Origin of the sequence: Chloroflexus sp., assembly GCF_049970315.1 — a bacterium.
GTDB lineage: Bacteria > Chloroflexota > Chloroflexia > Chloroflexales > Chloroflexaceae > Chloroflexus.
This window is the reverse complement of record NZ_JBMFNE010000012.1, coordinates 1-57,671: the sequence shown is the minus strand read 5'-3', so window position 1 is coordinate 57,671 and position 57,671 is coordinate 1. Positions and strand designations below refer to the sequence as shown.

Genomic DNA, 57,671 nt, shown 5'->3' with positions numbered 1-57,671 from the left:
CGAATACCCTTTGCGGTATCGATAGGGCTACCACCACCAACCGCGATAATCAAGTCGGCTCCGGCATCACGTGCAGCCGCGGCACCCTCGGCCACTTTGGCGACCGAGGAGTTGGCCGGTACATCATCAAACAGACCAACAATCTCGACCGGGCTGATACCGGCTTTGATCGGTTTGAGGAGGCCGGCGTTGATCACACCTTTATCGGCCACAATAAAGGCACGGCGTTGTGGCAAGGCATTGCTAATCACTTGCCCTAATTCGGCGGCCAAACCGATCTGGTACAACACCCGTGCACCGAGGCTAAACTCGAAGAAATGTTGCATTACCCCATCCTTTACCCTTGCAAATGAGGACTGCTACATTCATTATACGACGAAAGGGAAGGGGGCCATCGGAAATAAACGCTCCCCATAGTCATCGGTATGGGGAGCTTGACCAGCGGTAGAGAGACACTCGAAGAAGCTGTACCGTATTAATTTAATCGTCGAGGGCAGTGAGAAGCAGATCGCCTTCGGCTGCCGAGATTCGGCCATCGGCAACCATTTGCAAAATGGCGGCACGTTGCCGTTCGCGATCTTCCTCGCTCAGTGGGGTGGGTGATGGGCGTAATTGGATCGTCTGACCGGTCGCCGGCGGGTGGGGTGGCGGCGGTGGAGCCGGCGGGTGGGGTGGCGGCGGTGCATGATGCGATGGTGGAGCCGGCGGGTGGGGTGGCGGCGGTGGAGCCGGCGCGTGGGGTGGTGGTTGGAGGCGGCTCAACGCCTGTTCGACAGCCTCAAGTGCATCGTTCAGACCGGCAGCGGCAGCCTGTCGAGCCTGCGCTTTGATCCGCTCGATCCGTTCGGGATCAAGGCGCCATTCCCGCTCGTTGATACGGATGCGCATCCGTTTGGGGCCGGCCTCTTCCCTGAGGCGACGGGCCTGCGCGGCAAAACGGTCGGTAGCAGCGCGTGCGCGGTCGGCGGCGGCGGGGTCACCACCTGCCAGTGCGTTACGCAACTCAGCGGCCAATTCACGGCCCAATTCGCTTAACTCACGCCCCAACTCGCGACCTAGCTCGCTTAGTTCGTGCCCGAGTTGCGTGGCAAATCCGCTGAACGTATTCGGTTGGGTTGCACCTTTGACGATCACGTCACCACCGACGTGGAGATGGAGACCGGCTGCACCGTTGCCGTAGCGTAGCTCTACGGTCTGACCGGGCGCTGAACGGTTCACACCGACGCCACGGATTTCGCCACCGGCAGTTGCCGTCAGTACCAGATCGGGATCTTTCGGCAACACAATCACTGCATCACCACCTACTTGTGCGCGGATCGTGCTGCCAGCAACAACCTCGGCGCGCAACGACAGATTGCCCCCAACCGCGTTGAGGGTCAGATTGCCGCCGGCGTGTTTGATGGTGCAATCGCCACCCACATTACCGATCATCAGTTCGCCGGTAACCTGCAACAATTCAATATCACCACCGACCGTTCCAATTCGCCCACCGGTGAGCACACCCACCTCGACATCGCCGGCCACCGTCTCGATAGCCAGTTGGCCGATAGTAGCCTCTTCGGCGTCAACATCACCGCTCACTGCAACACATTCCAGCACGGACACCTGCCCATGAATGGTCAGATCGCCGTTCACCTGCTGGAGGCGGAGGAGAGCATTGTTGCCGGTAACTTCCACATCGCCGTTCACCACGGCAACGCTCAACTGCTCGCGGAGGTCAGTAGCAACCAGATCGCCATCGAGTTGGGTCAAGGATAAACTCAGCACACCGCGCGTAGCGAGATCGCCGGCGACCGTGTGTAGATGGGCAACCGGAGTCGCGAATAAGGTGATATCACCGGAAAGCTGACCGGTCGTGTTCAATTCAGCCACTTCCGCTGCATTAAGATTACCGGAGAGCTGGCCGATAGTCACTTGTTCGGTGATATGGCGGATGACCAAATCGCCGTGCTGATGGTCGATAAGCAACCGATGCACCTGTGTCACTCGTGTATCGCCGTTGCAACTGGCGATCCGCACTTCAGCTATCGCCGGCACTGTAAGCCGGAGATCACCGTGGCATGGCTCAAGCGTCAGACCAGCTTCATTCCTGGTGAAGTTAACTTGTTCATCACACTGCCATTCAACACTCGGTTCATCCCAACCGTGGATCGTCAGATCACCGTCAACCGAGGACAGGGAAATCGTGAACGGCAGATCGACCGGAATACGTTGTTTCATCTTCTGCTCCTTCGCGGACAATATCTAGTACTTCTAAATATGGTCCATTCATTCGACTACAATCTCGATCCGCTCACCTTCTTCCAAATCTTGCCATTCGAGGAGCAAACCGGTGGTACCGCGTTCAACGCTCCGGATCAACTCTTCGAGGGCGCTACCGCTCAGTTGTGGGGCAAGGCGAGCACCGAGACGTAACCCAACATTAATCAAACTCACCGGAATAGACACCGAGGCTTTCAGGCGTTGGGAGGCCAGATCGGTCACGCGGATCCGTACCAAGCGTGCCCGACTACGTTCGAGTGGGCGGGGGTCGGCGCTCAACACATCGAGCAAGCGGGCTGCTTCGGCAGCGGACAACTGGCCCTGCTCAACCATCTGCAAAATGCGATGGCGCTCTTCATTTACGCTGTTCATAATCGGAGCCTTTCAGCAGGCGCAGGGCTTCTTCAACCGAAATCTCGCGGGCGGCCAACCGGTCAAGGATTTGGCGACGGTCGAGCCGTGGCTCGTGTTCAGGCGGACCGCCGAGCAGGGCGACGATTTCGTCGAGGCGAGCACGCGCGGTGTTATAGGCGATATCGAGTTCGGCGGCGAGGCGTTGAATATTGCCCCGATTCTTCACCAGCAGCTCGACAAAAGCCAGTTGTTCGGGGGTCAGACGACCGATCCAGCCAAGGCTAAACCGGCCCTCAATAACGATGCCGCTGCTCGGTGACTCGAGTCGGGTTACGATAAGCTCACTGCCGGTGATAGGATCACGAGTGAGAAGCGGGTTCATAGGGGTGCTCCTTTGAAGCTACCAGCATATGGTCTTGCAGCTAACGGACATACGAAGGACGACCGGTGTGACGCGCATGAGCGTAGCGCAGGAGACGCGCGCCGAGTCTGATCAGCAGAAGGCCGACCCAGCGTGCCATCCGGCGAATGGGGCGGAACGGAGGGAGGAGCCGGTCGTTAGCAGCGGTCGTCAGTCGTTCGTTGATCATTTTGGCAGATAATACCTCGAGGTGGTAGAGATCGCGCATCACAGATCGCCTCCTTTTTCAATTGGTTGATAGTATTTACCATTCCAAGAAGAATATTAGCACTCAGAACGGCGTTTGTCAACAACGTACATGGAGAAAATTATCAAATTAATGATTAAATTTGGTTTAGACCGAACGTGCATCACGAAACAGACGAATGAGGAAAGGAATGTGAGGCAGGACCGCGGGGGCTACCTGGTGGCACCCTACATCGGGTATGATGATGGCTATGGCGATCCAACTCTCTCGTTACAACCGGTTGGCGACGTGGGCCGGTGATGTCGTGCTGGCACTCATCTGTCTGCTCGGACTTATTGCATTTTTCTACCCATTCATGATGGGGCGAGAGGTAAGCGGATTTGAGCAGGCCCATGCTACGACGGCGCCGATCTTGTTTGCCATGCTCGGTCCGGCGATGCTGGTCTTACTCATCACCGAACTGAGCGCAGGGCGGCTTAATCCGCGTATCCTGGCCATATTGGGCGTACTTACCGGTCTGGTTGCGGTGCTCCGACTACCGGCAGGGCCGGGTGATTCACCGACCTTTTTCTTTCTGATCATCCTGGCTGGGTATGTGTATGGTGCGCGGTTTGGCTTTTTGCTCGGTGCATTAGCATTACTTGTCTCGGCGTTGCTCACCGGTGGTGTCGGGCCGTGGTTACCGTTTCAGATGTTCGTGAGTGGGTGGATGGGGATGAGTGCCGGCTGGCTCGCTCCGCTGGGACAGCGTTTACGGCCGGGCGGGTGGGGTGAAATGATCCTACTGGTTGGGTTTGGTTACGGATGGGGATTTTTGTTTGGAGCGCTGATGAATCTCTGGTTTTGGCCGTTTGCACCGCCTAGCGCCTTGGGCTGGGTTCCCGGTAGTGGGTTGGAGGCAACGATCCGCCAGTACCTTGTGTTTTACGCTGTGACCTCATTGGCGTGGGACGCAGTGCGTGCGTTCGGCAATGCCGTTTTGATTGCCCTCTTGGGACGGTTGGTATTGAAAGAGCTGCGCCGGTTTCGCAACCGGTTTTGGTTTACGGTCGAAGTTGCAGGAGCGGTGCACGAGTAAAATGTAAACCCTCCTCGCCGGGCAACGAGGAGGGGCATAATTCCGGTTAATTTGCCGGTACGCCACTTACGGTGCTGCCGGTTGGTACTGGCGCGAGATCTGGGTAAGCGACCATACCGTGCTCGCCGATGTCAAGACCGGCCTCTTCTTCGGCCTTGCTCACACGTAGGCCAATCGTTGCCTTGATCGCGAAGAACATCAGCGCCGCTGTCGCTACCGTCCACAGACCAATTGCCACTACACCGACCAGCTGCGAGATGAGGAGGGTCAGACCACCACCGTAGAACAAACCGGTCGTACCGGTATTACCGGGGATTGAGGCAAACAGACCAACCGCCAACGTACCCCAGATGCCGTTAACCAAGTGAACCGGCACTGCACCAACCGGATCGTCGATCTTGAGCTTCTCGAGCAATTCGGCCGAGAAGACTACTACCGGGCCGGCAATAAACCCAATGATGATGGCGGCAAGGGGATCAACATAAGCGCAACCGGCGGTAATCGCCACTAAGCCACCCAGTACACCGTTGAGGGTTTGCCCCAGATCGGGCTTACCGTAGCGTAGCCATGCCGTGAAGAGTGCACCCAATGCACCGGCTGCCGCGGCCAGATTGGTCGTAACGGCGACCATTGCGACGGCATCGGCATTGGCTTGCGACGCGATTGCCAACTGCGAGCCGGGGTTAAAGCCGAACCAACCGAGCCAGAGGATAAAAGTACCGAGGGCGGCCAACGACATATTGTGACCGGGGATAGCGCGTGGTTTACCATCAGGGCCGAAGCGACCAAGGCGCGGGCCAAGGATCATTGCGCCGACGAGCGAAGCCCATCCGCCCACGCTATGCACAACGGTGCTACCGGCAAAATCGGTAAAGCCCCAATTGCCTTCGGTGCTTCCGCTGTACGTATTCAACCAACCTGCGCCGCTCCATACCCAGTGTACTACTACCGGATAGATAAAGAGCGAAATAATAAAGCTATAGATCAGATAAGCGACAAACTTCGTGCGCTCGGCCATCGCGTCGGCCACAATCGTAGCGGCGGTTCCGGCAAAGACAACTTGGAAAAACCAACTTGCCAATACCGGCACCTCCCCTTCAGCAGTGATATGCGAAAGGAAAAACTGGTCGGTCCCAATAAAGCCACCGGCCGACGTACCATAAGCCAAACCCCAACCAACTGCCCAAAACGCTATCGAACACATCACGAAATCCATCAAATTCTTAAACAGAATGTTGGTTGTGTTCTTCGCGCGGGTGAGGCCGGCAGTTAGCATCGCGAATCCGGCTTGCATAAAAAAGACCAACGCTGCCGCCACCAGCAAAAAGAAGGTATTCATTGCCACGGCCAACTCGGCGGTAGTTGGGCCTTCTTGGGCAAAAGCGCGTCCGCTACTTACCAACCAGAGACCGAGGCCAAAACCGAGAGCGAGACCGATTTTTGTGCGCCATGCAAGCTTCATGAGGGTAACTCCTTAACCATACTACACGTCCAGCGATTGCATGTCGGGTATGGATATAGCCTCCATACGTTTGGATAAAATGCACAAACCATCTGCCTCTGCTTCGTCGCAGGTCTAACCAGCATCATCGCGCTTGCAACTGGTTTACTACCGCTGCTATGCACTTGTGAAACATGAACAAGACGTATGTATACTGTGTAACAGGGGCAAATCAACGCTTGCTGTTCGACTGCCGAGTGTGAAACGTGAACAAGACGCACCTATTCTGTATAATCTTCCACCTTAACTGTACGACTCATGGCTGCAACGTTGCAGGTGATGCCCGCACAGTTACGTTCACCCCCTTCCATTGATCACATCGTGGTGCGCACTAATTTGTACAATCATTGATGCTGGTATGATAACAGCCCGCTGATAGCTTGCCAACAGATAGGATTACCAATCTTTGTGTAGGAGAGATTGGTATTTTTGCACAAGTCTACTGACCGACAGTGGTCGTTCTCCGAATATTTTGCGCAATGGTAGAAATTTGGTATAATCAACATTTAAAGATGGTACGGATCTGGTATGCGCGAGTGCTTCCCCGCTGAGCATCTCCTCGGTTGAGTTCGGACGCAACGCAGCCCCATGGCACCGGCCACATGACCCTTCGTCGTTCTGCTAGAGGAGTAGCGAGCCATGAGCTTCGCAGACAAGACCCTAACCTGTCGGGATTGTGGGATGGATTTCGTCTTTACAGCGGGAGAGCAGCAATTCTACGCTGCCAAAGGTTTTGTTAATGAACCGGTGCGTTGCCCGTCATGCCGCAAAGCGCGCAAAGCCCGGAAGAGTAACGTATCTGAGCGTCACCGTACCGTTAGCACAGCAGCACCGGAGCGTGAACGGGTGAATTATCGCGTTACCTGTGCTCACTGTGGTCAAGAGACGACCGTTCCGTTCGTTCCGCGTGGTACCAAACCGGTCTACTGTAGCTCGTGTTTTAACCGGATGCGTGGTAATGCTCGCATGATGGTTTAGTTGGTATTACCACCTCCTCCCCATCAGGGGGCAGGGTATGAATCCCTCTCTTGTGTCCTCCCCACCTCAAGGGGAGGACCGTTTTGTTTGGACGTTGTACCATCGTCTGTGCTCCTGATGAGATGTGCTTGCCCATACCTTGTGTTGTTGGGGGTGGGTGGTTTGATAGCGGGTTGCTCCGCATGTCCCTCACCACGGCGTGAAATGTCTCCGCTCCTGTGCCCTCTTGTGGCGGGGAGAGGGTTTCAATTCTAAGAAAATCTTTGCAATACATTGACAAAATATTTGCATTCGTGGTATATTACTTACCGGTCAGTAAAAATTCGAAAGATTGGTTTTGTGAAATGACCGAAGTACATTTGATGCCCGACCCGCGGGTTGTTGAAAGTCCGACGGCGCTCCGCATTATTGATGTAGCGACACAACTTTTTATGCAGCGCGGCTATCGGGCCGTATCGATCAGCGACATCATTCATACGGCCGGTGTGACAAAACCGACCCTTTATTACTACTTCAATGATAAAGAAGACCTGTTTGTGCAGATGGGTTTAAAGGTGTTGTGGACGATGAGTCGGCCACTGGCCGAGCTAGCTGCGTCCGAGCGGGCGTTGGTTGAGCGATTGCGCGCAATGGCCGATATTCTGATCTCCGGCTACGAAGGTGATATGCGCATTATGCGTCACGAGATGATGGAGCACCTCAGCCCGGCGGCGCGTAATCGTTTGAGTGCTGCATTCTATCAACACCTCTTCACGCCGTTAACCAAGATCATGCGCGAAGCGCTCACTGCCGGTGTAGTACGGGCCGATATGTCACCGGCAATGTTGGCGACGTTATTTCTCAGTCTGTGCGAGACGTTTCACGAGCTGACTTCAACCCATGCGACGATGGGGTGGGCGGGCAACGTCTCGGCGGAGTTGCTAGTCGACATCTTTTTGTATGGGGCCGGCATCCGGTCGGCAGGTAATCATTCAGTAGGAATGGCAGAAGTATGAGCACTCTTCCCCAGTCACGTTCCCGTTTACGAATCCCTCCTCGTCTATCGTTACCGATGTGGATCGCCGCCGGTTTGTTGCTGGCGGTGGTCGTGACCCTGCTGGTGCGGCTAACAACAACTTCCAATACCGATCCGTTAGCCAATCTGACCTTTGCTACGGTAACTCGTGGTGATCTGCGTTTGGCAGTGAATGCTACCGGTTCGGTTGAGCCGAACCAGACAGCCACGTTAAGCGTTTCCATTCCCGGTCGGGTACAAGAGGTGCTGGTGACGGTCGGGCAGACGGTTGCCGCCGGTGATCCGTTGCTACGGCTTGATGATCGCCAGTTACGGGCCGATGTAGCTGCGGCGGAGGCGGCAGTTGCGCTGGCCCAAGCCGATGTCCAGGCTTTGCGTGAGCGGGCTACACCCGAACAGCGGGCTGAGGCCGAGGCGCTGGTGGCGGCGGCGCAGGCTACGTTAGCCCAGACGCAGACGAATGTGACGCCGGCCGACATCGCGGCAGCACGTGTTGCGGTGACTGAGGCACAAGAACGGCTACAGAAGTTGTTGGCCGGGCCGACGAACGAACAGCGGGTGCGGGCGGAGACGGCGCTGACGCAGGCGAAGGCCGAACTTGAACGCCAGCGCGAGCTGTTGTCCGCAGCGAAGGCTGAGGCACAGGCGCGGGTTGAAGCACAGGCTAATGTGGTGCGCAACGCGCAAAGTGCCTACAGCGATGCGTATTGGAATTGGGAACATGTGAAGGCGAACGGCATCGATCCGCGGACCGGTCGTTCACTCAACGATATCGAGCAACGTGAGTATCAGCGTGCGTTTGAGCGGGCTGAGCGGGCGTTGGCCGATGCTGAAGCTGCACTAGCCCAGTCCCAGATCGCTTACCAGACCGCAGTCCAGAACGAAATCAGCGGATTGGCGGCTGCCGAGGCACGAGTTGCCAGTGCACAAGCCGATCTTGATGCATTGCTGGCCGGCCCTACTGCTGATGCTGTTGCATCGGCCCGTGCTCAGTTAGCGCGCGCCGAAGCCGAACTAGCCCGTTTGACCGGGGCTGCTCGACAGAACACTATTGCTGCGCAACAGGCTCAGCTCGAAGCAGCACAAGCACGTCTGGCCCAACTTTCTGCCGATCCGCGTGCCAGCGATGTTGCCCGTGCTGAAGCACGGTTAGCTCAGGCGCAGGCGCAGCTCGAAGCGGCGCGTATCCGGCTCGACGAAGCGACGTTGCGGGCACCGTTTGCCGGCGTGATCGCGGCCGTTAATGTTGCACCTGGTGAAACAGTGGGCAGTCAAGCGCCAATCGTATTGATCGACGTGAGTCGTTATCTGGTCAAGGTGACGGTTGATGAGGTTGATATTGCGCGGGTAGCCATCGGTCAGCCGGTCGAGATTACGGTAGATGCGCTCAATTCGCCACCGTTTACCGGTGAGGTGGTGAATGTCGAACCGTTGCCCACCGGTACGAATGGTGTGACGGCGTATCGGGTCACCCTCGCCTTTGACTCATCTGGTCAACCGGTACGGCCCGGCATGACAACGACAGCGGCGATTATTGCGGCCACGCGCAGCAATGTGTTGCAAGTCCCGGTCGCTGCGGTGAAGAATGTTGATGCGAAGACGATTGTTGAAGTGGTCACTGTTGATGAAAACGGCCAGCGTCAGCTTAGTGAGCGAGCCGTGTTGGTTGGCTTGCGGGTCAACGGTATGGTCGAAATTCAGAGTGGTTTGGCCGAAGGTGAGCAGGTTGTCGTGCGATGAGCCATCGCGTACCCGTAATGGTAAGAGCGGGTGATGAGCCCGCTCTCCTCTAGAAGGAGTGTTTCCGTGACGACAGAATATCTTGGCCGTCCGATTGTTGAATTGCGTCAGATCCGCAAGACGTTCCCCACCGGTGATGATGAATTTGTTGTGCTTGACGATATTAGCCTGACTATTGGAGAAGGTGAGATGGTTGCCATTATGGGGCCGTCGGGTAGCGGGAAGAGCACCCTCATGACCTTGCTCGGCTTGCTCGACACTCCCACGTCTGGTGAATATATTCTCGATGGGATCGATGTCTCACGCCTGAGTCGGCAGGAACAAGCGCGCATTCGCAATCGTAAGCTGGGGTTTGTATTCCAGAACTTTAACCTGCTGCCGCGCTTGACTGCGCAAAAGAACGTTGAGTTGCCGCTTGTTTACGGGCGGGTTGGTGCGCGCGAGCGGGCTGAACGAGCACGGGCCGCGCTTGAGGCGGTTGGTCTTGGTCACAAACTCAACAGTCTGCCCAATACGTTGTCGGGAGGGCAGAAGCAACGAGTCGCAATTGCCCGTGCGCTCGTCCATGACCCGGCGATTATTCTGGCCGACGAACCGACCGGTGCGCTCGACACGCGCACCGGAGCCGAGATTCTGGCGCTGTTCCGGGAATTGAACCGCGATCAGGGACGTACCATCGTAATAGTGACCCACGACCCCGAAATTGGTCGGCATATGGATCGGGTGATCGGCTTGCGCGACGGGCGGCTGGTTGACAACATCCTGAGCGAGTACTACGGCGTTGAGGTGTTGGAAGAGGTCGAGCGTACCCGCGGTCTTGAGCCGGTGCCGGTTGTGCGCCGTCCTTCGACCGATACCACCACGCCATAACGGTGTGAGGTTGGGGCATGGCGCGCTATAGTTATGTTGAACAATAGTTTTCGGTACCCAAAGCATAGCAGCGTGATGCCCATACGTTGAAAAAACTGTTGCGAATACACGAGGAAACCCTTATGTTCTCCGAATTGATCGCTATGGCCTTTGATAGCCTACGCGCCAATAAACTTCGCTCTCTACTCACGATGCTTGGCGTGATCATCGGCGCAGGCACGCTTGTTGCGGTGCTCTCGCTCGGTAACGCCTTACAAGGCCAAGTCTTCGAGCAGTTCGTCGATCTCGGTACCCGCCGGATTGCAATCACACCGGGTGATCCGCGGGCCAAAGGTGCACGTGATGTGCCCGGCTATGGTCTCCTTTCCATACAGGATTATCAGGTATTAGCAGCAATGGCAACCAGCCGGCCTGATCTGTTTCGCGCCATTGCGCCGGAAATTACGGTCAGCACGCAAGCTCGGGCCGGTACGGTGGCGATCCAAACGTTGTTGGTCGGCACAACCGAGGATTATCCGCAAGTCCAGCGGACGCCGATGCTCTACGGGCGATTTTTGACCCCTGAAGATGAGGCAGAAGGGGCGCGGGTTGGGGTGTTGGGCTGGCTTGTGGCCCGTGATCTGTTTGGCTCTGATAAGGCTGCGCTGCGGAATGTGATCGGGCAGACGATAGAGGTCAACGGTCAACCGATTGAGATTGTCGGCATCATTAACGAAAACGGTGGGCCTTTCTCGACTGATGGCCGCATCTTTACGCCGGTCAGTACGATGCGCTTACGGCTGATCGGCGATCTTGATCTGCCGGGACGTGGTTTGCGGATGAGCAGTATTCTGCTCGGCTTGCAAAGCGAACAGCAGGTCAGTGAGGCGGTAGCCTTGATTGAGCGGACGCTGCGCGCCGCGCGGAATGTGCCTGATGGCATGATCAACGATTTCAATCTACAGACGCCGACGCAAGCGTTGAACGTATTGGCGGCGATCAGCACGGCGATTACCGGCTTTATTGCTGTGGTGGCCGGGATTAGTCTGGTGGTTGGTGGGATTGGGATTATGAACATCATGCTGGTTGCAGTCACCGAACGGACCCGTGAGATTGGGGTGCGCAAAGCGTTGGGGGCCAGTGATGGTGATGTATTGGGCCAATTTGTGATGGAGGCGGTAGCCCTGAGCTTGGTTGGTAGTCTGATCGGCGTGATCGGGGCGATTGGTCTGGTAGGGCTGATCAGTGCTGTCGGCGGGATCAACACCGGCATCTCGTGGATCGGCATTGTGCTGGCGTTGGGGTTTGCGTCGGCGATTGGGATTGGGTTTGGGTATTACCCGGCCCGGCGGGCAGCGCTGCTGCCGCCGATTGAAGCGTTGCGGTATGAATAGGCGCGCCGCACAGCTGTGCGGCGCCACAGGGTGGCTGTTATGAGGGGGTAGTTGCCAATTCGGTGCCGGCGACCCACCCTTCCCGGCCGTCATTGGTGCGGATATGCCACCACGGATACCCGTCTTTTTCGTGGGGGCCGGCCAGGAGGGTCAGTTGGGTGCCGGGAGGTAGACCGTCGAGAACGGTTGAATCGAGGCCAGGTGCGTTGCGAAGACGGAGGTTTTTGCCACCTGCTTGTTGGACGTAGGCTACACCACCTACGTGGAGTCCACCGGGGGTTGATGTGGCTGCGGAATCCGATGTGCGCGGTCCGATTTTGACAACACCACTGCCACCGAGCGCGCCGGAGATGGCGCCGGAGACACTGCTGCTTTCAACGGTGGGGCTGACGCTTTTACCACCAGCGGTTGGCGCGGTGGTGGTTTCCTTCAATTTCTTAAGCTCAGCTTCCATTTGAGCGAGTCGTGCTTCAGCCTCGGCGAGTGCTTTGCGAGCTTTCTCGGCGGCAGCAGCATCTTGCTGGGCCGTTTCTAACTCCTCTTGTAGACGTTTGATCTCTTGAGCTTGTCGCCCAATCTGATCACTCATCGCGCGCATCGCCTGGCTGATGCCTTCGTTCTGTCCTCCCTCATCTTTCTTGCCGCCGAAGTTAATCATACGTTTGGCTCCTTCCCATAATGCGGCAACCATAGCCTCGGTTGTATACACCATTATATAGCTAGCGCAGTAGGTTTGGTGAAGTGTAAATGCACCCAACGACCGTTGGCACGTGACGGTTGCCTGAGGTATGCGGTGTGTTATCGTGCTACATCTTGCTGAATCGCTTCGGCACACCGCTCACCGCTAAGCATTGCTGCGTTGATGCTACTCGCTTCGGTGAGTTCACCGGCCAGATACAGGCCGCGCCGGGTAGTGCGATTGTCGGGTAGGTTAGGGTGTAAACCGGGTGGTTGCGGGAATTGAGCAAATGGAATGCGGTCTACACGTAAGATGCGCGCATTGGTGAGAGCAGTCGTGGCTGCGGCTTCATTGGCGAAGATACGATGGAGGTCAACCATCACGCGCGCGATCAGTGTGCTATCATCAAGCTCAGGCACACCGAGGATAGCTGCCGCGTAGAGATGCCATCCCGGCGGTGCGTACCCTGGCGCGACTGCGCTCATCGGGGCGAGGGTGTTGACAAAAGCGTTCTCCTCGGCGTTGAGCAACAGCTTTTTGCCGCGATACAGCGGTTGACGGGTCGCCAGCCACACACACGATGAACCGAGGCTTCCTTCCGGCACCGGTAAGTCGCCGAGTCGAGCTGTTTCGGGGGCCGGGGTTGCTAACACTACGGCATCGCTCTGTAGTTCACTCCCATCGGCAAGCCGCACACCGCTTACCCCGCCATCGCGATTGATTAGGGCTACAGCCTTGGTCTGCAAGCGTACCCTGCCGGCAGCAACCAACTCGGCAGCGAGTTGGTCGGCGATTGCACCCATCCCGCTATTGGGAACGACAGTCTGACCGTCGCTCATCATCTTAAAGTTGAACCGGAAGCATTTCGCACTTGTTTGCAATGAGCGGTCGAGAAAGATTCCACCGAAGAAAGGCCGGAAAAAGCGGTCGATCATCTGCTGACTGAAGCCAAGCGCTTGGAGTTCGGCTAAGGTTGTGCGGTCGGGACCGGTGAGTAGCTCATCAATCGTCTGCCGGTGCATCTGCACGGCGAGTTGGAGGGTGCGCAGTTTGTCGCCAATCGTGACTACCGGTGCGAGGATGGCCCCGATCAGCGCCGATGGATCGCGGTCGCGGAGGGGATCGGTTAGGATGTCACGTCGTCCACGCCATGCAACAATCGCGCCGGGATCGAAGGCGCGCAGGTCGAGCGCGGCTAGTTTCAGTTGGCGTTGTACCACCGGGTATGCGGTGAACAGCACCTGAAAGCCACGATCAAGTACAAACCCGTCGACGCGATCCGACCGTACTCGTCCGCCCAACCCATCACTCGCTTCGATGAGTGTAACCTGATGCCCGGCGCGGTGCAGGGTACGGGCACAAACCAACCCGGCTACGCCGCCGCCGACAACGATGATCTGCATACCACTTGTCCTTTCTGCCACATTGCTGAGGTAAGATGGTCTAGCAATAGTGCACCGCTGACGTTACCATATCGAGTATACTATGTTCTACAAAAAGCCTGTCGCAAGGAAGAGGGGACAAACCGATGACTCACAACTTCAACCCCGGCCCAGCAGCGCTGCCGCCAGAGGTTATCGCGCGTGTGCAAGCCGAATTGCCTGATTATCACGGTACGGGCATGTCGATTCTCGAAATGAGCCATCGCAGTAAGGAATACGAAGCGATTAATGCTGCTGCCGAAGCTAATCTAAAGGAACTACTAGGATTGGGCGACGAGTATCGGGTGCTCTTTATGCAGGGTGGCGCCTCGATGCAGTTTGCACTCATCCCGCTCAATTTCTTACCCACCGGCGGGGTCGCCGAATATATTGTCACCGGTTCGTGGGGCGAAAAAGCGTATGAAGAGGCGCAGCGCGTTGGTTCGGTTCATCTCCGGGCCAGTACTGCTGCCGATGGCTATCGGAGCCTGCCGAATGTTGAGGCCTGTACTCCTGATCCGAACGCGGTATATCTTCACATAACCACTAACGAGACGATCCAAGGTGTGCAGTGGCCGGCTGAGCTGCCACTATTCGGTGATGTGCCGTTAATCGCCGATATGAGTAGCGATTTTCTCTCGCGTCCCTTCCCGGCGACGCGCTTTGCCCTGATGTATGCCGGTGCGCAAAAGAACCTTGGGCCGGCGGGGGTAACGGTCGTTGTGATCCGGCAAGATCTGATCGAACGCAGTCGGAAGGATTTGCCGGTTATTATGCGCTATGCTACCTTCGCCAAGAACAACTCTCTCTACAACACACCGCCGGTGTTCGCAGTTTATATGGTCCATCTGGTATTGGAATGGATCAAGGATCAAGGCGGTTTGGCGGCGATGGCTGAGCGGAATGCGCGTAAGGCAGCGCTGGTGTATGCAGCAATCGATACTAGCGAAGGTTTTTACACCGGTCACGCCGTTCCTTCAGCACGATCACTGATGAATGTGACCTTTCGCCTCTCGTCACCAGACCTGGAAAAGCAGTTTTTGGCCGACGCGAAAGCGGCAGGGATGGTGGGGTTGGCCGGGCATCGCTCGGTCGGCGGGATCCGCGCTTCGCTGTATAACGCAGTCTCTCCCGAGTCGGCGGCAGCGCTGGCGCACTTTATGCAGGATTTTGCCAAACGTTATGGATGAACAGCCTTACGCCGCCGCAATCACCTTTGTGCCGGTTGCCGATCTGCAAGCGAGCGCAGTCTGTTATGGGGCTGCGCTCGGCTTGCCGCTCGTCCTCGATCAAGGCGGTATTCATATCTATCGCGTGGCGTGTGGCGGTTACCTCGGTTTGTGCCAACAAGCTGCACCTCCCATTGCTGATGATCGTCTGATCTTAACCATCGTCACTGCCGATGTTGATGTGGTCTATCAACGGCTTGTCGCTGCCGGTATCACGACCGACGGCCCGCCACGCGAGAATCCGCGTTACCGGATTTATCACTTCTTTGCCTGTGATCCTGATGGTTACCGACTGGAGGTGCAGCGGTTTCTGCATCCGTTTGATGGCGATGCACGCCAGGCTCGCTAACCTATGCGCGTTGTTATGCTTTCCAAGGCTGTGGTTGCCGGTGCGTACCAGCGTAAGCTGGAGGAGATCGCGCGCCTCGGCGTTGAGTTGACCGTCGTTGCGCCACCGGCATGGCACGAGCCACGGGTCGGTCGCATCCCGCTTGAGCGCCGGTTTACCGCCGGTTATTCGCTCATCACGTTGCCGATTGTCTTCAACGGCCATCATCACATTCATTTTTACCGAGGCTTGCAGCCGCTGCTGCAACGGTTACGCCCACAGGTCTTTCACATCGATGAGGAGAGCTTTAATTTAGCGACGTTTCTCGCCATGCGAGCCGGGTTGGCGGTTGGTGCGCGCTGTTGTTTCTACAATTGGGCCAATATCGACCGTCGCTATCCACCGCCGTTTAGCTGGTTTGAACGGTACAATTTGCGTCACGCTACGCATGTGATTGCCGGTAATCAAGAGGCAGCAGCGATTATTCGCCGTCACGGCTATCGCGGTCCGATCAGTGTTATTCCCCAGTTCGGCGTCGATCCCGATCTCTTTGCACCGGCGGAGGAGCCACGTCAACGTGATACGTTGATCATCGGCTATGTGGGCCGGTTGGTGCCGGAAAAAGGGGTGGCCGATCTGGTGGATGCACTGGTCGGTTTGCCGTCGTATGTCCGGTTGCGGTTGATCGGCGACGGCATTGAGCGCCCGCGTTTGGTGCGGCAAGCTGTGGCCCTTGGGGTTGGTGATCGGGTTGAGGTTTTGCCGGCACTCAATAGCACTGCTGTCCCGGCTGCGTTGCGCGAATTGGATGTGCTCGTCTTGCCCTCGCGTACCCAACCGAATTGGAAAGAGCAGTTTGGTCGGGTATTGATCGAAGCCATGAGCTGTGGCGTCCCGGTGATCGGCTCAAGTTGTGGCGAAATCCCACAGGTGATCGGTGAGGCAGGGCTGGTCTTCCCCGAAGGTGATGTGAGCGCGTTGCGAGCAGCGTTGCAGCGTTTGATCGATCATCCCGAGCTGCGCGTTGAACTCGCCCGACGTGGTCGTGAGCGGGTGCTGGCTACATTTACGCAAGCAGCTATTGCCCGTCAGCACGTGGATGTCTATCAGACAATGGTAACGCAAAGGCGCGGAGGGCGCAGAGGCGGGGAGGGGGAACGCAAAGGCGCAGAGACGCAGAGGATGCGGGCTGACCTAACCACGCAATGCGGTGGAAAAAACGTATACGGGAGCGTTTGGTACTTAGAGAAACTCGTATATTCCACCACTGGAGGGACATTACCATCTGGACGCTACATGGCGAGGCAGAGACACTGCTAAAGAAACATATACACCCACTATAGGAGGGATATCACGATGCCGGTGAAATCGGATCGTTGGATTCGACGAATGGCGCTTGAATATGGCATGATCGAGCCGTTCGTTGATCATCAGGTACGGAAAGGCGTCATCTCGTATGGCCTTACCTCATACGGGTACGACATGCGGGTGACGAATCACTTCAAAGTCTTTACGAACGTCTACAATGCGCTGGTCGATCCGAAGAAGTTTGATCCGCGCTCATTTGTGGATATTAAAGCCGACTACGTTGACATCCCGCCCAACTCGTTTGCGCTTGCCCAATCGCTCGAATACTTTCGCATTCCGCGCACGGTGAGCTGTATTGTAATCGGAAAATCATCGTATGCGCGCTGTGGAATTATCATTAACGTCACGCCGCTTGAACCCGAATGGGAAGGGCATGTGACCATCGAGATTAGCAACACCACACCACTGCCGGCGCGGATCTATGCGCATGAAGGGATTGGGCAGGTGTTGTTTCTCGAAAGTGATGAGCCGTGTGAAGTCTCTTACGCCGACAAAAAGGGGAAGTATCAAGGACAGACCGGGATTGTTTTGCCGCGCATTGATCCGTGAGATACACAATGCCCGTACCATTTGGTGCAGTACGGGCATTGCCGGTCGCAGACCTAGACTTCCATCACCATCGGCAAGACCATCGGTCGTCGGCGCGTTTCGCGGTAGAGGAATTCACTCACCACATCGCGGATCTTACGACTGATGTATGTCACATCAACCGGTGAATTGCTCCCGTTTTTGGTCGCCAACGCTGCGCGCACCGTTTCCTTCGTTGCCTCGATCAGGTCTTGGCTCTGACGCATATAGACAAAGCCACGCGAGACGACATCCGGCCCGGCAACTAATTCGCCGGTGGCGCTGTCGATGCTTACTACCACGATCAGCATGCCGTCTTTCGCCAGTAACTGACGGTCGCGCACGACCACGTTCCCGACATCACCGACCGTCGTGCCGTCAACGTAGATATAGCCGACCGGTGCTTTGCCGACAATTTTGCCGAAGCCAGGCGAGAACTCCATAATCGAGCCACCTTCCACCAACAGCACCCGCTCGCTGTCGGGAACCGCACCCACAGTCGTTGCCAACTTGCGATACAGCATAAGATGGCGATAATCACCGTGGAACGGTACAATGTAGCTTGGGCGGAGCAACGCCAAGATCAGCTTCAACTCCTCTTGGGCGGCGTGACCAGACACATGCACTCGTGCTTCCGGGCCGTAGATCACATCGGCACCGAGCTTGAACAAGTTATTAATGACCTTGTTCACACTGACTTCGTTGCCGGGAATCGGGGTGGCCGAGAGCACGACGGTATCACCGGGCTTGATTTTGACGTTAGGATAGTCGCGGTTGGCCATGCGGTTGAGGGCAGCCATTGGCTCACCCTGACTACCGGTACAGACGATGGCGATCTCGTCGTCCGGATAAGCCGACATCTCGTGGGGACGGATGATCGTGCGCTCGTCGGCACGGAGATACCCCAGCTCGAAGGCGATCCGGGCATTGGTCTCCATACTGCGCCCGGCCAGCATGACCTTCCGCCCGTAGGCCTCTGCCGAATCGATCACCTGCTGTACACGGCTAATGTTTGAGGCAAAGGTAGCGACAATAATCCGACCGGGTGCAGTGGCAAAGATGTTATCGAACGCTTCGCCGACGGTTGCCTCGCTTGGCGTATAGCCTTTCGACTCTACCCGTACACAATCGGTAATCAGCACCAGTGGTTTGCGGTTCCCCAACTCGGCAATCTTCTCCAGATCGGTCGGTCGGCCATCGACCGGGGTATGATCGAGCTTCCAATCGGTGAGATAGATTAGTAAGCCGGCGGGTGTTGTGATAGCGAAGCCAACCGCGTCAGGGATGGAGTGCGCAATGTGAAACGCTTCGACGGTAAAGATGCCGACCTGGAATGGTTCACGCTCGGTAATTTGTACCGTCTTGACCTTATCGTGCAGTCGGTGTTCTTTCAGGCGATTGCTGAGTAACCCGAGGGTCAGCTTTGTCCCATAGACGGGTGGAAAGCCGAGATCGGCAATCAAGTGTGGTACAGCGCCGATGTGGTCTTCGTGACCGTGGGTGATGAGGATGCCCTTGATATGATCCGTCTTTTCGCGCAAATAGGTAATATCGGGCAAGACGAGATCAACGCCGAGCATATCGGCATCAGGAAACATGACACCGCAGTCGAGAATGACGATGTCGTCGCCATACTCAACCACCCACATGTTCCGGCCGACTTCCCCGGCGCCACCGAGTGGAATCACACGGAGACGTTGTTTGGCCATACGTTCCTGTTAGGGCCGATGGATGAGCGACCCTTGCTCCTTTCTGATACGTATCATCTTCAGTACAACTTGCGGGTGCATTGCGGTAGGCACCCAAACACCTTTATAACGACAGGGCAATGACACTGCCCTGATCAGTCCAACGTGGTGACGCTATGCAGCAGTCGTTGCGAACGATGAACGAGTTGCCGCCAGCGTCTGCTCGATCAATGCCACCAATTCAGCCCTTCGTTCGATGCCGGTGCCGATCACCAATCGGTTTGGGCCGTGATATTGCCGATGAAGCCAGCGTCGTAGCGGATGGGTGATCGTACTCGCCGGATCATATCGCAACCAAAGGACAACGTCTTCTTCGGCGCTTACCGGGGTCGGTTGTATGTTCACAATATCGTTCCATTGGCAACACAACCGTATCCCCATGGTGGTATAGCATAAGCCATCTTTGGTTGGCACGAAGGTAGCGTCCCATTCAGCCATCACGTTCCAGATGACCGGTGGTGTAGCGACGATCACCACCAGGAGGAACAATGCCGGTACAGCTTGTTCGATAGCGGGTGGTTGGGTGAACAGCCGTTGCACATCGGCCCACATACCGGCCGGATGCAGTCGCACCTGTAGCGTGTTCGCCAGACTCCAGATGGCGAACAGCCACAGCATCATTACCACGGCGATGAGTACTAAATTATCACGCCGGCCAGCCGGCGAGAGGCGATACGAACGAGACATTGATTTGGTTATACCACCGGCGACATGCGGCCAACGGTCAGAAGAGACGGAGCTGCTCGGGCGGCTCATCGGCTGGCGGCGTTGCCGGGGAGGCTGCGCTACGTTGGCGTTCGGCATCGGCAATGATGGCAGGCAGGCGGCGAAAATCCTCTTCCAGCAACGGCCGGTTTTGGGGCTGGTGCAATGCAGCGGCGGGGTGGATCATCGGCACAATCAACCGTCCGTTGACGTAGCGCGGTTGGCCGTGGATGCGTGAAATCCGCTCGCCGGGCAGGAACAGGCCCATCGAGAAGCGGCCCAGCGTCACAATCACTATCGGATCAATGGCCGCAATCTGGCGCATTAAGAATAGCCTGGTACACGTCGCTATTTCATCAGGCTCCGGATCGCGATTCTGGGGCGGCCGGCACTTGACGACGTTAGCAATATAAACTTCATCCCGCCGTAGCCCGGCTAAGGCGAGCAAATCGTTCAGGAATTGCCCTGATGGACCGACAAAGGGTCGGCCTTGGCGATCTTCGTGGTAGCCGGGACCCTCTCCAATAAGCATGACGCACGCATTCGCCGGCCCTTCACCGGGAACAGCCCGTGTCCGCCCACGATGGAGGTTGCATGCGGTACAGCGCTGCACCTCTTCGGCAATTGTAAACAGAATGTCACTCGCTGTCACACGCTGATCCTTGAATGGTTCAGCTTTACCCACTGTTATTATAACATACCGCGTGCATCTTTCTTGTTTGGAGTGGTACCATGTTCGGATCATAGGCAAGTATCTTGTGTTACACTAACCGCAATAGATCGATTTCCAGCGGGAAAGTAACCGATGACCGGACGTTCGTCTTTGGCCCAGTTGCCGTCCAACGCCGAGTCGCCGCAGTGGCAGCTCAATCGTGATATGTTGGCTGCAACCCTCGATACGTTGCTGGCGATCCCCAATCTTGCTGAGTTGCGCACCGCATTGGCAACATTGCAGCAACGGCTGCATGATCCCGGCGATCCGATCCACCGGACCGATGGATCGGTGGTGCTGTTCACTCCCGTCGTGTTGATCGCCGATCTCGAACAAATCGCGACGGCGCGCACCCTTGAGCGGGCGCGCTATTACCTGACTCGGCTGCGTCGTTCGCTCGACGAACCGCGGTTTGCCCCTACGAGCGACATTGATCTGCGACGATGGAAGGAGTATGATGATATTCTGACCGATAGTCTCTGGCTCATCGAGCGGCGTGATACGTCGGGTGTGCATCGGGCCGATTACTGGGGCAATTTTGTTCCCCAGATTCCTCGCCAATTTATTCGGCGGTATACACGGCCCGGCGAGTGGGTCCTCGATCCGTTTGCCGGTTCGGGGACGACCCTGATCGAAGCACGTCGCCTTGGCCGCCATGCGGTTGGGCTTGAGTTGCAGGCGACGATGGTTGAACACACCCGTGCGCTCCTGGCTACCGAACAGCCTGCTCAGGAAACGGTGGCGGCGATTGAGCAGGGAGACAGTCTGACAACCGATTTTGCTGCGCTCCTTGCGCGCTACGGTGCGCAGAGTGTGCAATTAGTGTTACTCCACCCACCGTACCACGATATTATCCGGTTTAGCGATGATCCGCGTGATCTGTCAAATGCCCCGACCATGGCGGAGTTTCTCGACCGCTTGACGAGCGTGACCGAGCGGGTGGCCGCCGTGCTTGACCGTGGTCGTTATTTGGCCTTAGTGATCGGCGATATGTATCGGCAGGGCGAGTGGCATCCGCTCGGTTTTTACGCAATGGAAGCGGTACGAGCGTGTGGGTTTAGCTTGAAGAGTATTATTGTCAAAAATGTCAGTGGTACGCTGGGCAAGCGGGGTAATAATGAACTGTGGCGGTATCGTGCGTTGGCCGGCGGATTTTACGTCTTTAAGCACGAGTATATCTTTGTATTGCGCCGACAGTAAGGCTATGGTAGTCTCAGTCCAAACGGTACACGGAACAGGCCGATATGCCGATGTTCCCGTGCCATCACGAGCCGGTACGTGCTCGGCGTCGGACAAGCTACCGTCGCGCAGGTGATGACGGCAAGGAGAAACCACAGTGATGACAACGTTCAGCGTGATCATTCCGGCTCTGAATGAAGCGGCCAATATAACAACCTGCGTCCGAGCGGTGCGACAGTGCGACCCGACGGTCGAGGTCATTGTTGCCGATGGTGGCAGCCGCGATGAGACGCCAGCGCTGGCCCGCGCTGCCGGCGCGCGGGTGGTGCTGGCACCGCGCGGTCGCGGCCATCAACTCAACGCCGGCGCTGCCGTTGCCACCGGTGATGTCTTTGTCTTTTTGCATGCCGATACGCGCCTGCCGGCCAATGCCTTCGCATTGTTGCGGGCGATGTTCGCCGATCCGCAGGTACACATCGCCAAGTTCCGGCTCTCATTCGACGATCCGAACTGGATGTTGGCTCTGGCAGCGCGTCTGATGTGGTTCGATTCGCTGCTCACCAGCTACGGTGATCAGTGCATGGTCATCCGGCGTGACTTCTTCACTGCACTTGGTGGCTTCCCGGATTGGCCGCTGTTTGAGGATGTCGAACTCTTTCGCCGCGCCCGTGCCCGGACTCGCGTGCATGTCGTGCCGGCGCAGGTGGTCACATCGGCGCGACGCTTTCGGGCTAACGGGATCATTCGCCAACTGCTCCACGATTTCTGGCTCTGGCTGCAATATCTCGGTGGCGTATCGCCTTACGACATTGCCCGTCAGTATCGGTAGAGCAATGGTGGAGCGAGTAGCGGGATGGATGTTCTCACCACCATCTTGCCATCTCATCAGTTCATCAACACACATTTTCGCGAGTCGGTGTACAATAAGTTGAAGATACGTTACGCCGTGGAGCGCTATAGTATGCCATACACGTCCTTTGCATCGATCGACGAATTGCAGGCTGCCCTGGCTGAACACGCCTACATCGCCGATCGTGCTCTAACCACCGCTATTTTTCTGGCCCTCAAGCTCAACAAGCCGCTATTGCTCGAAGGAGAGGCCGGTGTCGGCAAGACCGAGATCGCCAAGACGCTGGCCCGTATGCAGGGGCGGGAGTTAATCCGGCTGCAATGTTATGAAGGGCTTGATGTCAATACGACGATCTACGAGTGGAACTATGCCCGCCAGATGTTGCAGATTCGCCTGCTGGAGGCGCAGGGTGCAGCACAAAACACCGCTGCGCAGCAGAGCATCTTCGGTCCGGAGTTTTTGATCAAGCGCCCGCTGTTGCAAGCGATTGAAGCCCGTGGCGATCATCCCCCCATCTTACTGATCGATGAGCTTGATCGGGCCGATGAAGAGTTTGAAGCGTTCCTGCTTGAGTTACTCTCTGACTGGCAGATTTCAATCCCAGAGATTGGCACTATTCGCGCCGAGACACCGCCGACCGTTATCATTACCTCGAACCGTACCCGCGAAGTCCATGATGCGCTCAAGCGGCGCTGTCTGTTTTATTGGGTTGATTATCCAACGCTTGATAAAGAGATTCAGATCGTTAAGGCACGTGTGCCCGGCGCAAGCGAGCGGCTGGCCCGGCAAGTGGTGCTGGTGGTGCAAGAGTTGCGGCGTATGGATCTGTACAAGCTGCCCGGCGTGGCCGAGACCCTCGATTGGGTGACAGCACTGGTTGCGCTTGATCAGACAGAGTTGACGCCACAGGCCGTCGAGGATACACTAGGCGCGATTTTGAAGTATCAAGACGACATCGCGCAGGTGCGTGGTCAGCGACTGAACGAGCTGCTGAAACGGGCGAGTGTGGGGGTGTCATGAGCGACGAGATTGATGTTGCGGCGACGTTGGCGGCGTTGCGGGCCGAGGTGCGGGCACAGCGCGCGCGATTACCAAACCTCGATCCAACCCCTGCCGAACGAGAGTTGCAGCGGGTGGTGGAAGAGTTGGAGTACACCCGGGTTGTGAGCGCCCATTGGCCACTCGAGGGCCGCACTCCTTTTGAGAAGGTCATCGCGTTCATCAACAAAGTGGTGCGTCGCTATCTGCGTTGGTACATCAATCCTATCGTCGAGCAGCAAAATGCCTTTAACGATACTGCTGTCCGCGCCATTCGCTTGCTGGTCGCCGAGAATACTGCCTTGCGGGCCGAGTTGGCCGCTCTCCACGCCCAATTGCAGCAATCACAACCTTCGTCATGAGCCGCATTCTGATCTGTGCCACGCAGGTACCCTTTGTTCGCGGTGGCGCCGAGTATCTGGTCGAAAGTTTACGTGACGAACTGCACTGTCGTGGTCATACCGTTGATGTCGTCGCCCTTCCCTTTCAGTGGCATCCGGTCGAGCGGATCGTTGATAGCGCACTGGCGTGGCGACTGCTGGATATTAGCCACGTCAACGGCGAACCGATCGATCTCGTGATCGCGACCAAGTTCCCGTCGTACCTCATCCGCCACCCACGCAAGGTGCTATGGCTCGTCCATCAGCACCGCCAAGCCTACGATTGGTACGGCACACCGCTCAGCGATTTTGATGGCTCACCCGCCCATCGTGCCGTGCGCGAACAGATCTTTCGCATCGACGGGCGCGCGCTGAGCGAATGCCAAGCCCGTTATACCATTTCGTGCAACGTCAGCCGCCGGCTAGAACGGTTTAATGGGCTGAGTAGCAAGCCACTGTACCCACCAAGCCGTTACGCCGAACGGTTGTGGGCCGGTCCGTATGGTGACTACATTCTCTCACCCGCCCGCCTCGACCGGGCCAAGCGGATCGATCTGCTGCTAACGGCGCTGGCCCATACCATCACGCCGGTGCGTGCAATTATCGCCGGCGCCGGCCCCGACCGCGACCGCCTCCAACGCCTCGCCGCCGAGCTTGGCCTCGGCGAACGAGTCACCTTCCGCGGCTTTGTCCCTGATGACGAATTAATCGATCTCTACGCTCACGCCCGTGCCGTGTATTACGCACCGGTTGATGAAGACTACGGCTTTGCGACGGTGGAAGCCTTCGGCGCTAGCCGACCCGTCATTACTACCGATGATGCCGGCGGCGTGCTCGAATTTGTCCGCCACGGTGAGAACGGCCTCGTCTCGCCACCCGACCCGGTGGCGATTGCCGCGCATCTCGACCGGCTGAACGCCGATCCGGCTGAAGCGGCCCGCTTAGGGTGCGCGGGCCGTCCGCTGGTTGAAGCGATCACGTGGGAAAGGGTGATTGCAGCGCTGCTCAAGGGCAAATGAATGCGTCAATCGGTAGAATGGTATCGCTGGGGGAGCACACCGTTGCGCTGAACATCCGAAAGGGTCATTGGACATCTTTAGGTAGTTGTGCCAAACCCTTGCGCCCCCCGCCGCCTTATGGTAATATCGCATACGGTGCGGGCAGGTCGCATAGTTGGTCTAGTGCGCGGCACTGGAAATGCCGTACAGCGGTAACGCTGTCGTGGGTTCGAATCCCACCCTGCCCGCCACCTATTTCACCCCCTTTGCGCCCTCTGCGGTCTTTGCGTGAGCAATCTTTGCGGCCTTTGCGCCCTCTGCGGTCTTTGCGTGAGCAATCTTTGCGGCCTTTGCGCCCTCCGCGCCTTTGCGTGAGCAATCTTTGCGGCCTTTTCGCCCTCTGCGGTCTTTGCGTGAGCAATCTTTGCGGCCTTTGCGCCCTCTGCGGTCTTTGCGTGAGCATCGTGAAAGTCTCATCAATCGTATTGTATAATCAGGCAGCGCCGTGTGGGGCGCGCTAGTTTGCTCCACGCCAAAGGAGTCTGAGACGAAGATGCCGAAGCGCACCGATCTCCATACTATTCTTATTATCGGCTCTGGCCCGATTGTGATCGGCCAAGCCTGCGAATTCGACTATTCCGGCACCCAAGCGTGCAAAGCGTTGCGTGAAGAGGGCTATCGGGTCGTGCTCGTCAATTCAAACCCGGCCACTATCATGACCGATCCCGGCCTCGCCGACACCACCTACATCGAACCACTGACCGTCCCCAGTCTCGAACGCATTATTGCCCGTGAGCGTCCTGACGCAATCTTACCGACTGTTGGTGGCCAGACTGCACTCAATTTGGCGGTGGCGCTCCACGAGGCCGGCATCCTCGATAAGTACGGTGTCGAGCTAATCGGGGCATCGGTTGAGGCGGTGCGGATCGCCGAGGATCGCCAACGCTTTAAAGATAAGATGATCGAGATTGGGTTGCAGGTACCTCGTTCCGGTACCGCAACTACCCTCGATGAAGCGTTGGCAGTCGTTGCCCAGACCGGCTTCCCGGCGATTATTCGACCATCGTTTACCCTTGGTGGTGAAGGTGGCGGTATTGCGTACAACATGGAAGAGTTCCGCACGATTGTCGAACGCGGTCTCGATGCGTCGCCGGTCTCACAGGTGCTAATCGAAGAGAGTGTCCTCGGTTGGAAAGAGTTTGAGCTTGAGGTGATGCGCGACCGGAACGACAACGGCGTCATCATCTGCTCAATCGAGAATATTGACCCGATGGGGGTGCATACCGGCGATAGCATTACCGTCGCTCCGGCGATGACCCTCACCGACCGCGAGTACGAGCGGATGCGCGATATGGGGTTGGCGGTGCTGCGTGCCGTCGGTGTCGAAACCGGCGGTTCCAATGTTCAGTTTGCTGTTTCACCGACCGATGGCCGTATCTACGTGATCGAGATGAACCCACGCGTGTCGCGTTCGTCAGCGCTAGCCTCTAAAGCGACCGGCTTCCCCATCGCCAAAATTGCCGCCAAGCTGGCCGTCGGCTATACCCTCGACGAGTTGCCCAACGATATTACCCGCGAGACGCCGGCTTCGTTCGAGCCGACCCTCGACTATGTGGTGGTGAAGATTCCACGCTTTACCTTCGAGAAGTTTCCCCAAGCCGATCAGACGCTCACCACCTCGATGAAGTCGGTGGGTGAAGTGATGGCGATTGGCCGCACCTTCCCCGAAGCCTTCCAAAAGGCATGGCGTTCACTCGAACAGGGACGGGCCGGTTGGGGTGCTGATGGTCGCGATGCGATTGAGCCGGAGCGGCTGCGCGAGCGTTTGATTACGCCGCATCCCGACCGCATGTTTTATGTACGCTACGCGCTGCAAAGCGGGATGTCGGTCGAGCAGATTAGCGCGCTAACCAAGATCGATGCTTGGTTTATTCGCCAGCTCGAACAGCTCGTCAATCTCGAAGGGCGGTTACGGGCATTTGATCTCAACACCATTCCGCCCGACCTGTTGCGCCAGGCCAAGCGGATGGGCTTCAGCGATGCCCAATTGGCCCATCTCCTGCGCGTGCCACCCGGCCCACAGCGCTGGTCGGCGGAATTGGCCGTGCGCAAGCGTCGCCTCGAACTCGGTATTCGCCCCTCCTTCCACCGGGTTGATACCTGTGCCGCCGAGTTCCCGGCTTTCACGCCCTACCTCTACTCGTCGTATGAGAGTGAAGACGAGGCCGAGCCGACCGATCGCAAAAAGGTGGTGATCCTCGGTTCTGGTCCGAACCGGATCGGGCAGGGTATTGAGTTTGATTACTGCTGTAGCCATGCTGTGTTCGGGTTGCGTGCGCTTGGCTACGAGACGATTATGGTCAACTGTAACCCGGAGACGGTTTCGACCGACTACGACACCGCTGACCGGCTCTATTTCGAGCCGCTTACCTTTGAGGACGTGCTCAATGTCGTTGAAGAGGAGCGGCCCGATGGGGTGATTATCCAGTTTGGCGGTCAGACTCCGCTCAAGTTGGCGCGGGCGCTCGAAGCGGTTGGGGTGCCGATCTGGGGCACTATGCCTGAAGCTATCGATCTTGCCGAGGATCGTGACCGGTTTGGCGCGCTGTTGAAGGAGCTGAATATTCCCGCCCCCGAACACGGCAGCGCCACCTCGTGGGAAGAGGCGCTGGCAGTGGCCCGCCGGATCGGCTATCCGGTGGTGGTGCGGCCCAGCTACGTGCTGGGCGGGCGTGCCATGGCGATTGTCTACGATGATGCATCGCTCGAACGCTATATGCGTGAAGCGGTAGCCGCTTCGCCTGAGCACCCGGTGCTGATTGACCGCTTCCTCGAAGATGCGTTTGAGATGGATGTAGATGCGGTCTGTGATGGTGAGACGGTGGTGATCGCCGGGATCATGGAGCAGATTGAGCTGGCCGGTGTCCATTCTGGCGATAGCGCCTGTGTGATACCAACCTATATGGTGGCAGCCGAGCATGTGGCGACGATGCGCCGCTATACCGAGCAATTGGCCCGCGCTTTGGGTGTGGTCGGCTTGATGAATATTCAGTACGCCATGAAAGACGGCGTCGTCTACGTGCTCGAAGTCAACCCGCGCGCCTCGCGCACCGTGCCTTTCGTTGCTAAGGCGACTGGTGTGCCGTGGGCGCAACTGGCGGTGCAGTGCGCTGCCGGCGCTCGGCTGCGGTACGAGCATGGCCGCATTCAGATGGTGCATCCGGCCTTGGTGAATTCGCCTCGCTACCGACTGGATGTCACCAGCGAGCAGCGCTACCACGTCAAGGAAGTGGTGCTGCCGTGGTCGCGCTTCAGCGGCGTAGACACGCTGCTCGGCCCAGAGATGAAGTCAACCGGTGAAGGCATGGGCAGCGGTGCGACCTTTGGCGAGGCATTTGCTAAGGCACAGATGGCGTGCAACAGCCACCTGCCCACTAGCGGCAACGCCTTTCTCAGCGTCAACGACCGCGATAAGGCCAATTTGTTGCCGATTGCCCGTGATTTAGCTGCACTCGGTTTCAAGCTGCTGGCCACCAGCGGCACGGCCGCCTTCCTCCAGCAGCACGGCCTTGACGTGAAGCCGATCTATAAGGTGAACGAGGGTCGGCCCAACGCGGTTGACTACATCAAGAATGGTGAGATTGCTCTGATCGTGAATACACCTCTCGGCAAGGCGAGCTTCTTCGATGAAGGGGCCATTCGCCGGGCCGCGATTGTGTATGGCGTGCCGACATTGACGACCCTGTCAGGGGCTGCGGCGGCAGTGCAGGCGATCCAAGCGATACGTGCCGGCCAATGGACGTTGCTGTCGTTGCAGGAACGGTCAGCGTTGGAAAAGGTGTAGAGCCGGACGGCCGGCTCCACAGCCGCAGGGTTTGCAAAGACGCCAAGGCGTTACACGCAAAGACGCCAAGACCGCAAAGCGGCGCAGAGGGAACCATACGCGTCACTGGTCTATACACAGCTGCAACGACGGTACGCAAAGACGCCAAGACCGCAAAGCGGCGCAGAGGGAACCATACGCGTCACTGGTCTATACACAGCTGCAACGACGGCACGCAAAGACGCCGAGACCGCAAAGCGGCGCAGAGGCTTGGTCATGTACCGTCCTCCGCGCCGTTCCCTTCAGAAACTTTGCACTCTCTGCACCCTTCGCGTCTTTGCGTTAAGAATCTCTGCGTCTCTGCCTGCTTTGTACCTTTTATCTCTGGCCCGCCGCCTCGATGTATTCAAGGCTCTGGTGGCGGAAGTAGGTGTTGTACAGCTCGGCATAGTGCCCGCCGGTGGCCAGCAACTGATCGTGTGTCCCTTGTTCGAGAATCTCGCCGTGCCGCAACACGATGATCCGGTCAACTTCGCGCACCGTACTCAACCGGTGCGCAATGATGATCGCCGTCCGATCCCGCATCGCCTCGTCTAAACCCTCTTGAATCAAGGTCTCGGTTAGCGGATCGATGCTGGCCGTTGCTTCATCCAGAATGAGAGTGGCTGGGTTTTGCAGTAAGACCCGTGCCAGCGCTACCAATTGCCGCTGGCCCATGCTCAAGCTGCTGCCACGCTCGCCAACCGGCGTATCCAGCCCTGCCGGCAAGCTTGCCAACCAGTCGCCATGGCCCACCCGTTGGGCCGCAGTCAGTACTTCCTCGTCGGTAGCGTCAGGTCGTCCGTAGCGAATGTTCTCACGCACCGTACCGTCGAACAAAAACGGCGTCTGCGTCACCATACCGAGTTGACTGCGGTAAGCGCTCAGATCAAGCCGCCGAATATCGTGACCGTCAATCTTGATGCACCCACCCTGAAACTCGTAGAAACGGGCGATCAGCTTGGCAATGCTGCTCTTGCCGGAACCGGTATGACCAACCAGTGCCACCTGTTCCCCCGGCTTGATGTGCAGGTTGAACTGGCGCAACACCGGTTCGTCCGGTTTGTACGCAAAATCGACCTGCTCGAACATAATCTCGCCGCGCAACCGGCCCGGATCGAGCCGGTCAATCTGCGTTACCCGCGGTTCGGCGTCAATAAGGGCAAAGACACGCTCACCGGCGGCCAAACCGAGTTGGAACTGACTCCAAAACGAAGCAATACTGGTCAGCGGGAACCAGAAGCTCTGCAAGCCTTGGATGAACAGAAACCACGTGCCGGTAGTGAGTTCGCCGGCATAGACCTTCTGCCCACCGAGATAGACCAAGAGCGCAGTGCCGATGGCGGCCAACAGATTAAGCAGCGGAAAGATGCTGCTGAAGGTGTAGCGCGTGTGCAGATTGACCCGTCGGCTCTTTTGATTGACATCGAGAAAGTCGGCGTAAACGGCCTGCTCTTGGCGGAAAGTTTTGGCGACACCAATCCCACTAACCGTCTCCTGAATATGATTGCTCACTTCAGCATTCACCCGCCGCGAGGCGGTAATGACCTTACGTGCGATCGAGCGGAAAGCCAGCGCCGCACCGATGATCAACGGCGCTAAGCCCAGCAGCACCAGCGTCAGCGACCAACTGACGGTGGCGAGATAGCTGACCAGCACCACCACCAGCAACAACCGGCTCAGCAGATCCATCGTCAGGGTCATTACCTGCGCAAACGCGGCTGTATCAGAATTGACCCGACTAACAATCTTACCGGATGGAAACTCGTCGTAGAAACTGAGATCGCGGGCCAGTACCGCATCGGCGGCGTCGCGGCGCAGCGCCAGCACCACTTCACCGATGGCTCGTACCGACATCGTTTGCCGGATCAGGTTAAACACCCACGACAAACAGGCGATCAGGGCCAGCGCGCCGGCCAGTATCGCCACCTGATTGAGCGAAGTCGCAGTCTGAATCTCGTCAATGCTGTACGAGATAAAGATCGGGATGAGCGCTTCGATTAATGCGGTGGCACTAATCATCAATGCGGCGGTGATGATCTTGGCGGCTTGCGGGCGAAAATAGTGCAGAATTCGCCGCACCAGTTCGCCGTCGCTATATTTGCGATCGTAGCCTTCTGCATCGAGGCCATCGAAGAGAAAACCCATAATGACGTTCCTTCTGTCGTGCTTATCTCACACTCCTAACAGATAAGCTTCTTTCGATCTACTGAGTGTGCATTGTCACCGCTGTCGGTGCTGGACGGACATGCTCCGGTTCGTAACGAGCAAAGATTCGCCGGTAGTGCGGTGATGTGCGCAGCAGATCCTCGTGGGTGCCCGTGGCCACTAACCGCCCGCCATCGAGCACCAGGATCTGGTCGGCCCACCGGATCTGCGCCAAGCGGTGCGTGATCAGCAACACCGTGCGCCCTTGCTGCGCCTGCCGGATCGCGCGCTGAATCTCGTCTTCGGTGGCGCTATCGATTGCGCTGGTGCTATCGTCAAGAATAAGAATACGCGGGTTAGCGAGAAAGGCACGCGCCAGTGCAATCCGCTGCCGCTGCCCACCCGACAGGGTCACGCCTCGTTCGCCAATGACCGTCTGGTAGCCGTGCGGCATACGGCTGATGAAGTCGTGGGCTTGCGCCGCACGCGCTGCTGCCTCGATCTGTTTAGGGGTCGCACCAGGAGCGCCAAAAGCGATATTCTCGCCAATTGTGCGTGAGAAGAGGAAGATATCCTGCTCGATCTTGCCGATTTGTGAACGGAGCACATCGAGATTCCAGTCACGCACATCTACTCCATCGATGAGCACCCGTCCACTAGTCGCATCGTAGGTGCGATTAACCAACTGGGTTAACGCACTCTTCCCGCTACCGGTCTGCCCGACGATTGCCACCGTCTGACCGGCGGCAATGCGGAACGAGATGTCGCGCAGCACTTGGTGCGGTTTTTCGCTGGGATTCGCGGTGAAACTGAAGCTCACATTCTCAAACACAATCTCACCACGCATCGGTGCGCGATAGCCCTTCGGATTTTCGTCAAGATCGGTCTCGGCATTGATGATCGAGAGAATACGGCGCGCACCGGCCAATCCGGCTTGAAAGACCGAGAAGGCGAAGAGCGAGATGAAGGTCGGGAATCGCAAGACATTCATCAACCCGATCACCGCCACGACTTGCCCCAACCCGATGTCACCGGTGCTATAGAGCCACAGGGCATGGAAGAACTCCGCACCTAGTGCAATCCCAAACAGCAAGAGCGGCAAATAGCGCGCCTCGATGTCACCTTGCTGCACAAACAGATCGCGGAATCGTTGCGCGTTACGCAAATACTTCGAGCGTTCGAGCGCTTCGCGCGCGCTGGCCTTCACCACCTCGATCCCGCTGATCGTCTCTTCCAGCCCGGCGTTCATCACCCCATACTGCTCGCGCTGGCGCTGGATCACCGGCATCAGCCGGCGCAGATACCAGCGTGCGGTGATGATATAGCCCGCCACAAAGATCAGCGGCACGATGATCAGGCGCGGTTCGGTGAAAAAGATGAAGGTCAGCGGTACGACGATGCCCAACACCGTCTCGGAGATCAGAGTCGCGCCGGGAACGATCATATTCGCTACCAGATTAGTGTCGTCGGTGGCGCGGGCCATCAAATCGCCGGTCCGCTGACGGTCGTGAAATGCCTTACTCTTCGCCAACAGACTCTCGTAAAACTCTTGCCGTACATCGGCTTCGACCCGCGCTGCCACATTTTCGGCCGATAAACTGCCGATCAACGCCGTCACACTATCCGTCACCATCACTGCCAATACTGCCAGTGCCAGCCCGGTTAAGGCCGCGTAATCGGGCGGTCTGCTCAGCACATCGGCGATATGCCCGATCAATGCCTGTGCCCCCGAATAAGCGGCCCATGCGGTGATGAAGCAGAGGTAGAAGCCCAGTACAAATGGCCAGTAACGCGCAACGTGTGAGAGCAGCCAACGCGCCACGCTTCGCCGGTCATAGGTGTGGGCTGAGGTAACCGTAAATTCACTGCGTTGCACGATTAAGTCTCCTTCCGTTTCATCGTAGCGCAGAGGTAGCTGCTGTTAAGGGATGAGGGCACTCCGTCCATACCTGGCTAGTCGTGAACATCGCCATCTGGAGCGACACAACACCATCTTGCAGACGTAGAACATTGTTGCGAGTATAGCTAATTGGTTGCAGCTTGCGATCGGTCGCAAGGTGTAACCTTTTTCCTATGTTCACCGTATAGATGACGTGCTACAATGCGATCGTATTCACGAAGCGGGGGAGAATCTATAGAATGGCTGCGCGGTTGATCGCTGTCAGTGGCTCGCGAGCCGGACACTCATTTCAACTCAGTGATACCCCGGTTACGATTGGTCGGTCGCCGGATAATAGCATCGTAATCGCGAGCCAGCTTGCTTCGCGCCGGCATGCCGAAATTCGGCGTGAGGGCGGAGTATATGTGCTGGTTGATCTAGGCAGCTCAAACGGGACGTTGCTGAACGGCAAACCGATACAGCGGCAGATTCTCCGAACCGGTGATACCTTTGCGATTGGCGATGAGGTCTTTCGGTTTGAAGAGCTGCCCGCTGCAACGATTGAACCGACGGTTCCGCTTGCCCCGACACCACCCCCGCCGGCAAGTTGGAGTACGCCATCCCCACCCGCGACACCACCTGCGGCAGGTGGGGGCACCCCACCGGCGCCAACCGGCGGTGACGTTCGTATCCCCGCTACTCCGCCTGCTGCTGCCCCACCGTTTTCACCGCAAGCACGCCGTTTCCCCGTCTGGCTGATACTCACCGGTCTGTTTACCTGCATCATCCTGGCTGCTGCCGTAGCCGGCGGCGTGTGGTTTGTGAACCGAGTTGGTACTGATGGTGGGGGTGTAGTTAGCTCCGGTGGTGGTGCGAATACTACCGGTGGTGAGAGTGTGAACGAATCTGGTTCACCCGTACCGATACCGGAGATCATACCAACCCGTGAACTACCACCCAATGCAGCCGATTGGACGGTGTTGGTGTATCTCGATGGTGATAACAATCTAGAGGCGGATGCGATTGAGGATTTTCTCGAAATGGCCCGAGTTGGATCGACTGAGCGTGTGCATATCGTCGTCGAGTTCGACCGCATCCGCTCGCCAGAGTTTTGGGACGACGAACGATATGGCAATTGGGAAGGAACGCTACGCTTTCGGGTTGCAGCGGGGATAAAACCAACCCGTGCGAATGCGATCACCGATCTCGGTGAGCGCAACATGGGTGACCCGGCGACCCTCACCGACTTTCTAGTTTGGGGAATTGAGACGTACCCGGCCCAACGGTATGCAATCATCTTGTGGGATCACGGCGCCTCGTGGCTAGGTATTGCCAGTGATGATACCGATAACGATGCGCTCAATCTGCCGGAGATCGGCTCGGCTTTCGAGACTGCGCTCAGGCGAACGCGGATCGGTGGCTTTGAATTGATCGGGTTTGATGCCTGTCTGATGGCCCAGATCGATGTTTTGCATACGGTTGCGCCTTACGGGCGGGTAGCCGTTGCCTCCGCCGAACTCGAACCGAACACTGGTTGGGCGTGGGATGCGTGGCTGGCGCAGCTGGTCAATAATCCGGCCCAGGACGGCTATGCAATAGCGCCGGTCATCGTTCAGACGTATATGGATTCGTTTAGCGCCGGCAGTGCTGACGAAGTCACGCTATCGGCTTTTGATCTGAGCCGGACCAATGAGCTGATCAACCGTCTCGACGCCTTTGCACAAGCGTTACAACGTGACGTGCAACAGAGCTACACGGCCATCGGGCAAGCACGTTCGTTTGTGAATGTCTATGCACCCTCTTACGCCGAAGAGTTTAACGCTATCGATCTCCCGCACTTTTTAGCATTGTTACCGCAGCAAGGGGCGAGCGGGGCGGTGCGTGAACAGGCCAATGAATTATTGCAGTTGATCGAGGAGGCTCGGCTTGCCAACGGTGTCGGCGCGTATCATCGCGAAAGTGGTGGCTTGTCGATCTACTTCCCCCAGCTCGCCGAGCTGTACGCGGAAGCCTACGAACGTATTTCGCCGACGCCACGGGTAACGGCGTGGGATGATTTCTTGGCTGCGTACTATCAGGTGGGGAGTACGGTTGTTCAGCGCCCAACCATTCGCGCTCTCCTGCTCAATCGTGAGGTAGTCAGCGTCAATGCACCGGTAAGCCTCACCGGTACGGTAGCCGGCAGTGATATTGCGTATGTCTTCCAGTTTATCGGTATTCCCAACGAACGCCGAGATACGGTCGATTTAATCTTGGTTGATTTTGTCTACCCACCCGGCACAACGCCCGGTAATCCAGTACCAGACTGGAGCGATGGTGAGTTTAGTCTGCGTTTAAATTGGGACGCAACCAATTGGTATTTGAGCAACGGCACCGATTCGATTGAGGTCTTACTTGGCCCGATTAAGTACGGTGTCGAGTTCTACGGCGTCGAAGGGGTGTATACATCTGCTGCGACCGGTGAACAGATCAATGCCGGTCTTATTTTTTCCATCCAAGGCAATGAAGCACAGTTGGTGCGGATTTGGGGTTTCCCCCGTCTTGCCGGTAAGCAGGAACCGCAGCCCTTCGAGCTGACGCCACGGGCCGGCGATACGTTCACCGCATACTACCGTTCATATACCGATACCGGTAGTGGGTTAGAGGCCAAGCGTTTTGAAGGGCAAACGATCACCTTTGGTGAGACGCCGCTAAAAGCCGTTCGTGGTCCAACACTGAGCGGTGATTATGTGATGGGTTTTCTCGTGCGCGACATTGCCGGAAATTATCACTACGATTACGTTGATATATCAGTAGATAACACTAACGTCCCAACCACACCGACCGGTGCCGTCTTGCCATCGTCAAACACCCCACCGCCCGGTTTTCAATGCTACGAAAGCTCGCTCGGTTTTGCTATCGATCATCCCGAAACGTGGCGCGCATTTGATACCGGTAATGATCGTATAATCTTCTCCGATCGAGCTATTGACGATGGCGTGTATGTGGTTGTCGATGTGTATAAGTCGGTTGCCGATGATCCAACGGTGGCAACCCGCCTCTTGATGGAAGAGTTAAAGCAGTTGGTAAGGCAGAATGGCGAACTGCGTGATGACGTAAGCGATGTTAAGGTCGCCGGCTTTGATGGCTTAAAGATCGAATATGTCTACCAGACGAGTCAAGGGAGCACAAGCTATGTAGTAGCAATTGTCGTCACAAGCCCAAATACGCAATGGTCGTATCTACTACTCTTTGAAGCTCCGGAAACGAGTTTCGATAGTCAGCTAACCTTGTTCAATACGATGCTGAGCAGCCTCGTGATCGGGTAGTGCTTGCGCTACGCAGTGGGGAAGGAATGAGCCGTGGGGGGTAATCAACGTGAAGTGGGTGAGCGACCGGCAGTCCAGCTCATCCCAGACATTGCTCAGCTCAAATCATGTCTGCGGATGGGAGTAGCGGGCGGATATACGCCAGCGGCACTTATCCAACTGGCGCAGACGTTGAGTTATGCAACGCTTTCTGAGGGTGGGTCAGTGCTCGTTGCTGGCTCAGCCGGCGGTCATTGGGCCGATCTGGCCCTACAGGGCGTGGCGTTGCCGATTCAACGCAGTAATGTGGCGACTCAAGGTGTAGGAGTGGCGCTGGTTGGCGTAGGACCGCGCTACGGTTATGCCTTGGTCGCTATTCCGATGGAGTCGTTGGAACACGAAGCTGATCTGCAATTGCATGATGCCCATTGGAGCTGCGCTCCTGAAGATCTGTTGGCCCTAAGCGAGCAGCTCGAAAACTCCATCCCGATACTGCAACGCGCTGCATTGCAGCGTTTGCAGCCGCTGCCTAGCCATTTGCTCTTGCAGATCGCGCATCAGGCGCTCGATTTTGCTGCTCGCCAACACGTGACCTTGGCACTCGCCAATCGCGTGCTCACCGAACGGCTGCGCAATCATGAAGATCAGACCCGGATGATTGTGCATGATATGCGCGCGCCGTTGCATACACTTCTGATCAGTCTCAAGGCCTTGCAGCGTCAAGGCTTTGATGCCAGCGCGCGCGATGAATTGATTGAAGTGGCGCGCGAGAGCGCCAATTATCTGCTCAGTTTGACCGAGACGGTACTCGATTCGGCCCGGCTCGAGACGAGCAGTTGGTCGTTGCAGTTGCAGCCGACTAATCTCGTTATGTTGATCAAGACCGTGTGTGATCCGTTTCGCCAGTTGGCCCATCCTGATCAGCCACATGTGTGGGTGGAATTACCATCAGAGTTACCGCTGATCCTACTCGATCAGCACTTGATCGAACGGGTGATCACGAATCTGGTCTCGAATGCGGTGAAGTTTACGCCGTCAGACGGTGAAGTGGTCGTGTCTGCTCGCCTGACCAACGATGGCCATAGCGTTGAGTTGCGGGTCAGCGATACCGGTGTGGGTATTCCGCGCGAGGCGCAAGATCGGATCTTCGATCGCTTCTATCAAGCCCGCGAGAATGATCGTCGCTGGGGTACCGGCTTGGGTCTCTATTTTTGCCGGCTCGCAGTTGAGGCGCACGGCGGCAGTATTTTGCTTGAGAGCGAAGTGGGGCGGGGCAGTACGTTCATTGTGCAACTGCCAGTGAGCTAGGCTTCGCAAACATTGCACAAATGATGGAGTGTGGCAGTCCCACTGCCGCACGTAAGTCACTCGCCGCCTTACCGGTGGGGTAGGCTTCGCAAACATTGCACAAATGCATAGGGTGCGGCAGTTCTCCTGCCGTATTTAACATCACTCTCTCCTTTACCGGTGAGTTAGGCTTCGCAAACGTCACGCTACAGTATGGACGATGGGTGCGACAGTCCCATTGTCGCAAGGTAAGTCACTCGCCCTCTCGCCGGTGGAGTAGGCTTCGCAAACGTTGCCGATGTTATGGAGTGTGGCAGTCTCATTGTCGCACTCTGTCATCATCCCGTCGCCGCAATCGTTGTCACGAGCGTGTTGGCTGCGCCGGCGGCCCGCAACGCGCCAGCGATCGTCGCCGCATGTTCCGGCGTGGTCAACGCCAACATCACGCCACCCCAACCGGCACCGGCCAGTTTGGCGCCTAATGCACCCGCCGCCCGCGCTGCGTCGGTTAGGCGGTTGAGTTCGGGTGAAGAGACACCAATCTCGCACAAGAGAGCGTGGTTGGCATCGAGTAATGGCCCTAATGCTGCGACATCGCCTTGCGCGAGCACCGTTCGTGCGGCTGTCACTATTTCACCTACTTGATCGAACAGTGCTTCATAACGCTCTGGCTCGGCTTGCCAACGTTCACGCACGGCACCAACCGGTAATCGCGTCGGACTACGCACACCACTGTCGCCGATCACCAGTGTTAACGGTGTACCAATGGTCACCGGTTCGATCAGGGGTGGTAAAGATGGACGGCGTTGAAACCAGATCGGCTGCTCAAAAGCGACCACTGTATTATCGATCCCACTCGGCGTCCCGTGGTAACCACGTTCGCTCTCGTACACCAGCTCAGCGATGGTCGCGGTGGGTACCGTGTGTCCGCCAACTGCAAGCAGCTCACGCACAATCGCCGTCGCAATCGCAGCTCCGCTTCCCATCCCACTGGCAATCGGGATCGCCGAATGGATGGTAATTTCAATGTCCGTTGGAATGTGAAACTGCTCAACGATCTTTAGTACTAACGCGCTGAGAGGTTCGTTGGGACATTCGGTGACCCGCCACTGTCCACCTAAGTCGGGCGCTCTGATGATCGGGCCACTCCCCGCCGGCGCCGGCGTCACCGTTGCCGTTGCGCGCAGATCGGTCAACGGCAAGGCAATCGCCGGTCTCCCGTAGACAACCGCGTGTTCGCCACAGAGGATCAGTTTTGCCGGTGCCGTTGCCATAGCCTAACTGCGGATGGTTGCGCCTAGTTCGCGTTCAAGATTACCGATAATCTTCTTGCGAATCTTGGCTAACGTCTCGTCGAGGAGGGTGCGGTCAGATGCGCGGAAGACGAGGTGATACGTCAGACTACGCTTACCCTCCCCTACCTGTGGCCCGCTATAGCGGTCGAACAGGTTTAAGCTCTCAAGATACTCACCGGCGCTGCGTTGGATGACGGCGCGGATCTGAGCTTCGCTCACCGTTTCATCGGCCACAATTGACAGATCTTGCACACTGGCCGGGAAGCGTGAAATGGCTCGATAGGTCGCTTGTCCGGCGTGAGCGATGAGTGTTTCGAGATCGATCTCGGCGAGCAGCACACGTGGTACGTTCACTTCGAGGCGGGCGCGCACCTGCGGATGCGCTTCACCGAGTACGCCAACCGGCTGCTGATCGACCGGGCGTCCCCGGCTATCGCGTTTATGTACCAACATGAGCACCGCTGATCGTCCGGGATGGAAACGTTCATCATCGGTCAGTGGTGCAAAGGTCAGTTGATCACTCAATCCCAGCCGTTCGCCGAGCAGTTCGACGATACCCTTCAAATCGTAGAAATCGAGCCAGTCGCGGTCGGTGCTCAACCAACTTTCGGGCTGACGTGGGCCGGCGAGGGCTATTGCCAGACGGCGCGGTTCATCGGGGAGCCACCGATCATCCTTGCCCGGTTCGGCTGGGGGCAGGTAGACGCGCCCAATCTCAAAGACCAGCGATCGCTCGCGTTCACGTAAGTTGAGCGCTAACGCTGCTGCGAGCGACGGGAGGAGCGAGCGTCGCATATATACATGTTCTGGTGTACCAGGATTGCTGATCTTGAGATACCGTTCGGGCACCGCTTCAGAGGGTTGAACGCGGGCGACCAGTGCCATGTCGATCAAGGAGTAGGTGATCAACTCGGTCAGTCCGGCCCCAACCATCAAGTCACGCACCTGATCTTCGAGTTCAATGGCTTTCACCGTCATCGGTGGGGGTAATTCGTCGGCTAGGCGCGTTGAGGGGATGCGATCATAGCCATAGACACGCGCTAATTCTTCGCACAGATCGGCGACCATGGTAACATCTTGGCGGAAAGAGGGCACTTCTACCCGCACCACCGGTTCGGCAGCTAAGATCGCAAAATCGCCGACCGTCGACCCACCTTGGATCGAGCAGGTAAAACCGAGCCGACCCAAAATCTCAGCAATCGAGTGAGCATCGAGATGAATACCGAGCAACCGGTGAACCTCCGATGACAGCAGTTCGATCGTTACCGGCTGCCACGGACGAGAATAGACATCGATAAAATCGGCAGCAATCGTCGCTCCGGCATACAGTCGCATCAACTCCAAACAGCGGCGCAGAGCAATCGGTGGCAGTGCGTAATCAACCCCGCGCTCAAACCGGCGCGACGCCTCGCTCGGCAATTTCAGGCTGCGTGCCGTGCGCCGAATCTGCACCGGTTCCCAAATGGCCGCCTCGAGCAACACATTTGTCGTCGCATTGCTGACTTCCGAATTGGCCCCTCCCATCACACCGGCTATCGCCAACGGCCCGGTTGCATCGCATACCAACAGTGGCGGATGCGACAAGCCGCTTTCAGGGCTGGGGGTCAAATCCCGATCGCGGTCATCGAGGGTCGTGAGACGTTCACCCGGTTGGGCCAGTCGCACGATCAGATGACGGTCGGCGACACGGTCGGCATCGAAGGTGTGGGTCGGCTGTCCCCACTCAAGCATCACATAGTTGGAAATATCAACGATATTGTTAATCGGGCGCATCCCGGCGTTGATCAGCCGGCGTTGCATCCAGAACGGTGATGGACCGATCTTCACCCCTTCGGCCAGCCCCACCATAAAGCGTGGGCAGAGGTCAGGTTCGTGGACTGTCACCTTGGCGCGTCCGATGATCGACGGTCCCTCGGCAACGACTTGTGGATCGGGCAGCTTGAGCGGCGCACCGGTCAGGGCAGCGACTTCGCGGGCTACACCGACAATCGAGAGGCAGCGGGCAAAATTCGGGGTGAGATCGATCTCAAGGATCACCTCACCCAAATAATCACGTAACGGCATCCCTACCGGTGCATCGTCAGGCAAGATCAAAATGCCTTCGTGATCCTCACTAAGCCCTAGCTCCTTCTCAGAACAGAGCATCGCATCGCTCATCACGCCACGCACCGGGCGACCCTTCAATTTTGTAATCACCCATCCCTCGGCGTGACCATCGTACAACTGCGCACCTTCACGGGCGAAGGCTGCCTTGAGCGGATGCGGCAGGCGACCCTGATCGCGGTAAGGGAAGAGATTCGGTGCACCGGTGACGACCGTATGTGGCTGGGCGGCGCCGTAATCAACATCGGCTAACACGAGCCGGTCGGCGTTGGGGTGCGAGCGCACTTCTAGCACATTCGCCACGACAATCAATTCGGGATCCCAGGGCAGCGGCGACCCCTCAACACCAATGCGGTGGATCTGCGCAACTTCCATACCACCAAAGGTGAGGCGACGGGCCAATTCCTCGACCGGCAGATCAATCGCAACAAATTCACGCAACCACGACAGTGGAACTCGCATACGACTTCCTCAGCAAAGCAATCCGGCTGCTGCGATTGTAACGAGCGACTTGATGACTGTCAAATAGGTACGGCATTGTGTCTTAGATCGGGCATGTTACAATAGGCTATGGAATTCGCGTTCATGACATTTTGATAGTATGACCCAATCAAACACCAATGAGCTACCGCCGACAGCATCGGCAACGTCCACGTCCCGATCGCGTAGTTGTTTCAGTCGATTCCTCAGTTTTTTCGGTTGGCTGATGACGCTGATCCTGGCTGTGGGATTGGCACTCGCAGCCGGTGCCGGACTCCTCTATCTGTCGGGGCTTGATCTCTCGACGCCACAACAACTTCGGCAAGCGAGCAGTGATGTACAGCAACTCCAAGCGATAGCTACCGCGCACGCTGAAACATTCGTCAGTTTGCAAACGGCGCAGGCGCAAACCAATCTTGAGCTAAACAATGCGCGTGAGCGGATTGACGAGCTTGAGCAACAAACCGAGCGATTAGCGGCTTTTGCGACTGCGCAGGTCGGGCAAGCAGCCACGGCGGTAGCGCTAGGACGTGCCTTGCAGACCGCGGTTGCAGAGACGGTTGCGTTGCAAGATCGGTTGCGTGAAGGGCAAGTGTTGGTCGCGGTTGTAGCAACTGTGCAGGCCGAACAGCAAGCGCGTATTCGCGAGGTGGAACGTCGCAGCGAGCGGTTGACCCGTTTTCTCGACCGACTAAGCAATATTGCCGGCGATACGGTTGATGACGTAGGGTTGCCAACTCTGACACCGGTTCTCACCCCAACTGCAACAGCCTTCACACCAACCCCAAGCCCGACGGGTTCACCGGTAGCAACGCCTACACCATAACAGGAATTGGTTCGGTGATAGGCAATGGCAAAGAGTAGTGAGACTTCTCACGCGCTCTTTGTCAACTCCGCCCCCGTCCACGAAAATAGCCGACTCGGAACGCAAGTGCAGCGACGACCGTCACCAATAGTAGAATAATGAGACATTCGGTGATACCAATGGTACTCATGAAGGTACTCGCATGTTATCTAGACGGTAGTTCCGCCGTGGCATCAGTATACTCCAAGCTCTTGCGTTGCCGTGCTACAATAATTGCATTATGGAGCGGCTTTTGGCGTTACACAGTCGGTTGCAACTGACGATCTCTGTGGTGATCGTGGTCGGTTTACTTTGGGCGTTAGTGGTAGCTTGGCGTAACCGTGGTGGGATGCAACCGCTCAGTGGGATTCTGCAATTACTCATTCTTGCCCAGTCTGCGATTGGGATTCCGTTGCTTTGGAATACCGATTTGGTTGTAATGGCATTACACCTCATCTATGGTGTGGTTGCGGTGGCACTTATCCCGGCTACGGCGTTTGCGGTGCGTGATCGGCAGCCGAGGGTGGTGGGGTTGGCCTATACCGGTATCTTGGTGATGCTCTTCATCGTGGTGGCCCGCTTATTCGAGACCGGAAGGTAGAGGGTGCATGTCTGACCACTTCGATGTCATCATTGTTGGTGATACCGCTGCCGAGGCAGCACTCGCTGCGCTGCTTGCTCGTGATGGTCGCGCTGTGCTGCTCGTGAGTGCCGGGACGACGCGGCCACAGGTGTGCTGGCGCGGTATGCAGTACGATGCCTTCCCTCCACAGTGGGCCGGTCTGAATGACGGGCCATACGCTCGTATTGCCGCGCATGTAGGGGTTTATCTCCCTGTTGTCCGTCGTGAGCCGGCATGGCGGGTGCATCTACCTGCGCGCACTATTGATGTGCCGAGCGATATAGGACAGTGGCGACGGACGCGCCGGGCACTCTTTCCGGCGCAGACCGATGCGGCAAGTCGCTTTTGGCAGGCCCAAGAGACCGCAGCAATGGCTGCGTTACGGTTGGCCGAGCGGTTTGATCCGCTCGCTCAAATTCAGGTGCTGCGTCAGCGACGAATCACGGTGGCCGATATGCTGCGGCGCTATGGGTTGGTCGACCCGGCGTTACGTCATTTCATCGATACCATGCTCATGGCCTATGGTCTGCCGGTCTGTGACCATTGCGCATGGTCGGCCGGTAGTGTTGCGTTGCTGCCACCGGCAGAAACGTTAGTCGGTAATGCTGCGACATTGTCCTGGCTGTTCGGTGATGCGTTGATACGCGCCGGTGGTGAATGGCGACGGCATCAACGTGCAGTGACATTGCTCACGACGCCAACCCGAGTTGTGGGTATTGGTTTGACCGGTGGTGAAAAGGTAACAGCGCGGGTGGTTGTGCTTGGCGTTGCTGCGTGGCAATTAGCTCATCATCGTCATAACGCGCTGCCGGCATGGGCTACGAGCTACGTTGCACTTGATAATGCGCAGGTACCGGAATGTCTCCCATTGTGTCAGATTGTAGCCGTTGGGGGTACGCCGGTATTAATCAGCGTATCACCGACCGATGATCAAGCGGCTTGTCGTACTCTCACCGTTGCGATGCGGTTATCCGCCGCCGAATCGGCTCAGTTACGTTCCGCCTCTCGCCATAAACGCGGTCAATTCCGCACTCAGCTTGCTAATGTCTTACAAAAAGCGATTGCTAAGGTGCTACCCCAGGTCGCAACGACTCTGCCGGACATTGAGGTTGTTGCGCCGTTGCCCGATCCGGTAGTGCCGCGTGCTCGACCTCCGGCAGCACAGGCTGGCTTGTGGCTGTTGCGTCCGCCGGCGTGGTTACCACCCGGCTATGATAATGGCAGTGGCGTATTACGCCTCTACCGACAGTTGCGTGGCTTAATAGGGTAAAACGTGGCTTGTTATAATAGGGTTACTATTTGGCTTAATGTGTGTGGCATCTAACCACCCCCAGCACTGTGAGGAACAATTCATGGACGATGTAGTCATCGTGAGTGCGGTGCGTACACCGATCGGACGCTTCAATGGCGCCTATAGTGGTTTGAGCGCGATTGATCTCGGTGCTGCTGCCGTACAGGCGGCAGTGCAACGTGCCGGTATCGATCCGGCCATGATCGATGAATGTATTATGGGATGCGTTGTCACTGCTGGGTTGGGTCAATCACCGGCACGACAGGCGGCCTTACGCGCCGGTTTACCGGAAACGGTCGGTGGTTTGACCATTAACAAGGTATGCGGAAGTGGCCTAAAGGCGGTAATGGTAGGGACTGCGCTGATCAAAGCCGGTGAGGCAGAGGTATTGGTTGCCGGTGGTATGGAACATATGAGTGGAGGTCCTTACCTGTTACCCCAAGCGCGGCACGGGTACCGACTCGGTCATGGTCAGATTATCGACGCAGTTGTTCACGATGGGTTATGGTGCGCATTCGAGAATCACCATATGGGCGCGGCTGCGGAATGGATTGCGCGCACATTTCACGTTACCCGTGAACAGCAAGACAACTACGCATTGCAATCGCACCAGCGTGCGATTGCCGCGCAAGATAGTGGGGCGTTTAACGAAGAGATTATCCCCGTGAAGGTAGCAGGGCCGAAGGGGCAAATTAATGTAGTGACGGTTGACGAAGGGCCACGGCGCGATACCTCATTAGCTGCGTTGGCGAAACTTAAACCGGCATTCGTTGCCGATGGCACGGTAACGGCGGGAAACGCGCCTGGTATCACCGATGGTGCTGCCGCGGTTGTCTTGATGCGGGCCGGTCGTGCTGCCCAGCTAGGCTTACAACCGTTGGCCCGTATTGGAATTGCGGCACAGGCTGCCGTGAAGCCGCTCGAAGTCTTTACGGCACCCGCTTTTGCAATTGAACAGTTGATGAAACGCGCCGGGCGTACCTTTGACGATTACGATCTATTTGAGATTAATGAGGCCTTTGCAGCTCAGGTGATTGCCAATCTGCGCGCTCTGTCGCTCGATGCCGATCGGGTTAATGTGCATGGTGGTGCGATTGCGCTTGGGCATCCGATCGGTGCTAGTGGGACGCGAGTATTGGTAACACTCATCTCGGCATTGCGGCAACGTGGTGGTAAGCGAGGTATTGCCGCGCTCTGCCTTGGTGGTGGTGAAGCGGTTGCGTTAGAGGTCGAAGTCATGTAATCGGTGTTGGCGGTTAGTCGGTACGACACCGGCATACCGCCAACATGGTCAAATCATCGGCAGGTTGCGGTTGGCCGGTATATATCATCACTGCCTGCTGGATGACATCGAGGCGAAAGGCTTGATTGTGGGCTGTAGCGATGGCGCTGAGCAGTCGTTCCTCTCCAAACAACTCGCCATTGCGTGTGCGGGCCTCGGTGACGCCGTCGGTGTAGGCAAAAAGGATGTCTCCTGCACGCAATGTGGTTGTCTCGATGGTGAAACAGGCATCTGCGATCCAACCGACGGCTGGCCCTGTGGTGGTGAGGTACGAAACGCTACCATCTGCTCTGATAATGAGCGGTTCTGGATGACCGGCGTTTACATACTGTGCAAGTCCACTTTTAGGCTCAAACATAATACAGAAGATGGTCGAGAAGGTGCGGCTGGCGCGATGGTGACGGGCAATATACTCATTGGTCATTGCAACCGCACGTAGCGGATCGGTACCATTGGCCGCAGCTTGCTCGATAAAGGCACGTAAAAGTGAACGGGTCAGTGCCATAAACAATGCTGCGCCGACCCCTTTATCACACACATCCCCCACAAAACAGACTAACCGCTGATCAGGCAAGAGAAAAGCATCGTAGAAATCACCGGCCACATCCCGCGCCGGCACAAACGCAGCCGTAATTTCCCAACCGGTCAGTTGTGGTAAGCTGGTGGGCAAAAAGTCTGCCTGTGTCCGCCGACCCAACTCTAGTTCGTAGCGAATAGCGTTGAGATACGCTTGTTCGCTATCGCGTAGTCTTTTTCGTTCGAGGCAGGCGTTAATTTTCGCGTACAGCAATGTTTGGTTGAATGGCTTGGTTAAATAATCTTCAGCGCCTGCCTCGATACAACGTACTACATCGTCGATTTCATTAATTACCGAAATCACGATCACCGGAATGTGGTGGGTCTGGGGAGTATGCTTGAGCTGATCGAGCACAGTGAATCCGTCCATTTCCGGCATCATCAGATCGAGCAGAATGACATCGAAGAGTTCACGTTGAGCATATTCCAACCCTTGCCGACCATGAGCAGCAGTAACAGTGCTGTGCCCACGCCGTTCAAGCTGGCGGGCCAACAAAGAGCGATTGTATTCACTATCATCGATGATGAGGATCCGGCCGGTTAGTTGATCTGCCATAGGTATGGTTTGGAAAGCGGTTACGCTGATTGAGCATCATCATACCATGGCACTGGATTTTTATTGACAGACGGTTTGGCGATAGGCGGTTTCCGCAATAAGGGCGAGGTTATCCCAATGGAGGCGATGGGCCGCCGCGAGAGCGGCGGTACGGAGTTTGGCTCGTGCCGTTGCATCGTCAAGCAGATTAATGACGGCTGCCGCTAGTGCGTTCGGATTGCCGGGTGGCACAAGAATACCGGCATCTGGAGCAAGATAGTCACGTGCCGTACCTACATCACTGGCGACAATCGGTAAACCGGCAGCAAGTATTTCAACCAATTTGGCCATTCCGCGAGCACGGTTGATTAATGTATCGCGGATGGGTGCTAGCGCCACATCGGCTTCGGCGAGTAACGATGGGATAGCGGTTGGTTCTTGCCAGCCGCGATAATCGACCATTGTGAGCCATCCCTCGGCTGCCGCTTGCGCTAACAGACGCTGCTCTTCACCGCGTTCACCTTTGCCGATCAACAACAGACGAGCTGTCGGTCGAGCCTGGTGAATCGTTGCCAGCACCGTTGCCACCTCGGCCACATCGAGTTCCCAGAAGCGGGTATAGAGCACAATGGTTGGTCGTTCGGTTGGTCGCGGCGGGAGTAGTTCGTTCGGGACTGCACCATTAGGTAGGTAGAAAACGCGCTGTGGTGGCACGCCCATTGCCCACACCAGTGTTTCGAGCGTGTGGGAAACAACCGTAACTGCATCGGCGCGGCGCGGCAAATCGCGCTCTTGCCACGCGAAGAGCAATTTAGCCGGTTGTGGATACGGCAGGAGATCATTCCAGCCACCTGGCCCCTCCCAGTCGTCGCAATCGACAACGAGTGGAACCCGACCACGTGCCAACACTGCCAGGCCGCCAAAACCTTTTGGTTTGAATAGATGAATCACATCAGGACGAAGCCGGCGTGTCTGCTGCCATAGCGCCATCGTATGCCAAAGCGCTGCCGGTAGCCCACGCAGCGGTGGTGTGGCCGTGTGGATAACGATCACTCCATCGTAGGAGCGGTGTGTTCCGCCATCGGTGGGGTTATGTACCGGCGGGGCCACAATGGTCACGGCATGGCCCCGTCTGTGCAGTGCCTGTGCCAACGGCAACATGCGGGCCAAGAGCGTACCCTTCGGCCTGATCCCGAAGGGCGCAATCATCACGATTCGCATTAGCGGCCGGCGCGAATAATATCCAACATCTCCTCAACGCGCGTAACCTTGACCCGTGGGCGACCTTGGGCGGCACCTTGTGCCGTCTCGTACTCGTTCAGTCGTTGCCAATCGGCGTAGCTCACGAAATCAACACCACGCTCGCGCAAGAGATCGGCAATATCATTATGTTGTGGCGCACCGGGCAACGTTGGCAGATCGGCCAGCATACTGTTCACGGTCTCTACGGCGTCGGGCTTATTCGTGCCGATCACTCCCGACGGGCCGCGCTTGATCCACCCAACCACATACTCACCGGGGATCGGCTCGCCATTTGGTCCATTGAGAACACGTCCATTACGGTTGGGAATGGTGCCGCTTGCTTCGTCGAATGGCACATCGGGCAGAGGGACACCACGATAACCAACTGAACGGAGGATCATACCGCAGCTAATCTCTTCGGTCACACCGGTACCGCGTGGGCGCAGACTTCCGTCGGCGGCCTGTACCAGCCGGTTGCGTTCGATGGTCACTCCGGTAACACGGCCATCAGCACCGTGGATTGCAATGGGTGAAACGAGGAAGCGCATGACAATTCGCCGTGGTGCGCCGGTACTACCACGTGCAGCATATTCGCGGAGCAGCTCAACATTCCTCGCCGCTGTCTTATCGTTGGCCATTGCGGCCTCACTCAGCGGATCAAGCTCAAGATCGGCCGGATCAATAATGACGTCAACGCCTTTGAGTTCACCGAACTCCTTCAACTCAGGATTTGTGAAGGCTGCCTGCACTGGCCCACGCCGACCCAGCATCACCACTTCGCGAACTTTGCTCTGGCGCAGAGCAGCGAGTGCATAGTCGGCAATATCGGTTTTTGCCAGCTCATCAGGATCGCTGACTAAGATGCGGGTGACATCCATTGCCACGTTTCCATTGCCAACTACCACTACCCGCTCAACGTTCAAATCTACTTCGAGGTCACGGTAATCAGGACGGCCGTTGTACCAACCGACGAAGGCGGTTGCCGGCATACTACCAAAGAGATCCTCACCCGGGATGCCCATTCGTCGATCTGATTGTGCGCCAACGGCGTAGACGATCTGATCATAGCGTGCGCGGAGATCGGCGTGGGTAATATCAACGCCGAAGGTGACGTTGCCGAAGTAGCGTACACTGGGGTGGGCTGCGAGTTTGTCGTAGATACGTGTGACCGCCTTAATCGACTGATGATCAGGAGCAACTCCCTCACGTACCAGTCCATAGGGTGTGGGGAAGCGATTAAAAATATCGATCTGGCAGACGAGATCTTTTTGCTTTAGTAAAGCCTCAACAGTGTAGAAACCGGCCGGACCGGCGCCAATAATAGCGACGCGCAGCGGGCGTTGGGCGCTTCCCAAAGTTTCACTCACGGCGCACTCCTTTGTCGTCTGGTTACCGATTGAGCCATTTGTGATATACAGCACAGATCGGGTTGCAATGTACCATGTCTATTACGTCATGTCAAACGTCTTGTGATGGCAGTTCGAATTCTCTTGTGTAGAACATCATGAAGCCAAGATTGAGCGGCAATTGGCCTGCGATGGTTGGCGAAGTAGCCGGTGGGTTGGTGAGACTGGCTATTTTCAGTGATAGGTTTGTTGTGGACAATTATAGAAGAACAGAATAATAATTATGCTTGTTACCGATATTATCTTGCTTAGGTCGATGCAGGCTTGTTGTGTGCATGCAAAGGGTGTAACGCAAAGGCGCAGAGAGTGTAAAGGGTGTAACGCAAAGGCGCAGAGAGTGTAAAGGGTGTAACGCAAAGGCGCAGAGAGTGTAAAGGGTGTAACGCAAAGGCGCAGAGAGTGCAAAGGGTGTAACGCAAAGGGTGGGGATATATAGCTGGGGGAGTGGTTGCTATCGGTTAGTTGGTGGTGTAATCCTAGAGAGGAAAATTGCTGGTTGCCTCTCCTTTTGCAATTGGGTTGCAGTGCATATATACAGGGATAGGGTTTAATTTGTATATGTACAAATGTTTTGCTTTTCATTTTAGTTCATCGTTCATACCTACGTCCAAAGTCCATTTGTGTATGCGCAGGTCATTCACTCTTCCCCTGCCAACTGCACCATCACCGGCTCATCATCGCCACTTACCAGCAACGCCCGTCCCGGTGGTTGCTCAAACGTGCGCTGGTCGGTGAGTGGCAGGTTTAAACCCAGCAATCGCGTGCCGGTGTCATAGCGGCCCGGCCAGAGTATAATGCCATTACGAGCACTGTCGAGTGCTCGGAGCAGCGGATCATCGGCATAACTTATCGTGGCAGCAATTAAAAGGTGGAACGGTTCGTCACCGGTTTGCGCCAGCTCTACCAGTTGGTTGAATACATTGGGGGTTGGACTATAACTCTGCGTGAAGTGATCTCGCCATCGCTCGCGGCAGAGATGATAATCATCAATAATGATCAAATATCGTTCGGTTGGATGATGACGTAACTCGGTTAGTTCGACGCTAAAAGCGATGAGACCGGCTTCATCAGCGATATAACGCACTGTTTGTGGTACGGTGCGCAATTGACTGAGACTGCGCCGTGGCCCATCGATAATGATCATGCGCACGGTTGCTTCCGTTTGAACTTCGTGGGCCACGGTAAGCAGCGTGCTACTCTTACCACTTCGGCGTGGCCCGATAATAAGTGCGTGGGGTGTTGCTGAGCCGAGGTGTAGGAAGGCCGGACCAGGTGGTTCTGCCGACCAGCCACAAGGTATGATCAGACCGACGTCACCTCGTCTGACTGTCGGTAATTGTTTACGTGACAATCGCTCGGGGAGGATTGCTAGCGGTGGCGGTCCGCTACAAGCCGATGCAAGACCGTTCATTGCTGCTACCTGCGTTCGAATTGCATGGGTGATTTCGCGACTATCACTACTGTCGCCCCACTCTTCTGGTAATCCAACTTGTAGTTCTAGCAACCCCTCATCGTTGTGCAGCCAATAACCCCGTCCTGGTGTTAATGGGGGTAGTTGGGTTGCCGGTCGAATCCCAAAAACGTCGGTGTAATCGTTGAGTTCAGGCATCCGCAACGCTACCCGCTGCTCGAATTGGGCGGCCAAGCGGTATGGCAGGTCTGATGCTCGCTCAGCACTGATGATGATGTGTAATCCAAGGTCGCGTCCATGACGGGCAAGCCGTACCAACTCCACCAGATCACTTTCTCCATAGGTGTCACGCAGCTCATCGCGCACTGCTGCTATGCGGTCGATGGCGAGGAGCAATGGTGGTCCCGGTGATTGCCCGGCAGCAACCCGTGTTCTCCGCTCGCGTAGATGGTTGTCGAGTTGACGGAAGAGTGCGAGCAATGCTTCTCGCTCGAATGGGCGCACAAGTGCTCCGACATGCGGCAGACCGGTGAGTGCATTGAGCAAGCGACCATCGCCATCGATCAGGTAGCACCAGAGAGCGTCGGGTGGTAATCGAGAGGCTAGATCAAGCACGATCCGGGTCAGAGCGACGCTTTTACCACTTGCCGGCCCACCAAAAATGACAAGATGACCGGCTTTCAGATCGATAAGTAGTGGTGTTTGTCGGGTTTGTTGGGGAATATCGAGTAATCCAATCGCGACTTGTAGGCCACTGGCCGGTGCGATTGTCGTCAAACGCGCTGGTAAGGGTGGTTGCCAAATCGGTGATGGTTTCCAGTTCAGCGCATTGAGATACACTTGACCGGCATTACACAATTGTCGTGTGACCGTCTCGAGATCACTCTGACCATTAGCTTGTGTCGTGAGCCGAGCAACCTGGACCAGTCGTGCTTCGCTGCCACTCCGCATATAGGCGCGGCCCGGTAATTGTGGTGGTAAAAAAGCCGCATCAGGTCGTTGTAGCATTTCACGACTGTCTTCACTGCTCCCAAGACGCAGCGCTATGAAGTAGCTCAATTGACTACGGATTTCATCACTTACGACGCGCGCCGGTTGTTGGGTTGCAATCAGTAAATGGACGCCTAGTGAGCGGCCTTGCTTTACGACGCGGACGAGAGCACTGACAAAATCGGGACAACTGCGGGCCATTTCGTCGAATTCGTCAAGTATAATCAGCAAATTAGGCAATGGTTCTAGCGTATATTTGTCGGCTAAGGCTCGATAATCGGCGATATTTTCAACATGCACACCGTAGGATTCGGTGACGGTGCGTAACATCGTTTTGCGTCGTCGCAATTCGCTCGTGATAGCTGCAATTGCACGGGTTGCCATCCTGCCGTCAAGATCGGTGATAAAGCCGGTGGTATGCGGCCAAGGAGCGAAGGGTGCAAGCGCAGCGCCACCTTTAAAATCGATAAGTAGTAAGTTCAACCGATCTGGACCGTGGGTTACAGCAAGGGCAGTGATAATACTCTGTAGCAAGACACTTTTCCCTGCACCGGTGGTGCCGGCAATAATCCCATGGGGGCCGTGTTGTTGTTCATTAAGATTGAGGTGTAATGGCTTTCCATCACCAACCGATCCAATAGGAACGTCGGCACACCAGGCATTGGTCGGTAATTCTTGCCAGCGTGTAGGAACAGGATGGTTAGCGCTGAAATACTCTGCCAGCAAATCGAGCAATCGCACGTGGCGCGGTAGATTTTGTCCAACGCCGACCTCGTTGAGACGTATTGTCGCCAGACGACGGGCTAGCTGTTCGATCCCACTGCGATCTAACCGATCGGGCTGGAAGGGGGTTGCAGGCCATGCTTCGCCGGCTCGTGTCCATCGTCCTATCCGTTGATCGACTTCTACCATTGCTGCACAGTGCTCTGGCATATTGGCCCAATCGTCAGTCAGGACGACAACTATGATGCCGTATGCTCCACCGTCACGCAGCAATTGACCGAGAGCAGTATGTACGGTAACTAACCCTGCACCATCGACGATAATCAAGATAGGTAAAGAGTTAGCCGACGCCAGTTCACGTCGTCGGCTCAATTCATCGAGTAAGAGGGTCAGGAGACGTTCGATGGCTGCCGGCTCTGTCGCTGCCAATACCCGTCCGGTTGCAGTTTCGTCGGCGAGTTGGGTGTGGGGTAGGCGTACTATCCATTGCCAGTCGGGAGCAGCAGGGGGTGTTGCAATCAGAGCGATCCGCAGTTCAGAGGGAGCATGCAGAGTTGCTGCCTGTGCTAGTAGGGCATAGGCCAAACCTAAAACAGCAGAGCGTGGTCCGGCAATGCCTAATGAACCGAGCTGACGTAACGGCAGGCAGATCGGTACGTGCTGGAGATGGGCATATTCGGCGAGCAGGTGATCGATCCGACGGTCGGCCGGTGTACCTGGTGGAATCACAGCTCGGCTAGCCGCAGGTAACATTCCGCTACCCAATCGCAACTCTAGCGCGTCATCATCGTGTAGGCGTCGTTCCCATAAGCGTGGTTCAGGTGTGCGAAGACGTTCGCCCGCACCGGCGATCTGTAATAGCTCGACCGGATCAGGTGCAAGATAGCGTCGGGCGGCTCGCTCTGCTTCGTGTAGTCGGCGGAGACGGGAGCGCGCGGCTGCGAGGCGATCACTGAATAGCGCCTCTTGTTCGGTGTGTGCTTGGGTGTTACGCCGTGCCGACTCTCGCTCGTGGAAGATCGTGACGCTGCCACTCAATAACGCCAACACTAATGCCGGCAGCGACATAAGCCACGAGCCGTGACCAAACCAAGCACCGGCACTAAACATGAGCGCAGCAATCACCGGCAACAATGCCTGTAACCAGATCGTGGTCGTTCTGGACGGCGGTGGGGTTGGTGGGGTTGGTAGTTCCACCGTCTCGGCGTGCCAACGCGGTCGTAAGCGTGGTGGCCGATTAAAATGACTGTAGTTGTCCGGCATTGTTCGCTACCTGCTAACGTTGTTGTTGTGCGAGACGCTCTTGTTCGGCACGAATGTGATTGATCCGATCTTGTTCAGCGCGGGCGCGATCACTGGCCTGCGCGATAGCATTTGCCACCTGTAAGCATCGTTCACGTAACCGGATGGACGCGGTCTGCATAGTCGCATAGCGTGCTAGCCATTCTTGTTGGCGCGGTCCTTCCCAGCTACCGAGCAATTCGGTAGTTGCTCGTGCGCGGCGGTTTGCTGCCGAGTCTATTTCACCGGCTAACCGGCGTAATGCCCCAATCGCATCGTTAGCGGCTCCCCAATCCCAATACACGTCGTGCGGCCCTGACATTGTGGTTGCCTCCTCTTAAGCCGAAAGTGGAGGTGCTTCCGGCCACTCAATCTCAACGGCGGGTGGTTCGGATAGGATCGGGATCGGTAGTAGCTCGAACTTCATCGGATCGATGGTAAATGGCATCGTTTGTACCTCGTCGGGTAGACGGGTATAGTCGAATGTTTCGTAGGCGCTATGCGCAACGCTAGGTTGATCGATAGTTTGATTGTTTAAGGTATACACGTTATCGCGATACCGCAAATCGTCATGTCCGGCGCCAACCGCTTTTGCCAACGCATCGTCGCTATCAACATAGTGACGGACTGTGACGGCTTGAGCATTGATTGAGGAAGGTACGTCACTCCATTCACCTGCCGGACGAACGGCACCTAAGGTAGTAACGCTGGCTAATCGGATGTTGCGTTGCGCCAATGCGGTCTGTACCTGCGGATCGTTACTTAGCAGGATGCACATGCCACCGCCCATACTGTGCCCGGTAAGGTGAAGGGTACTACCTTCCGGCAGGTTCTCAATCACGTAGAGAATCCGGCTACGTACTGTCTGGTAGTAGGCATTTTCTGCGACGTACTCTTTGCCCTCAGCAGTGTTAATGACCGAAACAAGGCCGTTCGTGCCATACGCCATATTGTCCAGGTTAAGACCACTGATTCCAACAACATATTCTGTTTCGCCGACCCGAGCAGCGCGCACCTCCTCGCCGAGGTACGGACTGATCAGGCTGTGGGCATTGGCCTGCAATGCAGCCGGCGTGATCTGATAGGGCTGAGTGGGATCAAGATTACACTCAAGCGGTGGAAAAACGGCTGTTGCCGAGACGTGACCATCTGGTTCGGCGTCTGGACCGGTTGTTGAGCGAGTCAATGGACCGAGTGATAAATTCATCCGGGCAGCATAATTAAGCTGCTCGAGCCGAATAGCGAGTTCGCGAATTTTATCCGGGGGTAGGTTCTCAAAAGCATTGATCCAAAGATCGTTTTCGAGTATTGCCAGTACCTCAACTGGATTAGAAACAGGTAGGCTTGGTCGCAGGCGATCAAGCTGTCCACTAGCTAACATTGCGAGTAAGGGAGAGGAAAGGATTAGCGTGGTTGCTAACGCACTGTATGGCCCCAGCCTCCATTTGAGAGGCTGCCAATGCTGGGCGAAGCTGGTCACGATAGGCAATATCGTGTACAACTGTTGGTATTGCCCCACAATACTCGCACGCCGTTGAATCTGCTCAGCGAGATGTGAGAGAGACGGAGGTAAGTTTGTGACCAACCCCAAATCGGCGATAGATACAGCGAAATGTCCCAACGAGCTGAAGGGGAGCGGCATAAACCGCGTCAACCACGCGATAGTGTGAAGCGGAGGCAGCCCTAATGTGGTAATGACCTCCAAGTGACCTATCGTGCGCCAGATGTAATAGCGATAGGGTACCGCGGCAAACGTATCCCAATGGTGTTGCCAGGCTAAGAGTGACGGATAATACAACAGTGCTTGCCGGTGAAGCTGTTGTCCAAATGCGCCAAACAAATGTCGTATGGTCGTTCCGGTCAGTACCGACCAAGAGCGTGACAAATGCAAGGTTGGTTCAATCACTCTGCTGAACCACCCTGAAGTTGTCAGGGACGTGCGAAGTTGTGGTTGCCAACGTGTCGGAGAGCGTAGCTCCCAGATAACACGCAATGCCATCCTCGCACCGAGATCGAACGCCGTCCAGGCAAGTCGATGAGGTGACAGCATTGGTTGACGGCTATTGCCAACGATGATAGTTAGACCGTTACTCAGGGTCCTGACGTGCAAAACACCTTGATCTGCCGCCTCTAATCGGTCAGCCGTCGTGCGCACCCAAGCTGCCAGATCACCGATCGAGCGATAGTGTGCAAACAACTCGTCGGTCAATCCATGCACTGCGGGAACACTGTATTCACGGCAACGAGACTGAAACCGATTAAGTATCGTTGAGAGATGGCCGGTTATTGCTTGCAAATGGTCGAGATCGGTAGTGACAACCGTAGCAAACCGGCGTAAATGCTCTGGAATAGCAGCGACGGTATTCATGCGGCCTCGCAGATCCAAGCCCCAAACTCATCTACCCGTGAACGTAAACCCTTGACGCCAACCGGCCACAGTGCCATGAGATCGGCATGCTCAGGTGCCGGGGCAGCCCACCAACCACCGTAACGTCCGGCGATAACCAAAGCACCGCGCGCTTCAGGCTGAGGTTGTCGCATATGCCGGATCGCGGCTAGAGCGTAGCGCGAGGGTTTTGGGCCGATAGTCTCAACCAACTTCTGGGCTATCGCCAATGAACTACCGTATTTCTGTAACGCCCACACGGCCATTTGGAGGTCGTTGTGATGCAGCGCATTAAACGCGGTCAACACCGCTTCACCATTCAAGAGCACAGGTGTTTCATTGTCCGGTTCGCGGAAGTTCGCCGGTGCGAGCAGATCAAGCATTGTGTCGGTCACTTGCTTTGCATCGCTGATTGCCTGAAAACGGTGTACATCTGGTAAAGGACTGCTGTGGAGAACGAAGCGCTGACCAAACCGACTAATATGACCAAGGCGCGTGGGTGGACCGCTGGCGACGATAAGTAGACTGTCGGCGAGTGCTACTGTGCGCAGGAGCGTGGCAAGCTCAGGGTGGGGTAACGGTGGCTCCCCAGATTCTGGTGATAAGGTCAACAAATCACGTGCAGCGAGACTACTCATTGCGGTATTCAACATGCCTTCGAGCAGTGGACGTTCGGGCAGAGTACCTTGTCCGAGCGAAAAGGGGCGTGGCAACTCGAGTAACCCGAGCAACAACAACAACTCTGCGTGATTGATTTGGAATATCGATGTCATCCGTCTTCCTCCATATCAAATACTTGAACAGAAGCCGGCAGAACGAAACCTGCCGGCTTCAGCTTGTGTTTATTGACCACCGGCCTGCATAATGTTTTGGTTAATCTGAGCGACTTGCCGGCGCAACTCTTCAAGTGAACCCTGAATAGCCAACAACTTCTGATGCGTCTCAGCCCAATGCGATCGGAACTGAGCGGCAAGGCGTCCATCCCAGTTGTTAGGATCTGAAAGAACCTGCCCTTCACGGTTCAGATCGCTAATTTGCTGCAGCAGTGGCCCTTGTACAATCCGTTGAAACCGTTCTACCGCTTCTCGTGCAGTTGCCGTCGAGAGTACCCGGTCACTCATTGTCAACCTCCTTTCGATAGGACGAAGAACACCTGGCATATATAAAACCGTTGCAACATGCAAAAAGACTCGCGAAAATTGTCGGCAATCTTCGAGACGACCGGTGATTGACCTCGATGGTTAAGATCGCGTTGTAATGAGACAAAACGTGATCGGAGGTATGCGCTTGACAAATCGGGAGGGATTCGCTATACTACGCAGCGTTGCAAGGGCAACGGTCTCACCACCGAGCGGCGGTAGACCTGACAACTCGCCAGGCGCGCAGTCGCCGACTAGGGTCACACATCCGTGGCGCTAGTTTTTTCATCCCTTGCACCCCGCACCTTGACAAGCAAGCGTGGTGAACCAACGCGCACGTAGTCCATCTATGTAGAGTTTGATCCTGGCTCAGGACGAACGCTGGCGGCGTGCCTAATGCATGCAAGTCGAACGCAGCGGCCGTGTGCCGGCTGCGTGGCGAACGGCTGAGGAACACGTGGGTGACCACCCCCGGAGTGGGGGATACCCCGTCGAAAGACGGGACAATCCCGCATACGCTCTACGGAGGAAAGCCGCAACGGCGCTCCGGGACGGGCCTGCGGCCCATCAGGTAGTTGGTGTGGTAACGGCGCACCAAGCCAGTGACGGGTACCCGGTCTG

General features: G+C 56.6%; 45 protein-coding genes, 1 tRNA gene and 1 rRNA gene (1 of these 47 running past the window's edge). 24 read left to right on the top strand and 23 right to left on the bottom strand.

The features are described 5' to 3' along the window. From ACP5OT_RS09905 to ACP5OT_RS09885, 5 genes are all read right to left on the bottom strand, one after another. Nucleotides 1–326, bottom strand: the beginning of a protein-coding gene (locus ACP5OT_RS09905; protein WP_424677390.1) for an iron-containing alcohol dehydrogenase. It extends 829 nt beyond the left edge of the window; 326 of the gene's 1,155 nt are visible here — the first part of the coding sequence; the start codon lies at nucleotides 324–326; its stop codon lies beyond the left edge, outside the window. A gap of 154 nt (nucleotides 327–480) precedes the next feature. Continuing rightward, nucleotides 481–2,220 carry a DUF4097 family beta strand repeat-containing protein gene (locus ACP5OT_RS09900; protein ID WP_428132013.1) on the bottom strand — a complete coding sequence of 580 codons (1,740 nt, stop codon included), beginning with the start codon at nucleotides 2,218–2,220 and terminating at the stop codon, nucleotides 481–483. Nucleotides 2,221–2,268: 48 nt separating this feature from the next. Then, nucleotides 2,269–2,634 carry an SHOCT-like domain-containing protein gene (locus ACP5OT_RS09895; protein WP_287905745.1) on the bottom strand — a complete coding sequence of 122 codons (366 nt, stop codon included), beginning with the start codon at nucleotides 2,632–2,634 and terminating at the stop codon, nucleotides 2,269–2,271. Further along, the gene (locus tag ACP5OT_RS09890) at nucleotides 2,618–2,998 is read right to left on the bottom strand and encodes a DUF2089 domain-containing protein (protein ID WP_424677273.1); all 381 of its coding nucleotides are present in this window, start codon (nucleotides 2,996–2,998) and stop codon (nucleotides 2,618–2,620) included. Before ACP5OT_RS09890 ends, ACP5OT_RS09895 begins: the two co-directional genes overlap by 17 nt. Before the next feature lie 40 nt (nucleotides 2,999–3,038). Further along, the gene (locus ACP5OT_RS09885) at nucleotides 3,039–3,248 is read right to left on the bottom strand and encodes a hypothetical protein (protein ID WP_424677274.1); all 210 of its coding nucleotides are present in this window, start codon (nucleotides 3,246–3,248) and stop codon (nucleotides 3,039–3,041) included. A gap of 226 nt (nucleotides 3,249–3,474) precedes the next feature. On the opposite strand from ACP5OT_RS09885, the gene ACP5OT_RS09880 reads away from it, so the two are divergent. After that, the gene (locus ACP5OT_RS09880) at nucleotides 3,475–4,302 is read left to right on the top strand and encodes an ECF transporter S component (protein ID WP_424677275.1); all 828 of its coding nucleotides are present in this window, start codon (nucleotides 3,475–3,477) and stop codon (nucleotides 4,300–4,302) included. Between the two features lie 46 nt (nucleotides 4,303–4,348). On the opposite strand, the gene ACP5OT_RS09875 is transcribed toward ACP5OT_RS09880, so the two are convergent. Continuing rightward, on the bottom strand, nucleotides 4,349–5,764 hold the full coding sequence (locus tag ACP5OT_RS09875; protein ID WP_428112487.1) for an ammonium transporter: 1,416 nt from the start codon (nucleotides 5,762–5,764) through the stop codon (nucleotides 4,349–4,351). Nucleotides 5,765–6,442: 678 nt separating this feature from the next. Here ACP5OT_RS09875 and ACP5OT_RS09870 point away from each other — a divergent pair. The 5 genes from ACP5OT_RS09870 to ACP5OT_RS09850 all read left to right on the top strand — a co-directional run bounded on the left by ACP5OT_RS09870 (nucleotide 6,443) and on the right by ACP5OT_RS09850 (nucleotide 11,779). Further along, entirely contained in the window at nucleotides 6,443–6,781 is a 339-nt protein-coding gene (locus ACP5OT_RS09870; protein ID WP_424677277.1) for a zinc-ribbon domain containing protein, read from the top strand. A gap of 344 nt (nucleotides 6,782–7,125) precedes the next feature. Continuing rightward, nucleotides 7,126–7,776 (top strand): TetR/AcrR family transcriptional regulator, encoded by a 651-nt coding sequence (locus ACP5OT_RS09865; protein ID WP_424677278.1) that lies wholly within the window; start codon nucleotides 7,126–7,128, stop codon nucleotides 7,774–7,776. Then, nucleotides 7,773–9,536 carry an efflux RND transporter periplasmic adaptor subunit gene (locus ACP5OT_RS09860; RefSeq protein ID WP_424677279.1) on the top strand — a complete coding sequence of 588 codons (1,764 nt, stop codon included), beginning with the start codon at nucleotides 7,773–7,775 and terminating at the stop codon, nucleotides 9,534–9,536. The genes ACP5OT_RS09865 and ACP5OT_RS09860 overlap by 4 nt, the downstream gene beginning before the upstream one ends. A 33-nt stretch (nucleotides 9,537–9,569) precedes the next feature. Further along, on the top strand, nucleotides 9,570–10,406 hold the full coding sequence (locus tag ACP5OT_RS09855) for an ABC transporter ATP-binding protein (RefSeq protein ID WP_428112484.1): 837 nt from the start codon (nucleotides 9,570–9,572) through the stop codon (nucleotides 10,404–10,406). 122 nt (nucleotides 10,407–10,528) lie between these two features. Beyond that, nucleotides 10,529–11,779 (top strand): ABC transporter permease, encoded by a 1,251-nt coding sequence (locus tag ACP5OT_RS09850; protein WP_428112482.1) that lies wholly within the window; start codon nucleotides 10,529–10,531, stop codon nucleotides 11,777–11,779. A 37-nt stretch (nucleotides 11,780–11,816) separates the two neighbouring features. Here the strand turns inward: ACP5OT_RS09850 and ACP5OT_RS09845 are convergent, their stop codons facing one another. Beyond that, nucleotides 11,817–12,437: an SH3 domain-containing protein gene (locus tag ACP5OT_RS09845; RefSeq protein ID WP_424677282.1), complete on the bottom strand. Its 621-nt coding sequence runs from the start codon at nucleotides 12,435–12,437 to the stop codon at nucleotides 11,817–11,819. Nucleotides 12,438–12,577: 140 nt separating this feature from the next. Further along, nucleotides 12,578–13,861 carry an NAD(P)/FAD-dependent oxidoreductase gene (locus tag ACP5OT_RS09840; protein ID WP_424677283.1) on the bottom strand — a complete coding sequence of 428 codons (1,284 nt, stop codon included), beginning with the start codon at nucleotides 13,859–13,861 and terminating at the stop codon, nucleotides 12,578–12,580. A 125-nt stretch (nucleotides 13,862–13,986) separates the two neighbouring features. Between ACP5OT_RS09840 and serC the strand changes: the two genes are divergently transcribed. The 4 genes from serC to dcd are packed head-to-tail and all read left to right on the top strand — an operon-like array spanning nucleotide 13,987 to nucleotide 17,353. Further along, a complete protein-coding gene (gene serC / locus ACP5OT_RS09835; RefSeq protein WP_428112479.1) occupies nucleotides 13,987–15,069 on the top strand; it encodes a 3-phosphoserine/phosphohydroxythreonine transaminase in 1,083 nt (360 codons plus the stop codon). After that, nucleotides 15,062–15,457: a VOC family protein gene (locus ACP5OT_RS09830; RefSeq protein ID WP_428132010.1), complete on the top strand. Its 396-nt coding sequence runs from the start codon at nucleotides 15,062–15,064 to the stop codon at nucleotides 15,455–15,457. Before serC ends, ACP5OT_RS09830 begins: the two co-directional genes overlap by 8 nt. Nucleotides 15,458–15,472: 15 nt before the next feature. Next, nucleotides 15,473–16,756, top strand: coding sequence for a glycosyltransferase family 4 protein (locus ACP5OT_RS09825; RefSeq protein WP_428132008.1), 1,284 nt, complete (start codon nucleotides 15,473–15,475; stop codon nucleotides 16,754–16,756). A 36-nt stretch (nucleotides 16,757–16,792) separates the two neighbouring features. After that, nucleotides 16,793–17,353, top strand: coding sequence for a dCTP deaminase (gene dcd / locus ACP5OT_RS09820; RefSeq protein WP_424677549.1), 561 nt, complete (start codon nucleotides 16,793–16,795; stop codon nucleotides 17,351–17,353). 53 nt (nucleotides 17,354–17,406) lie between these two features. Here dcd and ACP5OT_RS09815 read toward each other — a convergent pair whose 3' ends face one another. The 3 genes from ACP5OT_RS09815 to ACP5OT_RS09805 form a co-directional block, all read right to left on the bottom strand. Then, nucleotides 17,407–19,080, bottom strand: a complete 1,674-nt coding sequence (locus tag ACP5OT_RS09815; protein WP_424677550.1) for a ribonuclease J — start codon at nucleotides 19,078–19,080, stop codon at nucleotides 17,407–17,409. A gap of 153 nt (nucleotides 19,081–19,233) precedes the next feature. Continuing rightward, complete coding sequence (locus ACP5OT_RS09810; protein WP_424677551.1) at nucleotides 19,234–19,806, bottom strand: hypothetical protein; 573 nt, start codon at nucleotides 19,804–19,806, stop codon at nucleotides 19,234–19,236. 37 nt (nucleotides 19,807–19,843) lie between these two features. Beyond that, entirely contained in the window at nucleotides 19,844–20,476 is a 633-nt protein-coding gene (locus ACP5OT_RS09805) for a uracil-DNA glycosylase (protein WP_424677552.1), read from the bottom strand. Between the two features lie 153 nt (nucleotides 20,477–20,629). On the opposite strand from ACP5OT_RS09805, the gene ACP5OT_RS09800 reads away from it, so the two are divergent. From ACP5OT_RS09800 to carB, 7 genes are all read left to right on the top strand, one after another. After that, on the top strand, nucleotides 20,630–21,736 hold the full coding sequence (locus ACP5OT_RS09800) for a TRM11 family SAM-dependent methyltransferase (RefSeq protein ID WP_428112938.1): 1,107 nt from the start codon (nucleotides 20,630–20,632) through the stop codon (nucleotides 21,734–21,736). A gap of 139 nt (nucleotides 21,737–21,875) precedes the next feature. Then, on the top strand, nucleotides 21,876–22,544 hold the full coding sequence (locus ACP5OT_RS09795; RefSeq protein WP_428132005.1) for a TIGR04283 family arsenosugar biosynthesis glycosyltransferase: 669 nt from the start codon (nucleotides 21,876–21,878) through the stop codon (nucleotides 22,542–22,544). 132 nt (nucleotides 22,545–22,676) lie between these two features. Beyond that, nucleotides 22,677–23,585 (top strand): AAA family ATPase, encoded by a 909-nt coding sequence (locus tag ACP5OT_RS09790; RefSeq protein ID WP_424677500.1) that lies wholly within the window; start codon nucleotides 22,677–22,679, stop codon nucleotides 23,583–23,585. Continuing rightward, complete coding sequence (locus ACP5OT_RS09785; protein ID WP_424677501.1) at nucleotides 23,582–23,965, top strand: hypothetical protein; 384 nt, start codon at nucleotides 23,582–23,584, stop codon at nucleotides 23,963–23,965. Before ACP5OT_RS09790 ends, ACP5OT_RS09785 begins: the two co-directional genes overlap by 4 nt. Then, nucleotides 23,962–25,002, top strand: coding sequence for a glycosyltransferase family 4 protein (locus ACP5OT_RS09780; RefSeq protein WP_424677502.1), 1,041 nt, complete (start codon nucleotides 23,962–23,964; stop codon nucleotides 25,000–25,002). Before ACP5OT_RS09785 ends, ACP5OT_RS09780 begins: the two co-directional genes overlap by 4 nt. Nucleotides 25,003–25,141: 139 nt before the next feature. Beyond that, nucleotides 25,142–25,232: transfer RNA gene (locus ACP5OT_RS09775), tRNA-Ser, on the top strand. A 302-nt stretch (nucleotides 25,233–25,534) separates the two neighbouring features. Beyond that, nucleotides 25,535–28,825 (top strand): carbamoyl-phosphate synthase large subunit, encoded by a 3,291-nt coding sequence (gene carB, locus ACP5OT_RS09770; protein WP_428112935.1) that lies wholly within the window; start codon nucleotides 25,535–25,537, stop codon nucleotides 28,823–28,825. 357 nt (nucleotides 28,826–29,182) lie between these two features. Here the strand turns inward: carB and ACP5OT_RS09765 are convergent, their stop codons facing one another. Further along, entirely contained in the window at nucleotides 29,183–30,991 is a 1,809-nt protein-coding gene (locus ACP5OT_RS09765) for an ABC transporter ATP-binding protein (RefSeq protein WP_424677443.1), read from the bottom strand. Between the two features lie 58 nt (nucleotides 30,992–31,049). After that, entirely contained in the window at nucleotides 31,050–32,867 is a 1,818-nt protein-coding gene (locus ACP5OT_RS09760) for an ABC transporter ATP-binding protein (RefSeq protein ID WP_428132002.1), read from the bottom strand. A 263-nt stretch (nucleotides 32,868–33,130) separates the two neighbouring features. Between ACP5OT_RS09760 and ACP5OT_RS09755 the strand changes: the two genes are divergently transcribed. Then, entirely contained in the window at nucleotides 33,131–36,178 is a 3,048-nt protein-coding gene (locus ACP5OT_RS09755) for a clostripain-related cysteine peptidase (protein WP_428132000.1), read from the top strand. Between the two features lie 33 nt (nucleotides 36,179–36,211). Next, the gene (locus ACP5OT_RS09750) at nucleotides 36,212–37,465 is read left to right on the top strand and encodes a sensor histidine kinase (protein WP_424677440.1); all 1,254 of its coding nucleotides are present in this window, start codon (nucleotides 36,212–36,214) and stop codon (nucleotides 37,463–37,465) included. Between the two features lie 317 nt (nucleotides 37,466–37,782). Here ACP5OT_RS09750 and mvk read toward each other — a convergent pair whose 3' ends face one another. Continuing rightward, nucleotides 37,783–38,718, bottom strand: a complete 936-nt coding sequence (mvk, locus tag ACP5OT_RS09745; protein WP_424677439.1) for a mevalonate kinase — start codon at nucleotides 38,716–38,718, stop codon at nucleotides 37,783–37,785. 3 nt (nucleotides 38,719–38,721) lie between these two features. Continuing rightward, nucleotides 38,722–41,304, bottom strand: coding sequence for a phenylalanine--tRNA ligase subunit beta (gene pheT / locus ACP5OT_RS09740; RefSeq protein ID WP_428112929.1), 2,583 nt, complete (start codon nucleotides 41,302–41,304; stop codon nucleotides 38,722–38,724). Between the two features lie 244 nt (nucleotides 41,305–41,548). Between pheT and ACP5OT_RS09735 the strand changes: the two genes are divergently transcribed. From ACP5OT_RS09735 to ACP5OT_RS09720, 4 genes are all read left to right on the top strand, one after another. Continuing rightward, complete coding sequence (locus tag ACP5OT_RS09735; protein ID WP_424677450.1) at nucleotides 41,549–42,148, top strand: hypothetical protein; 600 nt, start codon at nucleotides 41,549–41,551, stop codon at nucleotides 42,146–42,148. A gap of 259 nt (nucleotides 42,149–42,407) precedes the next feature. Then, entirely contained in the window at nucleotides 42,408–42,767 is a 360-nt protein-coding gene (locus tag ACP5OT_RS09730; protein ID WP_424677449.1) for a hypothetical protein, read from the top strand. 7 nt (nucleotides 42,768–42,774) lie between these two features. Continuing rightward, entirely contained in the window at nucleotides 42,775–44,058 is a 1,284-nt protein-coding gene (locus ACP5OT_RS09725; RefSeq protein WP_428131998.1) for a hypothetical protein, read from the top strand. Between the two features lie 82 nt (nucleotides 44,059–44,140). Then, entirely contained in the window at nucleotides 44,141–45,322 is a 1,182-nt protein-coding gene (locus ACP5OT_RS09720; protein ID WP_424677447.1) for a thiolase family protein, read from the top strand. Nucleotides 45,323–45,335: 13 nt separating this feature from the next. On the opposite strand, the gene ACP5OT_RS09715 is transcribed toward ACP5OT_RS09720, so the two are convergent. From ACP5OT_RS09715 to ACP5OT_RS09680, 8 genes are all read right to left on the bottom strand, one after another. Next, nucleotides 45,336–46,493, bottom strand: a complete 1,158-nt coding sequence (locus tag ACP5OT_RS09715) for a PP2C family protein-serine/threonine phosphatase (RefSeq protein ID WP_428131995.1) — start codon at nucleotides 46,491–46,493, stop codon at nucleotides 45,336–45,338. A gap of 60 nt (nucleotides 46,494–46,553) precedes the next feature. Beyond that, nucleotides 46,554–47,681, bottom strand: a complete 1,128-nt coding sequence (locus tag ACP5OT_RS09710; RefSeq protein WP_424677445.1) for a glycosyltransferase family 4 protein — start codon at nucleotides 47,679–47,681, stop codon at nucleotides 46,554–46,556. A gap of 11 nt (nucleotides 47,682–47,692) precedes the next feature. Next, a complete protein-coding gene (locus tag ACP5OT_RS09705; protein ID WP_428131993.1) occupies nucleotides 47,693–49,081 on the bottom strand; it encodes an FAD-dependent oxidoreductase in 1,389 nt (462 codons plus the stop codon). Nucleotides 49,082–49,757: 676 nt separating this feature from the next. Next, nucleotides 49,758–53,507, bottom strand: coding sequence for an FtsK/SpoIIIE domain-containing protein (locus ACP5OT_RS09700; protein WP_428112924.1), 3,750 nt, complete (start codon nucleotides 53,505–53,507; stop codon nucleotides 49,758–49,760). Nucleotides 53,508–53,520: 13 nt separating this feature from the next. Continuing rightward, nucleotides 53,521–53,847 (bottom strand): hypothetical protein, encoded by a 327-nt coding sequence (locus tag ACP5OT_RS09695; protein ID WP_428112922.1) that lies wholly within the window; start codon nucleotides 53,845–53,847, stop codon nucleotides 53,521–53,523. A 15-nt stretch (nucleotides 53,848–53,862) separates the two neighbouring features. Continuing rightward, complete coding sequence (locus tag ACP5OT_RS09690; protein WP_428112921.1) at nucleotides 53,863–55,911, bottom strand: hypothetical protein; 2,049 nt, start codon at nucleotides 55,909–55,911, stop codon at nucleotides 53,863–53,865. Next, nucleotides 55,890–56,684, bottom strand: coding sequence for a hypothetical protein (locus ACP5OT_RS09685; RefSeq protein WP_428112919.1), 795 nt, complete (start codon nucleotides 56,682–56,684; stop codon nucleotides 55,890–55,892). The genes ACP5OT_RS09690 and ACP5OT_RS09685 overlap by 22 nt, the downstream gene beginning before the upstream one ends. 69 nt (nucleotides 56,685–56,753) lie before the next feature. Then, the gene (locus tag ACP5OT_RS09680) at nucleotides 56,754–57,032 is read right to left on the bottom strand and encodes a hypothetical protein (protein ID WP_015941204.1); all 279 of its coding nucleotides are present in this window, start codon (nucleotides 57,030–57,032) and stop codon (nucleotides 56,754–56,756) included. 364 nt (nucleotides 57,033–57,396) lie between these two features. Between ACP5OT_RS09680 and ACP5OT_RS09675 the strand changes: the two genes are divergently transcribed. Next, nucleotides 57,397–57,671: ribosomal RNA gene (locus ACP5OT_RS09675) — 16S ribosomal RNA — on the top strand; the annotation flags it as partial.

Excerpts from the sequence above, each read along its gene's own strand:
- ACP5OT_RS09890 (WP_424677273.1), bottom strand. The coding sequence starts at position 2,998 with ATGAACCCGCTTCTCACTCGTGATCCTATCACCGGCAGTGAGCTTATC.
- ACP5OT_RS09860 (WP_424677279.1), top strand. The coding sequence starts at position 7,773 with ATGAGCACTCTTCCCCAGTCACGTTCCCGTTTACGAATCCCTCCTCGT.
- ACP5OT_RS09685 (WP_428112919.1), bottom strand. The coding sequence starts at position 56,684 with ATGACATCGATATTCCAAATCAATCACGCAGAGTTGTTGTTGTTGCTC.
- ACP5OT_RS09830 (WP_428132010.1), top strand. The coding sequence starts at position 15,062 with ATGGATGAACAGCCTTACGCCGCCGCAATCACCTTTGTGCCGGTTGCC.
- mvk (WP_424677439.1), bottom strand. The coding sequence starts at position 38,718 with ATGGCAACGGCACCGGCAAAACTGATCCTCTGTGGCGAACACGCGGTT.
- ACP5OT_RS09715 (WP_428131995.1), bottom strand. The coding sequence starts at position 46,493 with ATGGCAGATCAACTAACCGGCCGGATCCTCATCATCGATGATAGTGAA.
- ACP5OT_RS09725 (WP_428131998.1), top strand. The coding sequence starts at position 42,775 with ATGTCTGACCACTTCGATGTCATCATTGTTGGTGATACCGCTGCCGAG.
- ACP5OT_RS09895 (WP_287905745.1), bottom strand. The coding sequence starts at position 2,634 with ATGAACAGCGTAAATGAAGAGCGCCATCGCATTTTGCAGATGGTTGAG.
- carB (WP_428112935.1), top strand. The coding sequence starts at position 25,535 with ATGCCGAAGCGCACCGATCTCCATACTATTCTTATTATCGGCTCTGGC.
- ACP5OT_RS09865 (WP_424677278.1), top strand. The coding sequence starts at position 7,126 with ATGACCGAAGTACATTTGATGCCCGACCCGCGGGTTGTTGAAAGTCCG.
- ACP5OT_RS09850 (WP_428112482.1), top strand. The coding sequence starts at position 10,529 with ATGTTCTCCGAATTGATCGCTATGGCCTTTGATAGCCTACGCGCCAAT.
- ACP5OT_RS09790 (WP_424677500.1), top strand. The coding sequence starts at position 22,677 with ATGCCATACACGTCCTTTGCATCGATCGACGAATTGCAGGCTGCCCTG.
- ACP5OT_RS09840 (WP_424677283.1), bottom strand. The coding sequence starts at position 13,861 with ATGCAGATCATCGTTGTCGGCGGCGGCGTAGCCGGGTTGGTTTGTGCC.
- ACP5OT_RS09800 (WP_428112938.1), top strand. The coding sequence starts at position 20,630 with ATGACCGGACGTTCGTCTTTGGCCCAGTTGCCGTCCAACGCCGAGTCG.
- ACP5OT_RS09825 (WP_428132008.1), top strand. The coding sequence starts at position 15,473 with ATGCTTTCCAAGGCTGTGGTTGCCGGTGCGTACCAGCGTAAGCTGGAG.
- ACP5OT_RS09795 (WP_428132005.1), top strand. The coding sequence starts at position 21,876 with ATGACAACGTTCAGCGTGATCATTCCGGCTCTGAATGAAGCGGCCAAT.
- ACP5OT_RS09720 (WP_424677447.1), top strand. The coding sequence starts at position 44,141 with ATGGACGATGTAGTCATCGTGAGTGCGGTGCGTACACCGATCGGACGC.
- ACP5OT_RS09710 (WP_424677445.1), bottom strand. The coding sequence starts at position 47,681 with ATGATTGCGCCCTTCGGGATCAGGCCGAAGGGTACGCTCTTGGCCCGC.
- ACP5OT_RS09875 (WP_428112487.1), bottom strand. The coding sequence starts at position 5,764 with ATGAAGCTTGCATGGCGCACAAAAATCGGTCTCGCTCTCGGTTTTGGC.
- ACP5OT_RS09845 (WP_424677282.1), bottom strand. The coding sequence starts at position 12,437 with ATGATTAACTTCGGCGGCAAGAAAGATGAGGGAGGACAGAACGAAGGC.
- ACP5OT_RS09765 (WP_424677443.1), bottom strand. The coding sequence starts at position 30,991 with ATGGGTTTTCTCTTCGATGGCCTCGATGCAGAAGGCTACGATCGCAAA.
- ACP5OT_RS09815 (WP_424677550.1), bottom strand. The coding sequence starts at position 19,080 with ATGGCCAAACAACGTCTCCGTGTGATTCCACTCGGTGGCGCCGGGGAA.
- ACP5OT_RS09780 (WP_424677502.1), top strand. The coding sequence starts at position 23,962 with ATGAGCCGCATTCTGATCTGTGCCACGCAGGTACCCTTTGTTCGCGGT.
- ACP5OT_RS09680 (WP_015941204.1), bottom strand. The coding sequence starts at position 57,032 with ATGAGTGACCGGGTACTCTCGACGGCAACTGCACGAGAAGCGGTAGAA.
- ACP5OT_RS09870 (WP_424677277.1), top strand. The coding sequence starts at position 6,443 with ATGAGCTTCGCAGACAAGACCCTAACCTGTCGGGATTGTGGGATGGAT.
- ACP5OT_RS09700 (WP_428112924.1), bottom strand. The coding sequence starts at position 53,507 with ATGCCGGACAACTACAGTCATTTTAATCGGCCACCACGCTTACGACCG.
- pheT (WP_428112929.1), bottom strand. The coding sequence starts at position 41,304 with ATGCGAGTTCCACTGTCGTGGTTGCGTGAATTTGTTGCGATTGATCTG.
- ACP5OT_RS09735 (WP_424677450.1), top strand. The coding sequence starts at position 41,549 with ATGACGCTGATCCTGGCTGTGGGATTGGCACTCGCAGCCGGTGCCGGA.
- ACP5OT_RS09695 (WP_428112922.1), bottom strand. The coding sequence starts at position 53,847 with ATGTCAGGGCCGCACGACGTGTATTGGGATTGGGGAGCCGCTAACGAT.
- serC (WP_428112479.1), top strand. The coding sequence starts at position 13,987 with ATGACTCACAACTTCAACCCCGGCCCAGCAGCGCTGCCGCCAGAGGTT.
- ACP5OT_RS09855 (WP_428112484.1), top strand. The coding sequence starts at position 9,570 with ATGAGCCCGCTCTCCTCTAGAAGGAGTGTTTCCGTGACGACAGAATAT.
- ACP5OT_RS09900 (WP_428132013.1), bottom strand. The coding sequence starts at position 2,220 with ATGAAACAACGTATTCCGGTCGATCTGCCGTTCACGATTTCCCTGTCC.
- ACP5OT_RS09730 (WP_424677449.1), top strand. The coding sequence starts at position 42,408 with ATGGAGCGGCTTTTGGCGTTACACAGTCGGTTGCAACTGACGATCTCT.
- ACP5OT_RS09880 (WP_424677275.1), top strand. The coding sequence starts at position 3,475 with ATGGCGATCCAACTCTCTCGTTACAACCGGTTGGCGACGTGGGCCGGT.
- ACP5OT_RS09755 (WP_428132000.1), top strand. The coding sequence starts at position 33,131 with ATGGCTGCGCGGTTGATCGCTGTCAGTGGCTCGCGAGCCGGACACTCA.
- ACP5OT_RS09785 (WP_424677501.1), top strand. The coding sequence starts at position 23,582 with ATGAGCGACGAGATTGATGTTGCGGCGACGTTGGCGGCGTTGCGGGCC.
- ACP5OT_RS09810 (WP_424677551.1), bottom strand. The coding sequence starts at position 19,806 with ATGTCTCGTTCGTATCGCCTCTCGCCGGCTGGCCGGCGTGATAATTTA.
- dcd (WP_424677549.1), top strand. The coding sequence starts at position 16,793 with ATGCCGGTGAAATCGGATCGTTGGATTCGACGAATGGCGCTTGAATAT.